This window comes from Georgenia satyanarayanai, assembly GCF_009193135.1.
GTDB classification, from domain to species: Bacteria; Actinomycetota; Actinomycetes; order Actinomycetales; family Actinomycetaceae; genus Oceanitalea; species Oceanitalea satyanarayanai.
The window spans coordinates 1-57,671 of record NZ_VUKC01000018.1 but is presented as its reverse complement, the minus strand read 5'-3'; the positions used below and the strand labels follow the sequence as shown (position 1 = coordinate 57,671).

Here is a 57,671-nt window from a genome sequence, read left to right as displayed (position 1 = left end):
GAAGCCGTGCCCGCCGAAGAGGTTGCCGAAGCGCTCGACGGTGCGGCTCACCGGGTTGCCGATGTCGTTGAGGTTCTCCTGCGTGTCGAAGACGTTCTTGCTCTCCTCGTAGGTGCGCCCGGTGACGTAGCCCCACGTCGCCATCGGCCCCACCGGGTTGAAGGACAGGGCCGCCGTCGCCGTGGCACCTGCGCCGCCCGTCCCACGCGAGATGCCGGCGACCGCCGGGACGAGCCCGGACATCCCGCCGGAGTTGGCCGCCATCGTCCCCAGACCCTGGACGATCTTCCCGAGGCCCGCCCCGGCGAGGAGCCCGAGCGCACCGGTGAGCATCTCGGTGGCGTCCTCGCGGCCGCCGGCGAACTGGAGGAAGTCGACGGCCACGGCGGCACCACCGAGGATGAGGCCGGCCATGCCGAGCCAGCCGACAGGACCGGAGACGATGAGCGCGATGATCGCCGCGACGGCGACGACGACCGCGAGGATGTCGATGATGTCCTCGAGCACCGGCAGGACGTAGTCCTGGAACCAGTCCTCGACGTCGCCGAGCCAGTCGGTGAAGCTGTCCCACATGCTCGAGTCCGGCGCGTCGTCGGCCGCGCAGGACAGGCAGCTCGCGACGTACTCCGCCTCACCCGCGTAGGTCTCCGCCAGGCCGTAGGCCTCGGAACGGATCTGCTCGAGCTCCGCGGTGGCCGCGCTGAGCTGGTTCGCCGGCCCGTCGGTGTCGACGTCCGGGTCCTCGCTCTGCTGCGCGGCGGTGAGGTCGTCCGCCGCGTTGGAGACGTTGGTGATCGCCGTCGCCGCGCGGGTCTCCAGGTCCTCGGCCTGCTGCTGGAAGGTGACCAGCGAGGAGGCCCAGGTCTCCAGGGCGGCGGCCGCCGCCTCGAAGCTGTCGGCCGCCGTGACGACCCGGGGCGTCAGCTCGCCCGACATGGTCTCGTGGAAGGCGGTGGCGGTCTCACCCTGCCAGTTCTGCTGACCGGTGCCCCCGAGGACGTCCGCGGCCTCGCGGATGCGGGCGGAAGTCGTGCGCACCTGCTCGGCGACCGACTCGGCGGAGACGAGGCTGCCCGGCGCGGGGTCGAAGCCGAGGGCGGGGAAGGACCTGGTGACCATCAGCCCTCACTCTCCTCGAGGGAGGCCTTGAGGGCGGCGTCGAGCTCCGCGAAGCCCTGCGCGATGGCCGCGAGGCCCTCCGCGCCGTTGCCGGAGACCTCGGCGAGCTCCCCGATGCCGTGGTTCCACTCCTCGCCGAAGCTGCTGAGCTGCTGCCGCAGGGCGTCGTGCCCCGTCACGTCCCCGGGGACGGCGGCCATCGCCCCGGCCGCGCCGGACAAGGTCTCGCGGATGTTCTCCAGCGTCGTCCTCGTGGCTGCCAGGGCGTCGCCGTCGATGAACAGGTCGACCACGTGTGCGCCTCTCTCTCGCCCATGACGTGCCCGGTGCACGTCGGGGACCATGATGGCGAGCGCCGCGTGCGATGGACAGCGGTGGGCATAGGGAGAACTCCCCATGTGCCCCCGGTCGCCGTGCCGCTGGCGCGAGCGGCTACACTTCCGAGCACAGGCATCGACCCGGCCATCACCGGTGAGCCGCCGGAAGAACGGAGCCCCGGCTCCTAGTAGAACCGGCCGGTCGCGGACCGTCATCCCGCACGAGAGCGGCCCCGGGCCGCGGCCCCGGCCGTGGACCCGACGGCAAGCGAGGTGGTACCGCGGCAGCGGACCCGCCCAGGGTGGGTACGTCGTCGTCCTCGCATCGACGCGTACGACGACGAGGAGCACCACCACCCATGGCTTCCACCCCCCGCTACCCGCGCCACCAGACCGGCGGCGAGGTCCCGGCCTCCCCGCGGTTCCCCGAGCTCGAGCAGCAGGTGCTCGCCCACTGGGCGGCCGACGGCACCTTCCAGGCCTCCGTCGACAACCGGCCCGCCGGCGAGGACGGCAGCAACGAGTTCGTCTTCTACGACGGCCCGCCCTTCGCCAACGGCCTGCCGCACTACGGCCACCTCCTCACCGGGTACGTCAAGGACGTCGTCGGGCGCTTCCAGACCCAGCTCGGTCGCCGGGTGGAGCGCCGTTTCGGCTGGGACACCCACGGCCTGCCGGCCGAGCTCGAGGCCGAGCGCACCCTGGGGATCACGGACAAGTCCGAGATCGAGGAGATGGGCATCGAGGCCTTCAACAAGGCCTGCGAGGACTCCGTGCTGCGCTACACGGGGGAGTGGCAGGACTACGTCACCCGCCAGGCGCGCTGGGTGGACTTCGAGAACGACTACAAGACCTTGGACCCCTCCTACATGGAGTCGGTCATCTGGGCCTTCAAGCAGCTCTACGACAAGGGCCTGGCCTACGAGGGCTACCGGGTGCTGCCGTACTGCTGGAACGACCAGACCCCGCTGTCCAACCACGAGCTGCGCATGGACGACGACGTCTACCAGATGCGTCAGGACCCGGCGGTCACGGTGGGGCTGCGCCTGGAGAGCGGCGAGCTCGCCCTCATCTGGACGACGACGCCGTGGACGCTGCCCTCCAACCTCTCCCTCGCCGTCGGGCCCGACGTCGAGTACGTCACCGTCGTCCCCACCGAGGGGGCGCTCGCGGGGGAGAAGGTGCTGCTCGCCGCGGCCCGCGTGGGCGCCTTCGCCCGTGAGCTGGGCGAGGAGCCGGAGGTCGTCGCGACGACGACCGGACGGGAGCTCGCCGGGCGCCGCTACGCGCCGGTCTTCGACTACTTCGTCGGCCGCGAGGGCCTGGGCGAGAACGTGTGGACCGTCCTCACCGCCGACTACGTCTCCACCGAGGACGGCACCGGCATCGTCCACCAGGCCCCGGCCTTCGGTGAGGACGACATGGCCGTGTCCGCCGCCGCCGGCATCGGCACCGTCGTCCCCGTCGACGACGGCGGCCGCTTCACCTCCGAGGTCGCCGACTACGCGGGCACGCAGGTCCTCGAGGCCAACCGCGCGATCATCGCCGACCTCAAGAACGCCACCGGCCCGATCGGCCGCCGGCCCGAGGCCGAGCGGCCCGTCCTCGTGCGCCAGGAGACCTACGACCACTCCTACCCGCACTGCTGGCGCTGCCGCCAGCCGCTCATCTACAAGGCGGTGACGAGCTGGTTCGTCCGGGTCACCGAGTTCCGTGACCGGATGGTCGAGCTCAACCAGCAGATCACCTGGGTGCCCGACCACATCAAGGACGGTCAGTTCGGCAACTGGCTGGCCGGCGCCCGTGACTGGTCGATCTCCCGCAACCGCTACTGGGGCACCCCGATCCCGGTGTGGGTCTCCGACGACCCCGCCCACCCGCGCATCGACGTCTACGGCTCCTTCGCCGAGCTCGAGGCGGACTTCGGCCGCCTGCCGGTGGGCCGTGACGGCGAGCCCAACCTCCACCGCCCGTTCATCGACGAGCTCACCCGCCCCAACCCGGACGACCCGACGGGTCGGTCGACGATGCGCCGCATCCCCGACGTCCTCGACGTGTGGTTCGACTCCGGGTCGATGCCCTACGCGCAGGTGCACTACCCCTTCGCGAACGCCGAGTGGTTCGAGCACCACTACCCGGGCGACTTCATCGTCGAGTACATCGGCCAGACCCGCGGCTGGTTCTACACCCTCCACGTCCTCGCGACCGCCCTCTTCGACCGGCCCGCCTTCACCACGTCCGTCTCCCACGGCATCGTCCTGGGCTCCGACGGCCGCAAGATGAGCAAGTCGCTGCGCAACTACCCCGACGTCAACGAGGTCTTCGACCGCGACGGCTCGGACGCGATGCGCTGGTTCCTCATGGCCTCCCCGATCCTGCGCGGCGGCAACCTCGTCGTCACCGAGGAGGGCATCCGGGAGAACGTGCGCCAGGTGCTGTTGCCCGTGTGGAACACGTGGTACTTCCTCTCGCTCTACGCGGGTGCCGCGAACGGCGGGCAGGGCCGCGTGGGCCGCGAGGTCACCCCCGAGGAGGCCGCCGGCCTGCCGGTCATGGACCGCTACCTCCTCGCCCGGACCCGCACCCTGGCGGCCGACGTCCGGACCATGCTCGAGGCCTACGACGTGCCCGGCGCCTGCCAGGCCGTGCGCGAGCACCTCGACGTCCTCACCAACTGGTACGTGCGTACCTCCCGCGACCGGTTCTGGGAGGAGGACGAGAGCGCGTTCAACACCCTCCACACCGCGCTCGAGGTCCTCATGCGGGTCATGGCGCCCCTCGCCCCGCTCATCACCGAGGAGGTGTGGCGCGGGCTCACCGGTGGGCGCAGCGTCCACCTCACCGACTGGCCCGTGCTCGACGACGCCTTCGCCGCCGACGACCTCGTCGCGACGATGGACCGCGTGCGCGACGTCGTGTCCACCACGCTGGGCCTGCGCAAGGCGGGGGCGCTGCGCGTGCGCCAGCCGCTGCGCACCCTGCAGGTCGTCACCGACGAGCCCGCGGCGCTCGAGCCCTTCACCCGGCTCATCGCCGACGAGGTCAACGTCAAGGCCGTCGAGCTGCGTTCGCTCGCCGACGACGCCGCCGAGGAGTACGGCGTGTACACCAAGCTCACCGTCAACGCCCGCGCCGCCGGACCGCGGCTCGGCAAGGACGTCCAGCGCGTCATCCGGGCGGCCCGCTCGGGCGCCTGGGAGCAGGTCGACGGCGGGGTCGTCGTCGACGGCGTCGCGCTGGAGGAGCAGGAGTACACGCTCACCACGGAGGTCGAGGACCGGCCCGGTGACGAGCGCGCCGCGGGCGTGCTCGACGGCGGCGGCTTCGTCGTCCTCGACACCGCCCTGGACGACGAGCTCCTCGCCGAGGGCGTGGCCCGCGACGTCGTGCGCCGGGTCCAGGACGAGCGCAAGGCCGCCGGTCTGCACGTCACCGACCGCATCACCCTCGCCGTCGACGTCCCCGGGCGCTACGCCCGGTGGATCGAGAACCACGCCGACCTCGTCACCGAGGAGACCCTCGCGGTCTCCCTCACCGTCGACGTCAGCCCGACCGACGAGATCGCCGTCCGCCTGGAGGTGGCACAGCCGTGACAGACCGTGACGACCAGCGTCCGGACGACCGGACCGACCACGCCCGCCGGGAGATGCTCTCCCGGCGCGCGGACGGGCACGCCGCCCCTCCGCCGTCGAGCGGACCCACACCGGAGAGCGCGGCGACGCCCGACGACGCCGAGCTCGCCGCCCGCGAGGTCCAGGCCGAGCACGACCGCGCCGCGCAGGAGCTCGTCGCCTCGGGCCTGTTCAGCGGACCGGACCCCACGGTGATCGACGACGTCCTCGCCTCCTCCGACCCCACCCCCGTCGTCGACCCGGTCGCGCGCGCCCAGGCCGAGACGGAGGTGCACCGGATCTACACCGAGATCCTCTCCCGGGCCCCGGAGCACGACGTCCAGCCCAGCCTCGACCGGGTCCGCGCGGTGCTCGACCTCCTCGGTGAGCCGCAGCGCGCCTACCCGGTCATCCACATCGCCGGCACCAACGGCAAGACGTCGACGGCGCGCATCGTCGAGCGGCTGCTGCGCGAGCGCGGCCTGCGCACCGGGCGCTTCACCTCCCCGCACCTGTCGACCGTGCGTGAGCGCATCGCCCTCGACGGCGAGCCGATCAGCCCCGAGGCCTTCGTGCGCACGTGGGAGGACGTCGCGCCCTACGTCGAGATGGTCGACGAGCGCTCCCGGGCCGAGGGCGGCCCGCGACTGAGCTTCTTCGAGGTGTTCGTCGTCATGGGCTACGCGGCCTTCGCCGACGCGCCGGTGGACGTCGCCGTCGTCGAGACGGGCATGGGCGGGCGCTGGGACGCGACGAACGTCGCCGACGGCACCGTCGAGATCCTCACCTCGATCTCCCGGGACCACGAGCAGTGGCTCGGGCACACGCTGCCGGAGATCGCGGGGGAGAAGGTCGGCATCCTCACGCCCGGCTCCACGGTGGTCAGCGCCGAGCAGCACGAGGAGGTCACCCCCGTCGTCGCCGGTGCCGCCGGCGAGCTGGGCGCCCGGCTCGTCGTCGACGGGCAGGACATGGAGGTCGTCGACCGCCAGCTCGCGGTCGGCGGCCAGATGCTCGTCCTGCGCACCCCCGCCGCGACCTACACCGACGTCTTCCTCCCGCTCCACGGCGCCCACCAGGCTCACAACGCGCTGCTCGCGGTCGTGGCCGTCGAGGCGTTCTTCGGCGGCGGCGCGCTGAGCGGGGAGGTCGTTGAGCACGCCCTCGCCTCCGTCGACTCACCCGGCCGTCTCGAGCTCGTCCGCACGAGCCCGACCGTGCTCGTCGACGCCGCCCACAACCCGGCGGGCGTCGAGGTGCTGCGCGCGGCCCTCGAGGAGTCCTTCGACCTGCGGCGCGTGGTCGGCGTCGTCGGCCTCATGGCCGACAAGGACGCCGAGGGGATCCTGTCCGGCCTCGAGCCGATGCTCTCCGAGATCGTCATCACCCGCGCGGCGACCGACCGCGCGCACGACGTCGAGGACCTCGCGGACCTCGCCCGGGACATCTTCGACCCGGAGCGCGTCCACGTCACCGACAGGATCGACGAGGCGATCGACCTCGCGGCGGCCAGGGCCGAGTACGGGGGCGAGCCGGGCGGGGCGGTCCTCGTCACCGGCTCGGTCGTGCTCGTCGGGGAGGCGCGGCTGCTGCTGCGGGGCAGCTGACCCGCTCGCGCTCCGCGTCGCCAGGCGGCGGCGGGGGCGGCCGCCCTGCGCGGGTGCGCGCGTGCGCGTGCGTTCCACCCGCTCGTGTCGCACCGGCCGAGTACGGTTGGGGCAGGCGGGGGCCAACGTCCTCACCGGCCCGCGTCAGCCCGCCGGGAGGTGCGGCCACTGCTGCGGCGCGGCAGTGCGCGCCGCCCCACGACGACGAGGGAGACTGCAGTGAAGAAGCTCATCAACGACCCGGGTGATGTCGTCACCCAGTCCGTGGCGGGCCTCGTGGCCGCTCACGGGGACGTCCTCACCGCCAGCACCGACCCGCTGTTCGTCTCCCGCGCTGGAGGCGCCGTCAGCGCCAAGGTCGGGCTCGTCTCCGGCGGCGGCAGCGGGCACGAGCCGCTGCACGCGGGTTTCGTCGGCGTCGGCATGCTCGACGCCGCCGTGCCCGGCGCCGTGTTCACCTCGCCCAGCCCCGAGCCGATCCTCGCCGCCATGCAGGCCGCCGACGGCGGTGCGGGCGTCGTCCAGATCGTCAAGAACTACACCGGGGACGTCCTCAACTTCGAGGTCGCCGCCGAGCTCGGCGAGGCGGAGGGCATGACGGTGCGCAGCGTCCTCGTCGCCGACGACGTCGCCGTGGAGGACTCGACGTGGACGGCCGGGCGCCGTGGCGTCGCGGGCACGCTCGTCGTCGAGAAGATCGCCGGGGCCGCGGCCGAGCGCGGTGACGACATCGACGCCGTCGTCGCGGTCGCCGAGCGCACCGCCGCCGCGGTGCGGACGATGGGCATCGCCCTGCACGCGCCCACCGTGCCGGCCGCCGGCCGCCCCTCCTTCGACCTCGAGGACGACGAGGTCGAGCTCGGCATCGGCATCCACGGCGAGCCGGGCCGTCGGCGCGTCAAGGCCGTCTCCGCCGACGAGACCGCCGCGCTGCTCCTGGACGCCGTGCTCGCGGACCTCGGCGACGTGTCCGGGCGCGAGGTCCTCCTCCTCGTCAACGGCATGGGCGCCACGCCGGCCCTCGAGCTGTACGTCCTGTACGGCGCCGCCCGGCGCCTGCTCGAGGAGCGGGGCGCGAGCGTGGTGCGCTCGCTCGTCGGCAGCTACGTCACCTCCCTCGACATGGCGGGAGCGAGCATCAGCGTCATGCCGCTCGACGAGGAGCTCACCACGCTGTGGGACGCTCCTGCACACACCGTGGCACTGCGTCAGGGAATGTGAGGACCGTATGGACAAGCTCGACACCTCCTGGGTGCTGCGCTGGGCCGAGCTCGCCCAGCACGTCGTCTCCGAGAACCGGATCGCGCTCATGGAGCTGGACCGCGCCATCGGCGACGGCGACCACGGCGACAACCTCGACCGCGGCTTCACCGCCGTGAGCGCCAAGCTCGCCGACGCCGCCCCGGACACCCCGACGGCGGCCCTCAAGCTCATCGCCACCACCCTCATGTCCACCGTCGGTGGGGCGGCCGGTCCGCTGTACGGCACCGCCTTCCTGCGCAGCGCCACCGCCGTCGGCGACGGTGCCATCGACGCCTCCGCAGTCGCGGCGATGCTCGCCGCCGGCGTCGAGGGCGTCGTCGCGCGGGGCCGGGCGGAGGCCGGGGACAAGACGATGGTCGACGCGCTCCTGCCGGCCGCCGACGCCGCCCGCACGGTGGCCGAGGAAGGCGGGAGCGCGCGGGCCGCGCTCGAGGCGGCCGCCGATGCGGCCGCCGCCGGCGCGGAGGCGACCGAGCCGATGGTGGCCCGCAAGGGCCGCGCCAGCTACCTCGGGGAGCGCTCGGCCGGGCACCGTGACCCCGGCGCCCAGTCCAGCGCCCTCATCCTGCGCGCCGCAGCGGACGCCGCTGCCCGGGAAGCGGGGACAGGGCCGTGACGACGGCGATCGTCGTCGTCTCCCACTCCGCGCAGCTGGCCCAGGGGCTGTGCGAGGTCGCGGCGCAGATGGCACCCGACGTCGTGCTCCGCCCGGCCGGCGGGACGGACGACGGTCGCATCGGCACGAGCTTCGACAAGCTGCTCACCGCGGTCGGCGAGCTGACCGCCGACGGTGGGGACGGCGTCGTCGTCCTCACCGACCTCGGCTCGGCCACGATGACGGCCGAGTCCGTCCTCGAGATGGTCGAGGACGACCAGGTGCTGCTCGCCGACGCGCCGCTCGTCGAGGGGACGGTCGCGGCGGCCGTCGCCGCGCAGGGCGGCGCGGGACCCGAGGAGGTGCGGCGCGCCGCCGAGGAGGCCGCGCTGTCCTTCGCCGCCGCCCAGGGCGGCGGCCCGGCGGGCCCGGCGCGCGACGGGGAGGTGCTCGAACGACAGCTGGAGCTGCGCAACCGGCTCGGGCTGCACGCCCGTCCCGCGGCGCAGCTCGCGCGCCTCGTGTCCGGCTTCGACGCGCACGTCGAGGTCAACGGCGTCGACGGGGCGAGCGTCCTCGCGCTCATCGGCCTGGGCCTGTCCGGCGGCGCGCTCATCACCGTCCGCGCCAGCGGCCCGCAGGCCGAGCACGCGCTCGACGCCGTCGCCCAGGTCGTCGACGAGGGCTTCGGAGAGGAGTAGCGCCGTCCGGCCGAGGCGTGGTTATGGTGGCGGTAGCGCTCGCTCCCGACCGCACCGTCGCCCGAAGGGACCCACCCGATGCATGAGGTCAAGGCCGTCGTCGTCACGGCGAAGGACGCCCCCGCCACCGTGGAGACGATCCTCGTGCCCGACCCCGGGCCGGGGGAGGCGCTCGTTGACGTCATCACCTGCGGGGTGTGCCAGACCGACCTGCACTACAAGGTCGGCGGCGTCAGCGACGACTTCCCCTTCCTCCTCGGCCACGAGGCCTCCGGGGTCGTCTCCGCCGTCGGTGAGGGCGTCACCGAGGTCGCCGTCGGGGACCGCGTCATCCTCAACTGGCGCGCCGTGTGCGGGCAGTGCCGCGCGTGCCGCAAGGGCCAGCCCTGGTACTGCTTCGCCACCCACAACGCGACGCAGAAGATGACCCTCCAGGACGGCACCGAGCTCAGCCCGGCGCTCGGCATCGGAGCCTTCGCCGAGAAGACCCTCGTCGCCGCGGGCCAGTGCACGAAGATCGAGGGCGACATCGCGCCCGAGCAGTACGCCGCCCTCGGTCTGCTCGGCTGCGGGGTCATGGCCGGCATCGGCGCCGTCCTCAACACCGGCGCGGTCCAGCGCGGGGAGTCCGTGGCCGTCATCGGCTGCGGCGGGGTCGGAACGGCGGCGGTCGCCGGTGCCGTGCTCGCCGGCGCGACGACGATCATCGCCGTCGACCTCGACGACGAGAAGCTCGCCACCGCCCGCCGCTTCGGTGCCACCCACACCGTCAACTCCCGCGCGCAGGACCCGGTCGAGGCCGTCCGCGCGCTCACCGGCGGCTTCGGGGCGGACGTCGTCGTCGACGCCGTCGGGATCGCCGCCACCTTCGCCCAGGCCTTCGAGGCACGTGACCTCGCCGGCCGCGTCGTCCTCGTCGGTGTCCCCGACCCGGGCACCACGTGGGAGATCCCGCTGGACCAGGTCTTCGGCCGCGGCGGGGCGATCAAGTCCGCGTGGTACGGCGACACCCTGCCCTCGCGCGACTTCCCCATGCTCGTCGAGCAGTACCGGCTGGGCCGCCTCGACCTCGACGGCTTCGTCACCGAGCGCATCGGCATCGAGGACGTCGAGCCCGCCTTCGACAAGATGACCGCCGGCAAGGTGCTCCGCTCCGTCGTCGAGATCAACGAGCCCCCCGCCGCGTAGCGCCACCCCCTCTCTCGCGCCGACAGCCGAGTTGTCGCCGACAGCCGAGTTGTCGCCGAGAGCCGACTTTCCGACGTCGTCCACCAACCCGATGGGAGCACCCCATGACCACCCGCACCGACAGCAGCGGACGCGTCCGCGTCGAGAACCTCGTCACGAGCGGCACCTTCTCCCTCGACGGCGGGACCTGGGAGGTCGACAACAACGTGTGGATCGTCGGTGACGACGCCGAGTGCGTCGTCATCGACCCGGCGCACGACCCGGCCGCCGTCGTCGAGGCGGTCGACGGGCGCCGCGTCGTCGCCGTCCTGCTCACCCACGGCCACGACGACCACATCCGCGCGGTCCGTGACGTCGCCACGCAGGTGGGCGCGGCGGTCTACCTCAACCCGGCCGACACGATGCTGTGGGAGCAGGTCTACCCGGGCACGACGGCGGACGCGGAGATCGCCGACGGGCAGGAGATCAGCGTCGCCGGTGTCACGCTGACCGCCCTGCACACCCCCGGCCACTCGCCCGGCTCGACGTGCTTCCACGCACCGGGCCTGGGGGAGGGCGGCGTCCTGTTCTCCGGGGACACCCTGTTCAACGGTGGCCCCGGCGCGACCGGGCGCTCCTACTCCGACTTCCCCACGATCGTCGAGTCGATCCGCGATCGGATCCTCACGCTGCCCGAGTCCACCGAGGTGCTCACCGGCCACGGGGACCCCACGTCGGTCGGCGCCGAGAAGCCCCACCTGCAGGAGTGGATCGACCGCGGTCACTGAGCGGTCGCCGGTGGCGGGTAGGGCACGATAGGACCATGAGCGAGAACAAGCCCGTCGAGAGCTGGCTGACCGACATGGACGGCGTGCTCGTCCACGAGCAGCAGGCCATCCCCGGGGCCGCCGAGTTCATCCAGGCCCTCATCGCCTCCGGGCGACGCTTCCTCGTCCTGACGAACAACTCGATCTTCACCCCGCGCGACCTGCGGGCGCGGCTGCGCGCCGGGGGCATCGACATCCCCGAGGACGCGATCTGGACCTCGGCGATGGCCGCGGCGCAGTTCCTCGACGGCCAGCGCCGCGGGGGCAGCGCCTACGTCGTCGGCGAGGCCGGGCTCACCACCGCGCTGCACGACATCGGCTACACGATGACGGACGTCGACCCCGACTACGTCGTCCTCGGGGAGACCCGCACGTACTCCTTCGAGGCGATCACCCGCGCGATCCGGCTCATCGAGGCGGGCGCACGCTTCATCGCGACCAACCCCGACCCGTCCGGCCCGTCCCAGGAGGGCACGCTCCCCGCGACGGGCGCCGTGGCCGCCCTCATCACCCGGGCCACCGGCGTCGAGCCGTACTTCGTCGGCAAGCCCAACCCGCTCATGATGCGCAGCGCCCTCAACCGGATCGACGCACACTCCGAGTCCACCGTGATGATCGGGGACCGGATGGACACCGACGTCATCTCCGGGCTCGAGGCCGGCATGCGGACCATCCTCGTCCTCACGGGGTCCACCCGGCCCGAGCAGGTGGACCGCTTCCCATACGTGCCCACCCGGGTGGTGGACTCCATCGCCGACATCATCCCGCTCGTCTCCGAGTACGCCCCGCTGGCGGAGCGGTGAGCCGTCGCCCCAGGCGCAGCGCCCGGGCGCTGTTCACGGCGACCCTCCTCCTCAGCGAGGCGATGGTCGTCCTCTTCGCCGGTCTCGTCGCCTACGGGCTGCGCCTCGCGCCGGTGCCCGTGATCGTCGGTGGCGGTGCGGTGCTCGCGCTGTGGGCGATCCTGGCCGGCGCGCTCGTGCGGCGCGGCACGGTGGGGTACGTGCTCGGCTCCGTCCTGCAGGTCGCGCTCGTCGCCACGGGCCTCGTCGTGCCGATGATGTTCGCCGTCGGCGGCATCTTCGCCGTGCTCTGGCTCGTGTCGCTGCGCATCGGTGGGCAGATCGACGCCGAGCGCGTCGTGCGCGAGGACGCCGAGCGCGAGTACGAGGAGCGCCACGGCACGGGTGGAGCCGCAGCGGCCGGGTAGGGTCGGGCGCGTGACTTCCACCGAACGCACCCTCGTCCTCATCAAGCCCGACGGCGTCCAGCGCTCCCTGGTCGGGGAGGTCCTGCGCCGCATCGAGGCCAAGGGCTACCGCATCGTCGCCCTGGAGATGCGCAGCGCCGACGCCGAGCTCCTCGGCGAGCACTACGCCGAGCACCGCGGCCGTCCCCACTTCGAGCCGCTCGTCGAGTTCATGGGCTCGGGCCCGCTCGTCGCCGCCGTCGTCGAGGGCAACCGCGTCATCGAGGGCTTCCGCTCCCTCGCCGGGACCACGGAGCCGACGACGGCGGCCCCCGGCACCATCCGCGGTGACCTCGCCCGCGCCTGGGACACCCAAGTCATCCAGAACCTCGTTCACGGCTCGGACTCGGAGGAGTCGGCCCAGCGCGAGATCGCTCTCTGGTTCCCGACGCTCTGACCCGCACCCACCCCCCACCCTCCCCCCCCCAAACGTCGCAATTGGTCGTACGGCTGACGCGAGCAAGCGTTTTCCGCGTCGCTCGACTCACCAATTGCGAAGTTTGGGGGAGGGGGTTTGGGGGTCCCGTAGGCTGCAGGCGTGCATCTCAAGACGCTGACGCTGCGGGGGTTCAAGTCCTTCGCGTCGGCGACGACCCTTCACCTGGAGCCCGGGATCACCTGCGTGGTGGGGCCCAACGGCTCGGGTAAGTCCAACGTCGTCGACGCCCTGTCGTGGGTCATGGGCGAGCAGGGCGCCAAGTCGCTGCGCGGCGGCTCGATGTCCGACGTCATCTTCGCCGGCACCTCCTCCCGCGCGCCGCTGGGCCGCGCCGAGGTCTCCCTCACCATCGACAACTCCGACGGGCTGCTGCCCATCGACTACTCCGAGGTGACGATCTCCCGCACGCTCTTCCGGGGCGGCGGCTCGGAGTACGCGATCAACGGCGAGTCCTGCCGGCTCCTCGACATCCAGGAGCTCCTCTCGGACACCGGCATGGGCCGGGAGATGCACGTCATCGTCGGGCAGGGGCAGCTCGACGCCGTCCTCTCCGCCGGGCCCGAGGAGCGCCGCGGCTTCATCGAGGAGGCCGCCGGGGTCCTCAAACACCGCCGCCGCAAGGAGAAGGCGCTGCGCAAGCTCGAGGCGATGAAGGCGAACGTCGACCGCGTCACCGACCTGTCCACCGAGATCCGCCGCCAACTCGGCCCGCTCGCCCGGCAGGCCGACGTCGCCCGCCGCGCCCAGGTCATCCAGGCCGACCTGCGCGACTCCCGCGCCCGCCTGCTGGCCGACGACCTCGTCCAGCTCACCGCCACCCTCCAGCGGGAGGTCGCCGACGAGACCGCGCTGCGTGAGCGGCGCACCGCCGTCGAGGCCGCGGCCGACTCCGCCCGCAGCCGGCTGGCCGCCCTCGAGGCCCAGGCGGCCGCCGCCGCGCCGCTCCTGCGCGAGGCGACCGACACGTGGCACTCGCTGTCCGGGCTCCGGGAGCGGCTGCGCGGGCTGCACTCCCTGGCCGCCGAGCGCACGCGCCTCCTCGGCGCGCCCGTCCAGGAGCACCGCGGCACCGACCCCGAGGAGCTCGACGCCCGGGCCTCCCGCGCCCGCGAGGAGGAGCAGGCACTCGCCGCGGAGGTCGAGGCCGCCCGCGGCGCCCGTGACGCCGCCGTCGCCGAGCGCGGCCGCCTCGAGGAGGTCGAGCGCGAGGCCGAGCGGGCGCTCGCCGCGGTCCACCGCGGCGTCGCCGACCGCCGCGAGGGGCTGGCCCGGCTCACCGGTCAGGTCGCGGCCCGCCGCAGCGCCGCCGAGGCCGCCCAGGCCGAGCTCGGGCGGCTGCGCGCCAACCTTGCCGAGGCCGAGGAGCGCAGCGCCCGCGCCCAGAGCGAGTTCACCGCCCTCGAGCAGCAGGTCGCCGGCGAGGAGGAGGGCGAGGAGGGTCTGGACGAGGCCCACGAGGAGGCCCTGGAGGAGCTCGACGCCGCCGAGGCCGCCCTCGCCGCCCTCCTCGAGGACGAGCGCACCGCGGAGGGGGAGCGGCGCACCTGGCAGACCCGCCGCGACACCCTCGAGCTCTCCCTCGCCCGCAAGGACGGCACCGGCGCGCTGCTCGAGGCCGCCGACGGCCTCGCCGGGCTGCGCGGCTCCCTGCCGGACGCGCTGAGCGTCGAGCACGGCTACGAGACGGCCGTCGCCGCCGTCCTCGGCGCCCACACCGACGCCGCCGTCGTCGAGTCGACCGACGTCGCCGTCGACGCCATCCGCCGCGCCCGTGACGAGGACCTCGGCCAGGTGCGGCTCGTCGTCGCCGGCGCCCCCGGACCCGACGACGACGGCGCCGCCCCGGCGGGCGGGCGCTGGGCCCGTGACGTCGTCACCGCCGAGGGCGAGCTCGCCGGTGCCGTCGCCACGCTCCTGGCGGGCGCTGTCGTCGTCGACGACCTCGCCGCCGCCCGCGTCGCCGTCGCCGCCGCCGACGTCCTCGCCGTCACCCGCGACGGGGACGTCCTCTCGCGCGCCAGGGCCGCCGGCGGCACGAGCGCCGGCCCCAGCGTCCTCGAGCTGCACGCCGCCCACGAGGAGGCGGTGACCGAGGCCGACGCCGCGACCGCCCGCGCCGAGCAGGCCAGGTTCGGCCTCGTCGCGGCCCGTGACCGTGTCGCCCGCGCCCAGGAGGCCGTCGACGCGACCCTCGCCGCCCTGCACGCCTCCGACGCCCGGCTCGCCGGCGTGGCCGAGCAGCTGGGCCGCCTCGGCTCCGCGGCCCGCTCCGCGGAGGCCGAGGCCGAGCGCATCCGTCCCGCGATCACCGAGCTCGTCGCCAAGGGCGAGGACCACGAGCGCCAGCTCGCCGAGCTCCTCGCCCGCCTCGAGGTCGCCCAGCAGGAGCCCGAGCGCACCGAGGAGGACCTGACGGCCGCGACGGCGGAGCGGGACCGTGCCGCCGGTGAGGCCCGCGCCGCCCGGGCCCGGGAGACCGAGGCGCGCCTCGCGCTGCGCACCGTCGAGGAGCGGGCCGGTGCCCTGTCCGGCCGGGCCGCCTCCCTCGAGCGCGCCGCCGAGGCCGAGCGCGTGGCCCGCCGCAAGGCCGCGGAGCGCGAGCAGCGCCGCGCCCGGCAGGCCCAGACCGCCGCCCTCGTCCGCTCCGGCGCCGAGCAGGCGCTCGCCGTCGTCGAGCGCTCGCTCGCGGCGGCCGCGGACGCCCGCGAGGAGGCCGAGGAGGCCCGCGGCGCCCGGGAGCGTGAGATCGCCCAGGTGCGCGCCGAGCTCGAGGAGGCCACCGGCGAGCTCGCCCGGCTCACCGACGCCGTCCACCGCGACGAGGTCGCGCGCACCGAGCAGCGCCTGCGCATCAGCCAGCTCGAGGAGCGCGCGGTCAGCGAGCTCGGGCTGGACCCCGAGGTGCTCGTCGAGGAGTACGGACCCCACCAGCCGGTGCCCGTCGTCGTGCCCGAGGGCGAGGAGCCGCGCGAGCCCGTCCCCTACGTCCGCGAGGAGCAGGACAAGCGGCGTAAGCGCGCCGAGCGCGACCTGGCCCGCCTCGGCAAGGTCAACCCGCTGGCCCTGGAGGAGCACGCGGCGCTCGCCGAGCGGCACCGCTTCCTCACCGAGCAGCTCGCCGACCTCAAGAAGTCCCGCGCCGACCTCATGGAGATCGTCCGGGAGATCGACGAGCGGGTGGAGCGGGTCTTCGCCGAGGCCTACGTCGACACCTCCGCCGCCTTCGACGACGTCTTCGCCCGCCTGTTCCCGGGCGGCGAGGGCCGGCTCGTCCTCACCGACCCCGAGAACATGCTCACCACGGGCATCGAGATCGAGGCCCGGCCCGCCGGCAAGAAGGTCAAGCGGCTCTCGCTCCTGTCCGGCGGGGAGCGCTCGCTCACCGCCGTCGCCCTCCTCGTCGCGATCTTCAAGGCCCGGCCGAGCCCGTTCTACGTCATGGACGAGGTCGAGGCGGCGCTGGACGACACGAACCTCGGGCGGCTGCTCGAGATCTTCACCGAGCTGCGCGAGGACTCCCAGCTCATCGTCATCACGCACCAGAAGCGGACGATGGAGGTTGCCGACGCCCTGTACGGCGTGACGATGCGCGGGGACGGCGTCACGACCGTCATCAGCCAGCGGCTCGCCGACGAGGAGCGACACGCCGCCCCGGTGTGACATTTCTGTTAGCACAGACCGCCCCGCCGTGGGTGATAATGGGGCCCATGACGGGGGCGATCCTGGTGACCACGCTCGCGGTGCTGTGCGCCGCGGGGATCTTCGCTGCCGTCCTCATGGCCCAGCGCCCCGAGGAGGGCTGGCGCACCTGGCTGCGTGACACGGTCCGAGCCTGGCGGCACGAGGACTTCACCTGGGCGGACGAGCTCGACGAGGAGGACGCCGGCGGCCTCGGCACGCTGTACCTCATGAGCGAGCCGGGCAACGCCTACACGACCGCCGAGGAGCTCGCCGAGCGCCTGCGCGACCTCCGCGAGCACGCCCCCGCCCTGTCCGACCGCGGCGAGGGGCGCCCCACCGAGGCCCCCGCCTGACCCGGCCGGAGCCGGGCGGGCCCGCGCCCGCCCCACCCGCCCGGTGGCCCCGCCACCGCCCCGTGGTCCAGACTTGGCTGCTGTGACCGAACAGCTCTGGGCAGTCCTTGCCGTCGTCCTCGTCGTCCTCGCCGCCGGAACCGCCGCCCTCACCGCGGGCGTGCGCCGGCGTCGTCCACCCGCCCTGCCGACGGAGCAGCCGTCCGTCACCGGCGCCGACGCGCCCGTCGACACGCTGCCCCCGGACGTCGACGACAGCGACGTCGTCCTCGAGGAGCCGCCCGCCGTCGTGGCGGAGCGTCCCGCGCCCGTCGCAGGCCGGATGGTGCGCCTGCGCGAGCGGCTGTCCCGCTCGGGCACCATCGGTCGCTCGCTCCTGTCGATCCTCTCCCGTGAGTCGCTCACCGAGGAGGACTGGGAGGAGATCGAGGAGACGCTCCTGCTCGCCGACGTCGGCATCGGCCCGACGACCGAGCTCATGGACCGGCTCCGCTCGCGCGTGCAGGTGCTCGGCACCAAGGATGCCGCGTCCGTCCGGGACATCCTCCGCGAGGAGCTCCTCCACCTCGTCGACCCCGCGATGGACCGCTCGCTGCGCACGGCCAAGGGCGTGGGCGACGACGGCGCGCCGCACCCCGCGACCGTCCTCGTCGTCGGCGTCAACGGCACCGGCAAGACGACGACGGTGGGCAAGCTTGCCCGCGTCCTCGTCGCCGAGGACCTCGAGGTCGTCCTCGGTGCCGCCGACACCTTCCGCGCCGCCGCCGCCGACCAGCTGCAGACCTGGGGTGAGCGCGTCGGTGTCACCACCGTCCGCTCGGACCGGGAGGGCGCAGACCCGGCCGCCGTCGCCTTCGACGCCGTCCAGACCGGGCGGACCGCCAGGGCCGACGTCGTGCTCGTCGACACCGCCGGGCGCCTGCAGAACAAGGCCGACCTCATGGGCGAGCTCGGCAAGATCAAGCGCGTCATCTCCCGGCAGGCGCCGGTGAGCGAGGTCCTCCTCGTCCTGGACGCGACCACGGGGCAGAACGGCCTGCGCCAGGCGCAGGTGTTCGCGGAGGTCGTCGACGTCACCGGCATCGTCCTCACCAAGCTCGACGGCACCGCCAAGGGCGGGATCGTCGTCGCCGTCCAGCGCCAGCTCGGGGTCCCGGTCAAGCTCGTCGGCCTGGGGGAGGGCGCGGACGACCTCGCCCCCTTCGTCCCCGAGGACTTCGTCGACGCCCTGCTCGCCTGAGGGCACCGTAGGAAGCGGCCCGCCCCACCGTGGCAGGGGGCCGGGCCCCTCCCCGCTCGGCGTCACGGGGGGCGGAAACATGGTTGTTACCCGCACGCGTCGGACGTCACGCGATTGAAACGTGGCGGCGGCTTGACTGAAACGTGAGGCGAGGAGGGTGGTCCCCAGCCGGCCGTAAGGAGCCGGGATCGAGAGGACCACCCATGGAGCTCGACAGCGGCATCACCGCGTGGATGCTGGTCTCAGCATCGCTCGTGCTGCTCATGACCCCCGGGCTGGCGCTGTTCTACGGCGGTATGACCCGGTCCAAGTCCGTACTCAACATGATGATGATGTCCTTCGGGGCGATGGGCGTCATCGGCGTCATCTACGTGCTGTGGGGCTGGTCGATGTCCTACGGCAGCGAGAGCATCGGCGGCATCTTCGCCAACCCCTTCGAGATGTTCGGCCTCGACGGCGCGATCCTCGACGAGTCCGGGGAGTTCGTCCTCGACGGCGGACTGCCCGTCATCGTCGATGTCGGCTTCCAGGTCACCTTCGCCATCATCACCACCGCCCTCATCAGCGGCGCCCTCGCCGAGCGCGTCAAGTTCGGCACGTGGATGGTGTTCACCGGCCTGTGGGTCACCCTCGCCTACTTCCCCATGGCCCACATGGTGTGGGGCGGCGGCCTCCTCAGCGGTGACGGACCCTTCGCCTCCATCGCCGAGCCGATCGACTTCGCCGGCGGCACCGTCGTCCACATCAACGCCGGCGTCGCGGCCCTCGTGCTCGCGCTCGTCGTCGGCAAGCGCCGCGGCTTCGGGCGCACCCCCAGCCGTCCCCACAACCTCCCCTTCGTCATGCTCGGCGCGGCCCTCCTGTGGTTCGGCTGGTTCGGCTTCAACGCCGGCTCCGCCTACGCGGCCGACGGCCTCGCGGGCCTCGCCTGGGTCAACACGACGACGTGCGCGGCCGCCGCGATCATCGGCTGGCTCGTCGTCGAGAAGCTCCGTGACGGGCACGCCACCTCCCTGGGTGCCGCCTCCGGCATCGTCGCGGGCCTCGTCGCCATCACCCCGGCCGCCGGCGCCCTCAGCCCGGTCGGCGCGATCGTCCTGGGCCTCCTCGCCGGTGGGCTGTGCGCCCTCGCGGTGTCCCTCAAGTACCGCTTCGGCTACGACGACTCCCTCGACGTCGTCGGCGTCCACCTCGTCGGCGGCCTCGTCGGCACCGTGATGATCGGCTTCCTCGCCACCGACGGCGGCCTCTTCTACGGCGGCGGCGCCAACCTCCTCGCCGTCCAGGTCATCATCGCGGTCGTCGCGATGGTCCTGTCCGCCGTCGTCACCCTCGTCATCGGGCTCGCCCTCAAGGCGACGCTCGGCTGGCGGGTGGCCGAGGACGTCGAGACGATCGGTATCGACTCCGCCGTCCACGGCGAGTCGGCCTACGAGGGCCTGGGCAGCGGCCTGGCCGCCACCCTCCCGCCCCGCGAGGCCGCTCCCACCACCGTCAGCAGCGAAGAGAAGGTCGGGTCATGAAGCTCATCACCGCCGTCATCCAGCCGCACCGGCTGACCGACGTCAAGCAGGCACTCACGAGCGTGGGAGTCCGTGGCATGACGGTCTCCGAGGCCAGCGGCTACGGGCGCCAGCACGGGCACACCGAGGTCTACCGCGGCGCCGAGTACGCCGTCGACCTCGTGCCGAAGGTCCGCATCGAGATCCTCGTCGACGACCACGACGTCACCGTCGTCACCGGCGCGATCGTCCAGGCTGCCCAGACCGGGCGCATCGGCGACGGGAAGGTGTGGGTCTCTCCCGTCGAGGAGGTCGTGCGGGTCCGCACGGGCGACCGCGGCGCCGTCGCGGTCTGACCGTGGGCCGCGCGCACACCGTCGACGACCTGCGCGCGGCCCGGCTCGCCCTCCCGCTGCCCGCCCCGGTCCAGGCCGGGGCGGGCAGCGGTCGTGCCGCCGGCACGCGCTACCGGGCCGAGCTCTCCGGTCTCGTCGACGCCGCCCTCGCCGGGCTGTGGGAGACCGCCGTGCCGGACGCGCCCACCGGCCTCGCGCTCGCCGTCGTCGGCTCGCAGGGGCGCCGCGACGCCGGGCCGATGAGCGACCTCGACGTCGTCCTCCTCCACGACGGGCGCCACCACGACGCCGCCTCCGTCGCGCCCCTGGCGCAGGCGCTGTGGTACCCGCTGTGGGACGCGGACCTCGACGTCGACCACGCGGTCCGCAGCCTCGCCGGGTGCCGGCAGGTCGCCTCCGACGACCTCGTCTCGGCGGTCGGCCTGCTCGACATCCGGCACGTGGCCGGGGACGCCGACGTCGTCGCCCGCGCCCGCAGCGCCGTCCTCGCCGACTGGCGGGCCGCGGCACGCCGGCGGCTGCCCGAGCTCCTCGGCTCGGTCCGCGAGCGGGGGGAGCGGCACGGCGAGCTCGCCTACCTCGTCGAGCCGGACCTCAAGGAGGCCCGTGGCGGGCTGCGTGACGTCGTCGTCCTGCGGGCGCTGGCCGCCACGTGGCTGGCCGACCGGCCCCACGGCGAGCTCGACGACGCCGCCGCCCTCCTCCTCGACGTGCGCGACGCCCTCGCCGTGGTGACGGGGCGCCGCACCACCCGGCTGCTGCGCGTCGACACCCCCGACGTCGCGGCCCGCATCGGCCTGGAGGGCCCGGACGCGCTGCTCGCCGAGCTCGCCCAGGCAGCACGCACCGTCACCGCGGCGCTCGACCTCACCGTCCGCCGCGCCCGCCAGGCGCTGCGCCGGACCGCGCTGCTGCGCCGCGGCCCGGCGGTCGTCCGCGGACGGCGCGTCGCACCGCGCCTGCGTCCGGTCGCCGCCGGCCTGGCCGAGCACGACGGCGAGCTCGTCCTCGCCACCGACGCCGACGTCGAGCAGGACACCGGCCTCACGCTCCGCGCGGCCGCCGCCGCGGCCAGGACCGGCCTGCCGCTGTCCCCGGTCACCCTCGCCAGCCTCCGGCGGGCCCCCGCGCCGCCGGTGCCCTGGCCCGAGAGCGCTCGGGCGGACCTCCTCGAGCTCCTCGGCTCCGGCGCCGCCCAGATCCCCGTGTGGGAGGCGCTCGACCTCGCCGGCGTCGTGACGCGGTGGATCCCCCAGTGGCAGGACGTGCGCAACCGGCCCCAGCGGTCCCCGGTGCACCGACACACCGTGGACCGCCACCTCGTCCAGACGGCCGCCAACGCCGCGGAGCTGCTGCGCGAGCGGGCTCCTCGGGTGACGGACATGAGCCGTGCGGCGCTCCTGCTCGCGGCGCTCCTCCACGACATCGGCAAGGTGGAGGGTGCGGCGGACCACTCGCGGGAGGGGGAGTGGCGGGCCGCGGCCGTCGTCGAGCGGCTGGGCCTGCCCGCGCCGACGGCGGCAACCGTCACCCTCCTCGTGCGCGAGCACCTCACGCTCGCCACCCTCGCGACGACGCGCGACCCGGCGGACCCGGAGGTCGTGGCGGAGCTGCTCGCCGCCGTCGGGCACCGTCCCGTCACGCTCGAGCTCCTCGCCCTCCTCACCGAGGCCGACGCGAGCGCTGCGGGGCCTCTCGCGTGGACGCCGTGGCGCGCCCGGCTCGTCGACGAGCTCCTGGCCCGGGGCCGCGACCGCCTGCGGCACGCGTCGTCGGTGCCGCCAAGTACCCTGGAGGCCTGACCGGACCCAACGAGCACGAGGGACGTCCTTGTTCGCCAGCCTCTCCGACCGCCTGACAGCCACCTTCCGCAACCTGCGCGGCAAGGGCCGGCTGTCCGAGCAGGACATCACCACCACCGTCTCCGAGATCCGGCGCGCCCTCCTCGAGGCGGACGTCGCCCTGCCGGTGGTGCGCGAGTTCACCGCCGCCGTCCGCGAGCGGGCCCTCGGGGCCGAGGTCTCCGCCGCCCTCAACCCCGGCCAGCAGGTCGTCAAGATCGTCAACTCCGAGCTCGTCGAGATCCTCGGCGGCCAGGCGCGCGACCTGCGCTTCGCCAAGCGTCCGCCGACGGTCATCATGCTCGCCGGCCTCCAGGGCGCCGGTAAGACCACCCTCGCCGGCAAGCTCGCGAAGTGGCTCAAGGACCAGGGCCAGACCCCGCTCCTCGTCGCCTCCGACCTCCAGCGCCCCAACGCCGTCACCCAGCTCCAGGTGGTCGGCGAGCGCGCCGGCGTGCCGGTGTGGGCCCCGGAGCCGGGCAACGGCGTCGGTGACCCCATCGAGGTGGCGCGCTCGGGCCTGGCGCACGCGCAGGACAAGCTCCACTCCGTCGTCATCGTCGACACCGCCGGCCGTCTCGGCGTCGACACCGAGATGATGGCCCAGGCCGCCGCCATCAAGGACGTCGTCCAGCCCGACGAAACCCTCTTCGTCCTCGACGCGATGATCGGCCAGGACGCCGTCGCGACGGCGCAGGCCTTCCAGGAGGGCGTCGACTTCACCGGCGTCGTCCTCACCAAGCTCGACGGCGACGCCCGCGGTGGTGCGGCGCTCTCGGTGGCCAAGGTCACCGGCCGGCCGGTCCTGTTCGCCTCCACCGGTGAGAAGCTCACCGACTTCGAGCGCTTCCACGCCGACCGGATGGCCTCCCGCATCCTCGACATGGGCGACATCCTCACGCTCATCGAGCAGGCCGAGCGTGCCTTCGACCAGGACGAGGCCGAGCGGATGGCCGCCAAGGTCGCCGGCGGCGAGGACTTCACGCTGCAGGACTTCCTGGACCAGATGCAGCAGCTCAAGAAGATGGGCTCGATGAAGAAGGTGCTCGGGATGCTCCCGGGCGCGGGCCAGATGCGTGAGGCCCTGGAGAACTTCGACGAGCGCGAGGTCGACCGCATCGAGGCGATGGTCCGCTCGATGACGCCCCAGGAGCGGGCCAACCCGAGGATCATCAACGGTTCGCGGCGCTCGCGCATCGCCCGCGGCTCGGGCACGACCGTCACCGAGATCAACCAGCTCATGGAGCGGTTCGACCAGGCGAAGACGATGATGCGGCAGATGGCGCGCTCCGGCGGCAAGCTGCCCCCCGGTGGCTTCGGCCCCGGTGGCCTGCCCGGCGGCGGCAAGAAGTCCAAGGGCCGCATGGCGCCGCCGCCGAAGAAGGGCAAGAAGGGCAAGTCCGGCAACCCCGCCAAGCGCGCGAAGCAGGAGGCCGAGGCGCTGCGCAAGGCCGACGAGCAGCCCGCGGCCCCGACCGGCTCCGCCTTCGGGATCGGCGGCGGGACCGCCGCCGCCCCGGAGAGCGTCCCGGACCTCGAGGACCTGCAGAAGTACCTGCGCTGACGGGAGTGGGATGGGCCAGCCGCTGCACCTGACCGGGACGATCGTCGTCGGTGACACCGCCGAGATCGACGAGTGCTGGGTGGTCGACGGCCGCCTCACGCTCGACGAGCCCGCCGATCCGGCGCGCGAGGTCGAGGGGTGGGTGCTGTCCGGGCTCGTCGACGTCCACTGCCACATCGGGCTCGGCCCCGGGGGCGCGGTGAGCGTGGAGGAGGCCGAGGTCCAGGCCAAGGCCGACCGCGAGGCGGGCACGCTGCTCGTCCGCGATGCCGGCTCCCCGCAGGACACCCGGTGGGTGCAGCAGCGCACCGACCTGCCCCGGCTCATCCGGGCCGGCCACCACCTCGCGCGGCCCAAGCGCTACCTGCGCCACTACGGGCGCGAGCTCGACGACGTCACCCGGCTCCCGCAGGCGATGGCCGAGGAGGCCGCGTCCGGGGACGGCTGGGTCAAGATCGTCGCCGACTGGATCGACCGGTCCGAGGGCGCCGACTCCGACCTGCGCCCGCTGTGGCCGGCCGACGTCCTCGCGGAGGGCGTCGCCGCCGCGCACGAGGCCGGCGCCAAGGTCACCGCCCACGCCTTCTCCCGGGAGGTCGTCGACGACCTCCTCGACGCCGGCATCGACGGCATCGAGCACGGCACCGGGATGACGGCCGACCACATCGCCGAGGCGGCCCGCCGCCGCATCCCGGTGACGCCCACGCTCCTCCAGGTGGACCACTTCGCCGGCTTCGCCGCGCAGGCCGGCGCCAAGTACCCCGTGTACGCCCGGAGGATGCTCGCCATGCACGAGCGCCGCCACGCGCAGGTCCGTGCCTTCCACGAGGCCGGGGTGCCGCTGCTCATGGGCTCGGACGCCGGTGGCACCATCGCCCACGGCTCGCTGCCCGCCGAGCTCGCCGAGGTCGTGCGCGCCGGCGTCCCCGTGCTCGACGTCGTCGCGGCCGCGAGCTGGCGCGCGCGTGACCTCCTCGGCGTGCCGGGGATCCGCGAGGGCGCGCCGGCCGACGTCGTCGTCTACGCCGCCGACCCCCGTGAGGACGTCGCCGTCCTCGAGCGCCCGCAGGCCGTCGTCCTGCGCGGCGAGCTCGTCTGACCGCGGGTCTTCACGGCGCCCGGGGGCGCGAGTAGCGTGGTCACAGGTGCGCGGTCGCACCGGGCGACGGCGCGGACCTGCGGAGGTCCCCATGGGCACCAGCAGCGCAGCACCCCTGGTCGCCGAGCTCCGCTCGCGCGTGACCGGGCAGGTCGTCGGCGCCGGTGACGAGGAGTACGACGCCGCACGCCGGGTGTGGAACGGGATCGTGGACAAGCACCCGCTCGCGGTGGTGCGGGTGGCCGACGAGGACGACGTCGTCGCCGTCGTCGACCACGCCCGCACCCGGCGCCTGCCGCTGGCCGTCCGCGGCGGCGGGCACGGGGTGGCGGGCTACGGCACGGTCGACGAGGGGGTCGTCCTCGACCTCGGGCGGCTCGCCGGCGTGGACCTCGACGAGAGCACGGGGACCGTGCGCGTGGGCGGTGGCGCGCGCCTCGGTGACGTCGACCGTGCCACGGCACCGCACGGGCTCGTCGTCCCGCTCGGGGTGGTGTCCCAGACCGGCGTCGGTGGCCTCACCCTCGGTGGTGGGGTCGGCTGGCTCACCCGGGCGTACGGGCTGACGGCCGACAACGTCGTCGCCGCCAGCGTCGTCACCGCGTCGGGGGAGCGCGTGACGGCGAGCGAGGCCGAGGACGGCGACCTCCTGTGGGCGTTGCGCGGGGGAGGGGGGAACTTCGGCGTCGTCACCCGCTTCACCTACCGCGCCCGCGCCCTGCCCGACCCGCTCGTGGCGGTCGAGATGGTCTACACCGAGCAGCGGTGGCCGCACGCGCTGCGCGCCTGGGAGGCGTGGACGCGTGAGCTGCCGGACGCGATGCAGTCGATCGCGACGTTCATCGTGCCGCCCCCCGAGCTCGGGGCGGGCGACGAGCCGCTGCTCGTCCTCGCCTCCATGTGGGCCGACCCGGACGACGGCGCCGCAGGCGAGCGGTTCCTGTCCGAGCTGCGCGCCGCGGCGCCGCCGGACGAGGAGACGCCCGAGTCCGACTGGGTGGCCTGGCAGTCGGCCTTCGACGTCCTCGGCGGCCCCGGCCGTCGCGGGTACTGGCGCAACACCTCCTTCGACCGTCTCGACGACGAGGTCGTCGAGGTGCTCCTGCGCCGGGCCGGTGAGCAGCGCTGGGCCGGGACCGGCATCGACATCCACCACATGGGCGGGGCCTTCGCCCGCGTCCCGGCCGAGGCGACACCGTTCCCCGCGCGCGGGGCGCGGTTCTGGCTCAACGTGTACGGCGCCTGGACCGACCCGGCCGTGGACGCCCCCCGGACCGCCTGGGTCCGCGCGGTGGTGCAGGACATGGCGCCCTTCTCCACCGGGGGCCTCTACGTCAACTTCCTCGGTGCCGAGGCGGGCGACCGCGCCCAGGCGACGCGCGCCGTCTACGGCGCAGGGCCGCTCGAGCGGCTCGCCGGGCTCAAGCGCCGGTACGACCCGGAGAACCTGTTCCGGCTCAACCACAACGTCCCGCCCGCCTGACCACCTCCTCCCGCGCCCGAGGGCGCCCTGCCACCGGCGGCCCTTGACGCACGCCCGCCTCCGTGGTTCATTAGTGGAGTAATGAACCAGTGAGGCGAGGGAGGTGGGCCATGTTCGACGGGCCGGAGCCGATCTACGTGCAGATCGCCGAGCACCTGCGTCGCCAGATCCTCGACGGGGCGCTGGCCGAGGGAGACCAGGTCATGAGCACCACCCAGTACGCCACGACCTACCGGATCAACCCGGCCACGGCTGCCAAGGCGTTCGCGCAGCTCGTCGACGAGGGGGTCCTGTTCAAGCAGCGAGGAGTAGGCATGTTCGTCGCCGACGGCGCGCGGGAGCGGCTGCGGGAGCACCGCCGCGGCGCCTTCTTCACCGACCACCTCGACGCGGTCCTCGACGAGGCCCGCATGCTCGGCATCAGTCCCGCCGAGCTCGTCCGCTACATCCAGCAGAAGGGAGCCGAGGCATGAGCGGCCTCGACGTCGAGCTGCGCGACCTCACGGTCGACTACGGGGACACGCGCGCGGTCGACTCCGCGACCGTCACCTTCCCGGCCAGCACCATCACCGGCCTCCTCGGCCGCAACGGCTCGGGCAAGACGAGCATGCTCTCGACCATCGCCTCGCTGCGGCGCCCCACGAGCGGCACCGTCCGCGTCGACGGCCGGGACCCCTTCGAGGACGAGCGCCTCATGGAGAGCGTCTGCCTCATCCGCGAGAGCGGGGACGTGCTGAGCGAGGAGAAGCTCAAGGTCACCCTCGAGCTCGTCGCCTCCGCCCGGCCCACCTGGGACCAGGCCTACGCCGAGGAGCTGCTCGACGCCTTCGAGCTCGACCCGCGCAAGAAGCCGGGCAAGCTCTCCCGCGGTCAGCGCTCCGCCTTCGGCGCCGTCATCGGGCTCGCCTCCCGGGCGCCGGTGACGATGTTCGACGAGGTCTACCTCGGCATGGACGCACCCTCGCGCCGCCGCTTCTACGACCTCCTCATCGCCGACTACGTCGAGCACCCGCGCACGATCATCCTCTCGAGCCACCTCATCGGGGAGGTCGAGCGTCTCTTCGAGAACGTCGTCGTCCTCGACGCCGGCACGGTGCTCCTCACCGAGGAGGCCGACACGCTGCGCAGCCACGGCGTCACGGTCACCGGACCGGCCGCCGCCGTCGACGTCGCGACGGTGGGCCTGCGCGTCCTCGGGGAGCAGGTGCTCGGGCCCACCAAGCGGGTGACCGTGCTCGAGCGCCTCGACGCCGCCGCCCTCGGCCGCTTCCGCGCCGCGGACCTCGAGATCGGCGCCGTGCCGATCGAGGACCTGTTCATCGCCCTGACGGAGAAGGAGGCGCACCGATGATCGTCGGTACCTCAGCCCCGCGCCTGCGCGGCAGTGTCAGCGTCACCCGCCCGCAGTGGGTGCGCTCAGCGGTCCACCACCTCCAGGTCTACCTCCTCATGTGGCTGTGGCTGTGGGTGATCGTCGTCGTCGGCGCCGGCATCGCCATCGCCGTCGTCGACCGGGTGGGCACGGTCAACGTGTCCATCGTTCAGTTCGTCCGCACCGGCCCGCTCGTGTGGTTCCTCTTCTCGATCGCCGTCATCGTCGCGACGACGTACCTCACCGCGCACGTCGCCAACGGCATGACCCGACGCTCCTTCCTCACCGGCGGGCTCGTCGCCGCGGTGACCAGCTCGGTGCTCCACGCCGTGACGGCCGCGGGGCTCCTCCTCCTCGAGGGGGTGCTCTACGACCGCATGGGCTGGCAGCACGACGCCGAGCCGGGGGAGGAGTACACGGCGGGCGTGTGGGAGTCGGGCACCGGCGTGCTCCTCGTCGACCACGCGCTCCTCGCGCTCGCGGGCACCCTCACCGGACTGCTCGTGGGCATCACCTACTACCGGCTCGGCGGCTGGTGGGGAACCCTCGCGCTGCCCCTCACCATCTCGCCGATCCTCGCCGTCATGTTCATGACGAGCTGGACGGAGGCCCCCTTCGTCCCCTTCGACGCGCCCGGCTGGAGCGCCTACCTCATCGGCGCCGTGCTGGTCCTCGCGGCCGGCCTCGCCTTCGCCCTGCTCGTCCGCCGTGTCCCCATCGCCCGAACGGAGTCATGAGATGGAACCCGTCATCGAGGTCCGCCACCTCCGCAAGACCTACGGCGACAAGGTCGCCGTCGCCGACGTCAGCCTCACCATCCAGCGGGGCGAGATCTTCGGCATCCTCGGCCCGAACGGGGCCGGCAAGACGACCACCGTGGAGTGCCTCGCCGGTCTGCGCCACGCCGACGGCGGCACCGTCCGGCTCCTCGGCGCCGACCCCCAGCGCACCCCCGCGGCCGTCCGCCAGCGCCTCGGCATCCAGCTCCAGGAGTCCCAGCTGCCGCCCAAGCTGCGGGTCATCGAGGCCCTGCGGCTGTACGCCTCGTTCTACACCGGGCCGGCCGACCCCGACGAGCTCCTCGTGCTGCTGGGCCTGCAGGACAAGCGGGACACCGCGTTCGCTGACCTCTCCGGCGGTCAGCAGCAGCGGCTGTCCATCGCCCTCGCCCTCGTGGGGAACCCCGAGGTCGCGATCCTCGACGAGCTCACCACGGGCCTGGACCCCCAGGCCCGCCGGGACACGTGGGCGCTCATCGAGCGGGTGCGTGACACGGGCGTGACGATCGTCCTCGTCACCCACTTCATGGACGAGGCAGAGCGCCTGTGCGACCGGCTCGTCATCATCGACGACGGTCGCGTCGTCGCCGAGGGCAGCCCCGCGGAGCTCATCCGCGCCCAGGAGGACGAGCGCGTCTTCCGTCTGCGCCTGCCCGAGGGTGCCCCGGCGTCGGTCCCGGCCGTCCTCGCGGCGCTGCCGGACGTCACGTCCGTCACGCCCGACGGCGGCGAGTACGTCGTCACGGGCGGGCACCGGGTCCTGCCCGCCGCCGTCCTCGCGCTCGCGGAGCGGGACGTCGTGCCCGAGGAGATCCGCACCCTGTCCCGCTCGCTCGAGGACGTCTTCGTCCGCGTGACCGCGGAGCACACCGACACGATCGAGGAGGCAGTCTCATGACGACGCTCACCGCACACGCCGGCACCCGGGGGCTGGGCACGCTCACCCTCGCCGAGGCGCGGCTGTTCATGCGGGACGTCAGCAGCTGGTTCTTCGCGCTGCTGTTCCCCTCGGTGCTCGTTCTCGGGATCGGCTTCATCATCCCCGGGATGCGGGAACCGATCGGGGACCTGCCGGAGCCGTGGCTCGGTCTGCGGGCCGTCGACCTCATGGCGCCCGTCGCGATCGCGACGGCGATGGCGAGCGTCGCCCTCGTCACCCTGCCGGTCTACGTGGCGGACTACCGGCACAACGGCGTCCTGCGTCGTCTGTCCACGACGCCCATGCGCCCCCAGGGGGTGCTCGTCGCCCACGTCCTCATCAACGCCGTCGCCGTCGTCGCGGCCTCCCTGCTCGCGGTCCTCGCCGCGTCCCTCGCCTTCGGCTCCCCGGCGCCGGAGCGGCCGCTGCTCGCGCTCGGCGCCTTCGTCCTCGGGGTGACGGCGATGTTCGGGATCGGGCTGCTCATCGCGGCCCGTGCCCCCAAGGGCAGCGCCGCCTCCGGGATCGGGATGCTCATCTACTTCCCGATGCTGCTCTTCGCGGGCATGTGGACGCCGGGACCGATGATGCCGGACTCCTTGGCGACCATCGCCACCTGGACGCCGCTCGGGGCGGCGAGCCAGGCGCTGATGACGGCATGGTTCGAGCAGGGCGTCCCCGCCCAGCAGCTGCTCGTCATGGCGGGTTACGTGCTCGTCTGCTACCCGCTGGCGGCCAGGACCTTCCGCTGGTCCTGACCGGCGCGCGGCGTCGTGCCCGCCCCGGGGTGACCAACGCCCCACCCGCCCGCGGAGGGCGCACGCTTGGGAATGGGCCCGCCGGTCTGGCAGAATGACCCGCTGTACTCGGACCGGTGGGCCCCTCTCACCCGTCGGAGCCGCGTCCAGGGCCAAGCACGTCCCCGAAACCCACCGGGCACACGCGTCGGCCCACCCCACATGAACCAGGAGTGACCACCACAGTGGCAGTCAAGATCCGTCTCAAGCGCATGGGCAAGATCCGCGCGCCGTACTACCGCGTCGTCGTCATGGACGGTCGCAAGAAGCGTGATGGCCGGGCGATCGAGGAGATCGGCAAGTACCACCCGACCGAGGAGCCCTCGCTCATCGACATCGACTCCGAGCGCGCGCAGTACTGGCTCTCCGTGGGCGCCCAGCCCACCGAGCAGGTCGCCGCGCTGCTCAAGGTCACCGGCGACTGGCAGAAGTTCAAGGGCCTGCCGGGCGCCGAGGGCACCCTGCGCGTCAAGGGCGTCAGCGCCGAGGAGGCCGCCGAGGCGCGCGCCGCCGCGGTCAAGGCTGCCGAGGACGACGCCGAGAAGCGCAAGGCCAAGGCCTCGGAGGCTGCTGCCGCGGCCACCGAGGAGAAGGCGCCCTCGGACGCGCCCGCCGAGGAGTCCGCCGACGAGACCAATGCTGGCTGACGCCCTCGAGCACCTGGTGCGCGGCGTCGTCGACAACCCCGACGACGTCACCGTCACCTCCCGGTCGCTGCGTCGCGGTGAGCTGCTCGAGGTCCGGGTGCACCCCGACGACCTCGGCCGCGTCATCGGTCGGCAGGGGCGCACGGCGCGCGCCCTGCGCACCGTCGTCTCCGCGCTGTCCACGCGCGGCCCGGTCCGCGTCGACGTCGTCGACACCGACCGCTGACCACCGGCGCGAGCCCTGGTTCACCACCGGTGAGCCAGGGCTCGCGCTCGTTCTACCCCGAGGAGAGCTACAGATGGAGCTGGTGGTCGCCCGCATCGGCGCACCGAACGGCCTGCACGGCCTGGTGCGCCTGGAGGTCCGGACCGACGACCCCGCCGGCCGCCTGACGCCCGGGGCGGTGCTGAGCACCGACCCGCCCGAGCGCGGCCCCCTCACCGTGGCCGCCAGCAGCGAGCGGCAGGGCTCGTGGTACGTGCGCTTCGAACAGGCCAACGACCGCACCGCGGCCGAGGCGCTGCGCGGCACGCTCCTGCTCGCCGCGGCCGAGGAGGACGCCGAGGAGGACGCCTGGTACCCCCACCAGCTCGTCGGCCTGCCGGTGGAGGACACCACCGGCCGGCACCTGGGGACCGTCGCCGGGATCGAGCACATGCCCGCCCAGGACCTGCTCGTCCTCACCGAGGAGGGCGGCCAGCGCACGCTCGTCCCCTTCGTCAGCGAGATCGTCCCGGTCGTGGACGTCCCCGGCCGGCGCGTGGTCCTCGACCCGCCCCGCGGCCTGCTCGCCGGCGACGACGACGGGGCCTGACGTGCGCATCGACGTCCTGACGATCTTCCCCGACTACCTGGCGCCGCTCGAGCTCTCCCTGGTGGGCAAGGCCCGGCAGTCGGGCCTGCTCGACCTCGCCGTCCACGACCTGCGGGCATGGACCACCGACCGGCACCGCACGGTCGACGACACCCCGTTCGGCGGGGGTGCGGGCATGGTCATGCGCCCCGACGTGTGGGGCACCGCCCTGGACGCCGTCCTCGGCGCGGACCCGGCCGACGACGGCGGGACGGTGCTCCTCGTGCCGAGCCCGGCCGGGGAGGTCTTCACCCAGCGGACCGCCGAGGAGCTGGCCGGGGCCCGCCGCCTCGTCCTGGCCTGCGGCCGCTACGAGGGCATCGACGCCCGCGTCGCCGAGCACTACGCCACCCGGCCCGGCGTCACCGTCCGCGAGGTGTCCATCGGCGACTACGTCCTCAACGGCGGCGAGGTCGCCGCGCTCGTCGTCGTCGAGGCCGTGGCGCGGCTGCTCCCGGGCGTCGTCGGCAACCCCGAGTCGCTCGTCGAGGAGTCCCACGGCGCCGCGGGCCTGCTCGAGTACCCCGTCTACACCAAGCCGCCCGCCTGGCGGGACCTGCCCGTCCCCGAGGTCCTCACGTCCGGGCACCACGCCAAGGTCACCCGCTGGCGCCGGGACCGCGCCCTCGAGCGCACCGCCGCCCGCCGGCCCGACCTCCTCGAGCGGCTCACGCCCGAGGCGCTGGACCGTGAGGACCGGCGCGTCCTGGCCGGGCTGGGCTGGTACGTCGGTCCGGGCGGCCCTCGTCGCGCGCAGGTCCGCCGCGCCGTCCCCGACGACGCCGTCGCCCTCGCCGCGCTCGCGGCCGTCACCTTCCCGCTCGCCTGCCCGCCGTCGCTCGGGTCGGAGGCGATCGCCGCGCACGTCGCGACGCAGCTCGACGTCGGCAGCTTCACCCGTTTCCTCACCGACCCCGGGCGCGTCGTGCACGTGGCGGCCGACGAGGACACCGGCGCGCTGCTCGGTTACACGATGGTCGTCCTCGGCTCCCCGGCACCGGGCCACGAGGACGGCGAGGACGTCGCCGAGCTGAGCAAGTGCTACGTCCATCCCGACGTCCACGGCGGGGGACTGGCCGGCCGCCTCGTCGCCGCCGCCACGACCGCGGCCGCGCAGCACGGGGCGAGGCAGCTGTGGCTCGGCACGAACGCCGGCAACCGCCGGGCCCGCCGCTTCTACGAGCGCTGCGGCTTCGCCGTCGTCGGGCGCCGGACCTACGACGTCGGCGGGGTCGCCAACGACGACGTGGTGATGAGCACACCGGTTTTGGCGCCCTGACCCGCTGTGGCAAGATGGACCGGTCATGCGCTCACGGCGCGCGGTCTGCCTCAGGGGACCGGCGCATCCGGGCAGCGTGACCACCATCAGATGGCGGCAGCGCATGCTGCCACGAACAGCGCCGGTGACCTGTGGCACCAGCGGGAAGGCACAACCATGCAGACCCTCGATCACGTCGACGCAGCATCGCTGCGCGACGACATCCCCGACTTCCGGGCGGGCGACACCCTCAAGGTCCACGTCAAGGTCGTCGAGGGAAGCCGCAGCCGTATCCAGATCTTCCAGGGGTACGTCATGGCCCGCTCCGGCGCTGGGGTCCGCGAGACCTTCATCATCCGCAAGGTGAGCTTCGGCGTCGGCGTCGAGCGCACCTTCCCGATCCACTCCCCGTCGATCGACAAGATCGAGGTCGTCTCCCGCGGCGCCGTCCGCCGGGCCAAGCTGTACTACATGCGCGGCCTGCAGGGGAAGAAGGCCAAGATCCGCGAGAAGCGCTGACTCGCGAGCACGTACCATCGCTTCTGCCCGGCTCGTCTCGAGCCGGGCAGAAGTCATTTTCCGACACAGGAGTGCGCAGGCCGTGACGAACGACGACGACGCACGGCCCAGCGCGACGCGCCGCGACCGTGACCAGCTGCGGGCCGAGGAGGCAGGCGAGGCTGCCGAGCCCGCGCCGGGGCGCAAGGGCGGGTGGCTGCGGGAGACCGCGATCGTCGTCGTCAGCGCGCTCGTCCTGTCGGTCCTCATCAAGACCTTCCTCGTCCAGGCCTTCTTCATCCCCTCCGGCTCGATGGAGGACACCTTCGCCGTCGGGGACCGGGTGCTCGTGAGCAAGCTCGCCCCCGGGCCGCTGGACGTCAGCCGCGGGGACGTCGTCGTCTTCGTCGACCCCGGTGGCTGGCTCGAGCCCCGGGCCGACACGCGCAACCAGCTCCAGCGCGGGGTCGAGGAGGTCCTCACCTTCGTCGGCCTCCTCCCTCAGAACGCCGGTGAGCACCTCATCAAGCGGATCATCGGGCTCGGTGGGGACACCGTCGAGTGCTGCGACGCCGACGGACGGCTCACCGTCAACGGCGTCGGGATCGACGAGCCGTACCTCAAGCCGGGCGTCACGCCGAGCGAGATCGAGTTCTCCGTCACCGTGCCCGAGAACCACCTGTGGCTCATGGGGGACAACCGCTCCAACTCCCAAGACTCCCGCGCCCACCAGGGGGACCCGGGGGGCGGAGCCGTGCCGATGCGCAACGTCGTCGGGACCGCGGTCCTCATCCTGTGGCCGTTCGACAGCTGGTCCGTGCTGCGCAACCCGGGCGACACCTTCGCCGAGGTCCCCGCGCCCTGACCGGGCCCGTGCCTACGATGGCTGCGTGCCTGTGAACCGTCCGCCCACCCGGCAGCTCGAGCGGGAGCTGCTCGACTCCGGCCACGGGCTTGTCGCCGGCATGGACGAGGTGGGCCGCGGCGCCCTCGCCGGACCCGTCAGCGTGGGCGTGTGCCTGGTCGACGCGAGCACCGGGCGCCTGCCCCGCGGGCTGCGCGACTCCAAGCTCCTCACCGCCCCCGCCCGCGAGGCCCTGTGCGAGCCGGTGCGCCGCTGGTCGGTGGGCAGCGCGGTCGGGCACGCCGGGCCGGACGAGATCGACGCCGTCGGCATCATCACCGCGCTCCGCCTCGCCGGGACCCGTGCCCTGGCGACCCTCGCGGCGCAGGGACTGGTGCCCGACATCGTCGTCCTGGACGGCATCCACGACTGGCTCACCCCGCCCGACGACCTCTTCGGCGCCCTCGACCCCGGGCTGCCCGTCCTCGTCCCGCCCGTGCGGACCCAGGTCAAGGGCGACCTGCGCTGCGCCGTCATCGCCGGGGCCAGCGTCCTGGCCAAATGCGAGCGTGACGGGATCATGGTCGATCTCGCCGAGCAGCACCGCGCCTACGGCTGGGAGGCGAACAAGGGCTACTCCGCCCCCGGGCACCTCGCCGCGCTGCGTGAGCTCGGACCCACCGAGCTGCACCGCCGGACCTGGCGGCTGCCGACCGGTGGGGAGGCGGCTCCCGAGGACGCTGTGCCGGAGACCACGCCGGTCCCGGTCCCCGCCGGTGCCGTGCTCGCCCGTCCCGGGGCATGATGGGGACGTGAGTGCTGAGGACCTGGAGAACTACGAGGCCGATCTCGAGCTCGGCCTGTACCGCGAGTACCGGGACGTCGTCGGGCTCTTCTCCTACGTCGTGGAGACCGAGCGGCGCTTCTACCTCGCCAACGAGGTGGACCTGCAGGTGCGTTCGGCCGGCGGTGAGGTGTTCTTCGAGCTGACCCTCGGGGACGCGTGGGTGTGGGACGTCTACCGCTCCGCGCGCTTCGTCCGCTCGGTGCGCGTGGTGACGTTCAAGGACGTCAACGTCGAGGAGCTGCCGCGGGCGGAGCTCAACCTCCCCTCCTGAGGCGGTGCTCCCCAGGGCGGCCTCGCGCGGTAGCCCTGCACCGCTCCGGTGCTGGCGCTGCCGGGGCGCGGGCGGCGTCGGTGACGCTGGTCGCGGAGGTGGTGCCCCGTGGCCGCGAAGGACGAGGTCGGCGCCCGTGGTGAGCGCATCGCCGCAGCGATGCTCCATGAGGACGGCTACGAGATCCTCGAGCGCAACTGGCGCTGCCGCGAGGGCGAGATCGACATCGTCGCCCGGGACCCGCGGTCGGACGCCATCGCGTTCGTCGAGGTCAAGACCCGCAGCGGCACCGGCTTCGGTCACCCCGCCGAGGCCGTGGGGCCGGCGAAGCTCGAGCGGCTGCGGCGGCTCGCCGGGCGCTGGCTGAGCGAGCACGGGACGCGCGCGGCGGAGGTCCGCATCGACGTCGTCGCGGTGCTGAGCCGCCGCGGTCGTCCCGCGCTCGTCGAGCACCTGCGGGGGGTGGGCTGACATGGGGCTCGCCCGGACGTGGTCGGTCGCGCTGGTGGGTGTGGAGGGGCACCTCGTCCAGGTGGAGGCGCACGCCGCGAGCGGGCTGCCGGCCTTCATCCTCGTCGGCCTGCCGGACGCGTCACTGTCCGAGGCCCGGGAGCGGGTCCGGGCCGCGGTGACCTCCTGCGCCCTGCCCTGGGACGCGCGGCGGCGCACCGTCAACCTCTCGCCCGCCTCGCTGCCCAAGGCGGGGTCCGCCTTCGACCTCGCCGTGGCGGTCGCCTGCCTCGGGGCGGACGGTCTGCCCGGAGCCGAGCGGGCCGGGCGGGCGGTCCACCTCGGTGAGCTCGGGCTCGACGGCCGTGTCCACCCCGTGCGCGGGGTGCTGCCCGCGGTGGCCGCCGCCGTCGCCGCGGGACGGCGCGACGTCGTCGTGCCCGGCGCCAACCTCGCCGAGGCGCGCCTGGTCCCCGGCGCGCGGGTGCGCGGTGTCCAGCACCTGGCCGAGCTCGCCCGCGACTACGGCGCGGAGGTGGGGGTGCCGGTGCCCGAGGCGCTACCGGCGCCCACCCTGCCCGCGGTCGGGACACCGCCGGACCTCGCGGAGGTCATCGGGCAGGACGAGGCCCGCTTCGCGCTCGAGGTGGCGGCCGCCGGAGGCCACCACCTCCTCATGGTCGGGCCGCCCGGCGCGGGCAAGACGATGCTCGCCGCGCGCCTGCCCGGCCTGCTGCCCGACCTCGAGGATGCCGACGCCCTGGAGGTGACGGCGATCCACTCGGTGGCCGGCACCTTCGACGCCGGCGGGGGCCTGCTGCGTCGCCCGCCCTTCGAGGACCCTCACCACACGGCCACCGCGCAGGCGATCGTCGGGGGCGGGTCGGGGGTGCCGCGGCCCGGTGCCGCCTCCCGCGCCCACCGCGGGGTGCTCCTCCTCGACGAGGCACCGGAGTTCGCCCGCCGGGTGCTCGACTCGCTGCGCCAGCCGCTCGAGCACGGGGAGATCGTCGTCCACCGCGCCCGGGGCGCCGCGCGCTACCCCGCCCGGTTCCAGCTCGTCCTCGCGGCCAACCCCTGCCCCTGCGGCAAGGCCACCGGCAAGGGCCTGGCCTGCACGTGCACCCCGCTGGAGCGGCGCCGCTACTTCGCGCGGCTCTCCGGGCCCCTGCTCGACCGCGTCGACCTCCAGATCGACGTCCCCGCGGTCACCCGCGCCTCTGCGGCCCTCGGTGGGCTGGGCGAGAGCAGCCGCGAGGTCGCCGCCCGGGTCGCCGCGGCGCGTGAGGCGCAGCGGCGACGGCTGGCGGGCACCCCGTGGCAGAGCAACGCCGAGGTGCCCGGCGCCTGGCTGCGCGCCCCGGAGCAGGGCCTCGGCGCCCGCCCCCGTGCGGTGCTGGAGCGGGCCCTGGACTCCGGGGCGCTGAGCCTGCGCGGGATGGACCGCGTGCTCAAGATCGCCTGGACGCTCGCCGACCTCGCCGGGCGTCCGCACCCCGACCTCGACGACGTCGGGGCCGCCATGAGCCTGCGGATCAGAGGAGGCACCGGTGCCTGAGCCGCCCTTCGACCTCACCGACACGCGCCTCGCCGCCGCGGCGTGGACCCGGGTCGCCGAGCCCGGTGACCGCGTCGCCGGTGTGCTGCGCGTCCGCCTGGGACCCGGCCCCGCCCTCGAGTGGCTCTGGCACGTCCGGCGCCGGTCGAGCACACCGGTCCCGCCCGGCGGGGTCCGCGCGGAGGACGCCGTCACCGCCGCCGACTGGCAGAAGGCCGTGGACCGGTGGGGGCCGCGCCTCAAGAACCTCGACATCCGCCGGGAGCTCGGCATGCTCGACGCCGTGGGCGGCCGTCTCCTCCTGCCGGGCGACGACGAGTGGCCCGCCACGCTCGCCGACCTCGGCGAACGGGCACCGGCGGCCCTGTGGGTACGGGGCAACGGGCGCCTGGACGGCGCGCGCCCGGCGGCGGCGATCGTCGGGATGCGCGCGAGCACCAGGTACGGGGAGACCATCGCGGCGCAGCTGGCCATCGAGCTGGCCGGGCGGGGCGTCGTCGTCGTGTCGGGCGGCGCCTACGGCATCGACGCGGCGGCGCACCGCGGAGCGCTCAGCGCCAACGGCCTCACGTGGGCGGTGCTCGCCGGGGGAGTGGACCGTCTCTACCCGGCGGGCAACACCCGCCTGCTCGAGGCGGTCATGGACGAGGGCGTCGTCCTTGCCGAGCCGGCGCCGGGCTCGTCGCCGGGCCGCCACCGCTTCCTCGAGCGCAACCGGCTCATCGCGGCACTCGGGCGGGTGTGCGTCGTCGTCGAGGCGGGGTGGCGCTCCGGAGCACTCAGCACCGCCCGGCACGCCGAGGAGCTCCTGCGCCCGGTGGCCGCCGTACCGGGGCCGGTGACCTCGATGGCCTCCGCCGGCTGCCACCGCCTCCTGCGGGACCGTGGCGCTGTGTGCGTCACCGACGCCGCCGACGTCCTCGAGCTCCTCGCGCCCAGCGGGGAGGACCTCGCCCCCGACCGGGTGGTGCAGCCCGGGCTGCTCGACGGGCTCGACCCGCTCGGGGCCCGCGTGCTCGACGCCTTGCCGGTGAGGTCCGGGGCCACCCTCGCGAGCCTGGCGCGCGCGGCCGGGCTGAGCGAGCGGGAGGTGCGGGCCGGCGTCGGGCGCCTCGAGCTCAGCGGCCACGCCGAGCGCAGCGGCAGCGGCTGGCGCCGGACCGTCAGGCCTATGTGAGCCACGTCACAGTGAGGTAACGTGGTGGGACGACGAGGCCGTCGTACCGGCCGCTGCACACCCGACGCGCGAGGACGCGCCCGCGGCCGGCGGATCGCACGGAGGGGCAGGAACATGGCAGGAAACCGAGCAGTCGCCTACAAGGGCCCGGGCAAGGTCGAGGTCATCGACACGGCCTACCCGACCTTCGAACTGCAGGACGGACCGGGCGTCAACCCGGCGAACGTGGGACGGCAGGTGCACCACGGCGTCATCCTCAAGACCGTCGCCACCAACATCTGCGGCTCCGACCAGCACATGGTCCGGGGTCGCACGACCGCGCCCAGCGACCTCGTCCTCGGCCACGAGATCACCGGTGAGGTCGTCGAGGTCGGACGCGACGTCGAGTTCGTCAAGAAGGGGGACCTCGTCTCCGTTCCGTTCAACATCTCCTGCGGCCGCTGCGTCAACTGCAAGAAGCGGCGCACCGAGATCTGTCTCAACGTGAACCCCGACCGGCCCGGCAGCGCGTACGGCTACGTGGACATGGGCGGGTGGGTCGGCGGGCAGGCCGAGTACGTCCTCGTGCCCTACGCGGACTGGAACGCCCTCGTCTTCCCGGACAGGGACCAGGCGATGGAGAAGATCCTCGACCTCGCGATGCTCTCCGACATCCTGCCCACCGGGTACCACGGCGCGGTGAGCGCGAAGGTCGGGACCGGCTCGACGGTCTACATCGCGGGAGCGGGGCCGGTCGGGCTCGCCGCGGCGGCCTCGGCGCAGCTCCTCGGCGCGGCCGTCGTCGTCGTCGGCGACTTCAACACCGAGCGTCTCGCCCAGGCCAGGAGCTTCGGGTGCGAGACGATCGACCTCAGCAAGGGCGAGCCGCACGAGCAGATCGAGGACCTGCTCAAGGTCCCCGAGGTCGACGCCGCCGTGGACGCCGTCGGCTTCGAGGCGATGGGCCACAGCGGCAAGGAAGCCCCGGCGACCGTGCTCAACAGCGTGATGCGGGTGGCCTCTGCCGGCGCATCGGTCGGCATCCCCGGCCTCTACGTCACGGGCGACCCCGGCGGCGTCGACGAGGCGGCCCAGCGCGGCGCCCTGTCGATGGACTTCGGGACCGGCTGGGCGAAGGCACTCACCTTCGTCACCGGACAGACGCCGGTGATGAAGTACCACCGCGGCCTCATGCAGGCGATCCTCAACGACAGGATCCACATCGCCAAGGCCGTCAACGCCGAGGTCATCGGCCTCGACGACGCACCGCGCGGGTACGAGGAGTTCGACAAGGGCGCGGCGAAGAAGTACGTCATCGACGCCCACGGCTCCATCCGCTGAGCGCGACGCGCCCGGCGGTGAGGCTTGTCCTCACCGCCGGGACGCGCGACGGTGAGCGCGTGCCCGACTCCGCCGCGCTCCTCGACGCCTTCGGGCGCCACCTCGCCCTGCAGCGGGGACTGTCGGAGCACACGGTGCGCGCTTACCTCTCCGACATCCGCTCCCTTCTCGACACGCTGCGCAACCACGACGACGACGTCGACCTCGCCCGCCTCGACCTCACCGCCCTGCGCGCGTGGCTCGCCGGGCAGGCCCGCGAGGGGCGCTCGCGGTCGACGCTCGCGCGCCGCTCGGCGGCCGCGCGCACCTTCTGCACGTGGGCGGTGCGTCAGGGACACCTGGCCGAGGACGTCGGCGTCCGCCTGCAGAGCCCGCGGGCCGACAAGCGGGTGCCGCAGGTGCTCGCCGTGGACGAGGCGACGGTGCTGCTCGACCTCGCCGCCCAGGTGGCCGACGACGGCGACCCGGCCCACCTGCGTGACTGGGCCGTCCTCGAGATGCTCTACGCGACCGGGGTCCGGGTCGCCGAGCTCGTCGGCATCGACGTCACCGCCGTCGACCGCCGCGAGCGGACCGTGCGGGTCCTCGGCAAGGGCGGTGCCGAACGGGTCGTGCCCTTCGGTGTCCCGGCCGACCGTGCCCTGGGGGAGTGGCTCGAGCGGGGCCGTCCGCAGCTCGCGGTGTCGACGTCGCCGCCGGCCCTCTTCCTCGGTTCCCGCGGTGGGCGGCTGGGTGTGCGGGCGGTGCGCGAGCGGGTGCACCGCCTGACGGCGCTCGCGGGCGTGCGGGACATGGCACCCCACGGCCTGCGGCACAGCGCCGCCACGCACCTCCTGGCCGGAGGCTCGGACCTGCGGACCGTCCAGGAGGTGCTCGGCCACGCCTCCCTCGCCACCACCCAGCGCTACACCCACGTGACCCCCGAGCGCCTCCGGGCCGCCTACTCCCAGGCCCACCCCCGCGCCTGACCCGCCCGGTCCTCCCCCCGGTCGCCGACAGCCGACTTCCCGCCGACAGCCGACTTCCCGCCGAGAGCCGACTTGTCGCCGAGAGCCGACTTGTTGCCGAGAGTCGACTTGTCGCCGAGAGCCGACTTGTTGCCGAGAGCCGGCTTCCCGTCGACAGCCGAGTGATGACCGAGACTTGGTTGTGACGGGCAGCCGATCCGGAACTCATTCACCTCTACCGGTGTGGCTCCTGTGAACCGCCTCGCCGCTTCGGCCGTGTTCGGGAAGCAGCCGGATCACGACGTTCTCCGAGAGCAGGGTCAGCGGATCGATATAGACGTCCCGGCCGCGACGCGCTCCCCAGTGGAGGCATGGGGACTCCGAGCAGTGGTGGCCGAGCGGCTCGAGGGCACCGAGCAGCTGTCCCGCCGTCACCTGCTCGCCCCTGCGGGCGGCGGCCGTGACCGGCTCGTAAGTGGTGCGGACGCCGTCGGCGTGATCGACGGACACCACGCCCCGGCCGGCGACCCGACCGGCGAAGGCGACGACGCCGTCGGCGGCTGCTCGTACATGTGCACCGGCCGGGAGGGCGAGATCGACGCCGCGGTGACCTGCCGCCCAGCGTTCAGGCGGCGCGGCGAATGGACGGACGACCTCGCCGCGATCGCCGGTCGGCCACTCGTACTGGACCACCTCGGCTGACGCGGTGGCGCCAGGTGCGACAAATGGTGGAGCAGGCGCCGATGGCTGGGCGAGGAGAAGCGCGCCACCGAGGAGGGCGAGCACGCCTGCTGTGCCCACAGCGCCGCCGCTCAGTCCCATGGCACTAGCGTCTGTGAAGCGCACCCGCCGCGTCGGAGCGCTGACGGGCTCTGGGGACGGCCGCGCCGCGACCGTAGTCGGTGGACCCACCACGTCAGCGTTCAGCGGCAACTCGGCTGTGGGCGGTAGGTCGGCTGTGGGCGGTAGGTCGACTGTCGGCGGTAAGTCGGCTGTCGTTGGTAAGTCGGCTGTGGGCGGTAAGTCGGCTGTCGGCGACAGGGGGGCTGGCGGGGGTGCGGTAGAGTTGGCCCCGCAGCCGGAGCGATCTGGTTGACATCGCGTGCCCACATGTCGCGCTCGCAGTCCTTCGGACCCAGCGACGCGAGGCAGCCGGCGCGGTCCCGCCCAGGCGGGTGCCGGCAGTCGTGAGCACCAGGAGTGGCGACCGCCCGGTCGACCACTGAGACAACCGAGTAGCGGACCAGGCAGCGGCACGCCCGCGCCTGTTCGCCCGACGTGCGGAGCACCCGCACCGGAAAGGACGAGCCATGGCCGTCGTCACCATGCGCCAGCTCCTCGAGAGCGGCGTCCACTTCGGGCACCAGACCCGTCGCTGGAACCCCAAGATGAAGCGCTTCATCTTCACCGAGCGCAACGGCATCTACATCATCGACCTGCAGAAGTCGCTGACGGACATCGACCGTGCGTACGAGTTCGTCAAGGAGACCGTCGCCCACGGCGGCAGCATCCTCTTCGTCGGCACGAAGAAGCAGGCCCAGGAGGCCGTGGCCGAGCAGGCCGCGCGCGTCGGCATGCCCTACGTCAACCAGCGCTGGCTGGGCGGCATGCTCACGAACTTCTCCACCGTGCACAAGCGCCTCCAGCGCATGAAGGAGCTCGAGCAGATCGACTTCGACGACGTGGCGGGCTCGTCCCACACGAAGAAGGAGCTGCTCATGATGCGCCGCGAGAAGGAGAAGCTCGAGCGCACCCTCGGCGGCATCCGCGACATGGCCAAGCTGCCCTCCGCCGTGTGGATCGTCGACACGAAGAAGGAGCACCTCGCGGTCGCCGAGGCGCGCAAGCTCAACATCCCCGTCGTCGCCATCCTCGACACCAACTGCGACCCGGACGAGGTCGACTACGGCATCCCGGGCAACGACGACGCCATCCGCGCCGTCGGGCTCCTCACCCGCGTCGTCGCCGACGCCGCTGCTGACGGTCTCGTCACGCGCCACGGTGGTGGCTCGGGCAGCGCCCCGACCGAGGCCGAGCCGCTGGCCGAGTGGGAGCGCGAGCTCCTCGCCGCCAACGAGGCCGACCAGAGCGCCCAGGCCTCGCCCGTCGTCGCCGAGCAGGGCGACGCGGCCGTCGACGCCGCGCAGCACGCCGCCGGCGTGACGAACGACGCCGAGCAGGTGGCCGCCGCCGCCGAGGACGGCGAGGAGTCCGCTCCCGTCGTCAGCGGCGAGGGCCCGGACGCCACGCAGGTGGCCGACAACGCTCCCGCGACGGACGCCCCCGCGGCCGACGAGCCCCCCGCCAGCCAGGCCTGATCCCCGCTACCTCCGAGGAGACACACACATGGCGAACTACACCGCCGCTGACATCAAGGCGCTGCGTGAGAAGACCGGCGCCGGCATGATGGACGTCAAGAAGGCGCTGGACGAGGCCGACGGCGACGCCGACAAGGCCATCGAGATCATCCGCGTCAAGGGCCTGAAGGGCGTGGCCAAGCGTGAGGGCCGCGCGGCCTCCGACGGCCTCGTCGCCGTCGAGGTCGTCGCCGACGGCGAGGGCGAGACCGGTGTCATGGTCGAGCTCAACTCCGAGACGGACTTCGTCGCGAAGAACCAGGTCTTCATCACCCTCGCCGAGCAGGTCCTCGCGGCCGCCGTCGCCTCCGGCGCGGCCGACGTCGAGGCCCTCCTCGCGGCCCCCGTCGGTGACAGCACCGTCGGCGCCCTCGTCGACGAGCACGCCGCCACCCTCGGCGAGAAGCTCGTCGTGCGTCGCGTGGCCCGCCTCTCCGGCGCGAAGGTGGCGCACTACCTCCACCGCACCGCCAAGGACCTGCCCCCGCAGGTCGGCGTCCTTGTCGCCACGGACGCCGCCGGCGCCGAGGTCGCGCGCGACGTCGCGATGCACATCGCGGCCTACAGCCCGCAGTTCCTCACCCGTGACGAGGTGCCCGCGGACGTCGTCGCCAACGAGCGTCGTATCGCCGAGGAGACCTCCCGCAACGAGGGCAAGCCCGAGGCCGCGCTCCCGAAGATCGTCGAGGGCCGCATGAACGGCTTCTTCAAGGAGACCGTGCTCCTCGACCAGGCCTACGCCCGCGACCCGAAGACCACGGTCGGCAAGGTCGTCGAGGGTGCTGGTGGCACGCTGACCGGTTTCGTCCGGTTCCGCGTCGGCGCCTGACACACACGTCGTCCGGTGGCCCCGGCCCGTACGGGCCGGGGCCACCCGCACACCATCTCCCGGAGGTCTGCATGAACGTCTCGTCCGACACGCCCGCGGGTGGGTCCTCGCCCCGCCGCGTCCTCCTCAAGCTGTCCGGTGAGGTCTTCGGCGGCGGCGCCATCGGCCTCGACGCGGACGTCGTGGCCGGCGTCGCCAAGCAGATCGCCGAGGCCAACGCGGCCGGCGTGCAGATCGCCATCGTCGTGGGCGGCGGCAACTTCTTCCGCGGCGCGGAGCTCTCCCAGCGGGGCCTGGACCGCTCCCGCGCCGACTACATGGGCATGCTGGGCACCGTGATGAACGCCCTGGCGCTCCAGGACTTCCTCGAGCAGGCCGGCGTGCGCACCCGCGTGCAGACCGCCATCACGATGGGTCAGGTCGCCGAGCCCTACATCCCGCTGCGCGCCGTCCGGCACCTCGAGAAGGGCCGCGTCGTCATCTTCGGCGCCGGCGCGGGCATGCCCTACTTCTCCACCGACACGGTCTCCGCCCAGCGCGCCCTCGAGACCCACTGCGACGAGGTGCTCGTGGGCAAGAACGGTGTCGACGGCGTGTACACCGCCGACCCGAACCTCGACCCGACGGCCACCCGCCTGGACCACGTGACCTACGGCGACGCGCTGCGCCAGGGCCTGCGGGTGGTCGACGCCGCCGCCTTCTCCCTGTGCATGGACAACGGCCTGACCATGCGTGTGTTCGGCATGACCACCCCCGGCAACGTCACGCGGGCGCTGCTGGGTGAGAAGATCGGCACACTGGTGACGGTCGACGGCGGTGGCGACACCCCCGCGGCAGCAGACGACATGAAGGAGACACGGTGATCGACGAGATCCTCCTCGAGGCCGAGGAGAAGATGGACAAGGCTGTCGAGGTGGCCGGCGAGGACTTCGCCGCGATCCGCACCGGCAGGGCCAACGCGGGGATGTTCTCCAAGATCCTCGTCGACTACTACGGGGCGCCCACGCCGCTGCAGCAGCTCGGCTCCCTCACCATCCCCGAGGCGCGCACCGTCCTCATCCAGCCCTACGACCGCGGCGCGTCCAACGCGGTCATCAAGGCGCTGCGGGAGTCCGACCTGGGCGTCAACCCGACCGACGACGGCAACGTCATCCGTGTGGCGCTGCCCGCCCTCACCGAGGAGCGCCGCCGCGACTACGTCAAGCTGGCCAAGACCAAGGCCGAGGACGCGCGCATCTCCATCCGCAACGTCCGCCGCAAGACCAAGGACGAGCTCGACCGGATGAAGAAGGACGGCGACGCCGGCGAGGACGAGGTCGACCGCGCCGAGAAGGAGCTCGAGGGGTTGACGAAGAAGCGCGTCGACGCCGTCGACGAGCTCCTCGCCGGCAAGGAACGAGAGCTCCTCGAGGTCTGAGTGAGCACCACCGGCGGTGACCCGCCGCTCACCCGCCGCCAGATCCGCGAGATCCAGGAGGGTGCGCGGCGCGCCATCGTGACCCAGGCGCCGCCCAAGCCGGCCAGCCGTGCGGGACGCAATCTCCCCGCGGCGATCGCGGTCGGCCTGGGCCTGCTCGGCCTGCTCCTCCTGTGCCTGTTCGTGCGCGAGGAGGCGTTCGTCGTGCTCGCGCTGCTCGCCACGAGCGGGGCGCTGTGGGAGTTCGCGCGCGCCGTCGGCACCCGCGGGGTCGTCGTGCCGCTCCTGCCGCTGTGGGTCGGCAACGCCGGGATCCTCGTCTCGGCCTACACCGCCGGGCCGAGCGCCATGCTCGTCGCGTTCTTCCTCACCGCCGGCGGCGTGCTCGTGTGGCGGGTGCTCGACGGCGGTGGGCCCGCCGCCGTGCGCGACGCCTGCGCCGGCGTCCTCGCCTCGGCCTACGTCTCCTTCCTCGCCGGCTTCGCGGTCCTCCTCCTCACCGAGGACCGCGGGCCCTGGCTGGTCCTCACGCTCGTGCTGTGCGCCGTCGCCAACGACACCGGCGGTTACGTCGCCGGTGTCCTCGTCGGTCGCCACCCGATGGCGCCCTCGATCAGCCCGAAGAAGTCGTGGGAGGGGGCCGGTGGCTCCCTCGTGCTCGCGGCCGCGGTCGGTGTCGGGCTGGCGCTGCTCGCGCTCGACGCGCCGTGGTGGGTGGGGCTCGCCCTGGGAGCCGGCGCCGTCGTCACCGCCACCGTCGGGGACCTGTCGGAGTCGCTCCTCAAGCGTGATCTCGGACTCAAGGACATGGGCACGCTGCTGCCCGGCCACGGCGGAATCCTCGACAGGTTGGACTCCCTGCTCATGACGGCACCGGCGAGCTACCTCCTGCTCACGACGTTCGTCGGCTGACTCCCAGGAACATCTGGAACAATCGGCAGCGACATGTCGACGACTGCACCCCTCCCTCCGACGCCAGGCGCTGCCGGTGAGCGGCCCCAGCTGACCTTCACCGCGCGCCGCCGCGGCAAGCCCCCGCGCCACCTGGCCGACCTCACCCGCGAGGACCGCGCGGCGGTGCTGCGCGAGAAGGACCTGCCCGCCTTCCGGGCCGACCAGCTCTCGCGCCACTACTTCAGCCACCTCACCCGCGACGACGCCGCGATGAGCGACCTGCCGGCCAGCGGCCGCGACGAGCTCGTCAACGAGCTCCTGCCCGAGCTGCTCACCGAGGTCCACACGCTCCAGGCCGACGCCGGGGCCACCCGCAAGGCGCTGTGGAGCCTCTTCGACGGCGCCAAGGTCGAGTCCGTCCTCATGCGCTACTCCGAGCGCGCCACCCTGTGCGTGTCCTCCCAGGCGGGCTGCGGCATGGCCTGCCCGTTCTGCGCCACCGGCCAGCAGGGCCTGACCCGCAACCTCTCGACGGCGGAGATCGTCGAGCAGGTGCGCGTCGCGGCCGCGGCCTGCCGGGACGGCCTGCTCACCGGCGGCCCCACCCGCCTCACCAACGTCGTCTTCATGGGGATGGGCGAGCCGCTGGCGAACTACCGCGCCGTCATCAACGCGGTGCGCCGGATGGTCGAGCCCAGCCCCGCGGGCTTCGGGCTGTCCGCCCGCAACGTGACCGTCTCGACGGTCGGGCTCGTCCCGGCCATCGACAAGCTCGCCAAGGAGGGGCTGCCGGTGACGCTGGCCGTGTCCCTCCACGCCCCAGACGACGGTCTGCGCGACGAGCTCATCCCGATCAACTCCCGCTGGAAGGTCGGTGAGCTGCTCGACTCCGCCCGCCGCTACTTCGACGCCACCGGGCGCCGCGTGAGCATCGAGTACGCGCTCATCCGCGACATCAACGACCACCAGTGGCGCGCCCAGCTCCTCGCCGACGAGCTCCTCGCCCGCGGCAAGGGCTGGATCCACGTCAACCCGATCCCGCTCAACCCGACGCCGGGCTCCAAGTGGACCGCCTCGGACCCGGACGTCGAGGACACCTTCGTCCGGACCCTGCGCAGGGCCGGGATCCCGACGACGGTCCGCGACACCCGCGGCAGCGACATCGACGGCGCCTGCGGCCAGCTCGCCGCCGAGCAGCTCGCCACCGCGGCGCCCAAGGTCGGTGTCCCCGAGGTGAAGGAGCCCACGCGATGAGCACGCTGTTCCCGGTCGTGGGGCGGATGAGCACGGGGTACGACCGCGAGCAGGTCGAGGAGTTCTTCACCCGTGCCCGCCAGGCCTACGAGGCGGGACGCGCCGGGAACGACGGCGCCCTCACCGAGACCGACGTGCGCCAGGTGGCCTTCGACCTCGTGCGGTCCGGGTACGCGACCGGCTCGGTCGACTCGGCGCTCGACCGCCTCGAGGCGGCTCTCGTCCAGCGGCGCCGTGACGCCTTCGTCGCCGCCCACGGGCAGCAGGCGTGGATGGACCGCATCGCCGAGCGCGCCACGACGCTCTACCCGCGTCTCGTCCGCCCGGCGGGGGAGCGCTTCGCGCCACCCGAGAGCGGCCGTGGCTACGACCGCGACGTCGTCGACGACCTCATGGACCGGCTCGTCGCCTACTTCGACGCCGACGGCGACCTCACCGCCGCCGAGATCCGCACCGTCACCTTCCCCTCCGCCCGTCGCGACAAGGCCTACGCCGAGGGTGTCGTCGACGCCTACCTCGACCGCGCCGTCGAGGTCCTCCTGGCCGTCGAATGACCACGCTCACGCTGCTCGGCTCGACGGGCTCGATCGGGACGCAGGCCCTCGAGGTCGTCTCCCGCGGCGGCTACGAGGTCGCCGCACTCGCGGCCGGCGGGGCGAACCTGCGGCTGCTCGCCGAGCAGGTCCTCGACCACGACGTGCCGCTCGTCGCCGTGTCCCACGCCAGCGCCGCGGACGTGCGAGACGCCGTCGCCGCCGTCGCGGCGGAGCGCGGCGTGCGGACGCCGCCGCTCGAGGTGCTCGTCGGGGAGGGGGCCGCGACCGAGCTCGCCGGCGCGGGCAGCGACGTCGTCCTCAACGGCGTCACCGGCTCCGTCGGCCTGGAGCCCACCCTCGCGGCTCTCGCCGCCGGGTCGAGCCTGGCGCTGGCGAACAAGGAGTCGCTCGTCGTCGGCGGCGCACTCGTCCGCGCCGCGCGGCAGCGGCCCGACCAGATCGTCCCCGTCGACTCCGAGCACTCCGCGATGGCCCAGGCGCTGCGCTCCGGCGCGCACGCCGAGGTCGCCCGCCTCGTCCTCACCGCCTCCGGTGGTCCCTTCCGCGGCCGCCGCCGGGAGGAGCTCGCCGAGGTGACCGCCGCCCAGGCGCTGGACCACCCCACGTGGGCCATGGGTCCGGTTGTCACCGTCAACTCCGCCACCCTCGTCAACAAGGGCCTGGAGCTCATCGAGGCCCACCTCCTCTTCGACGTCGCCGTGGAGGACATCACCGTCGTCGTCCACCCGCAGTCGGTCGTCCACTCGATGGTCGAGTTCGTCGACGGCTCGACGATCGCGCAGGCCTCCCCGCCCGACATGCGCCTGCCCATCGCGCTCGCGCTGTCCTGGCCCGCCCGCCCCCAGCGCGCCGTCGCCCCGTGCCGCTGGGACGAGGCGACGAGCTGGACCTTCGAGCCGCTGGACGAGGACACCTTCCGCGGCGTGCGCCTGGCGCGCCACGCGGCCGCCGCCTCGGCCACCCACCCGGCCGTCCTCAACGCCGCCAACGAGGAGTGCGTCGCCGCGTTCCTCGACGGGCGCCTCGGCTTCCTCGCCATCACCGACATCCTCGAGCAGGTCCTCGCCGAGCACGACGGCGTCCCCGCCGAGCGCCTCGACCTCGCGACCGTCCACGCCGCCGAGGCCTGGGCCCGGCACCGCGCCCGGGCGCTGGCAGGCGCGCGATGAGTTTCCTCGTCGGCGTCCTCGTGCTCGTCGTCGGGCTCGTCGTCTCCATCGCCCTTCACGAGGTCGGGCACCTCCTGCCCGCCAAGCGCTTCGGCGTCAAGGTCACCGAGTACTTCGTCGGGTTCGGCCCCACCCTGTGGTCGCGCCGGCGCGGGGAGACCGAGTACGGCGTCAAGGCCGTGCCGCTCGGCGGCTACGTGCGGATGGTGGGCATGTACCCGCCCGCACGCACGGACCGGCCCGTGCGGCGCCGTCGTGACGGGCGCGCCACCCTCGTCGAGGAGGCGCGCGAGTTCGCCCTGGCGGAGGTCGGTCCCGGCGAGGAGCACCGCACCTTCTCCTCCCTCAGCGTGCCGAAGAAGCTCGTCGTCATGCTCGGCGGGCCGGTGATGAACCTCCTCATCGCCGTCGTCCTCCTCTCCGTCGTGCTCGTCGGCGTGGGGGTGCCCGCCTACACCGCCACGCTCGGCAACGTCCAGGAGTGCCTGCCGGCCGACCCCGCGGCCACCGAGTGCGCCGGGACCGACCCCGCCGCTCCCGGCGCCGTCGCCGGCCTCCAGCCGGGCGACACCGTCCTGTCGTGGGGCGGACGGCCGGTCGTGTCGTGGGACGACGTGCGCGCGGCCATCGCCGCGTCCGGACCCAGCCCGGCCACCGTCGTCGTCGAGCGGGACGGGCAGGAGCGCACGGTCACGGTCACGCCCGTGATGAGCGAGCGGCCCGTCGTCGTCGACGGCGAGGTCCGCACCGACGACGCCGGTGAGCCGGTGACCGAGCCGCAGCCCTTCGTCGGGATCGGTCCGGTCGCCGAGCTCGTCCCACAGCCGGTCACCGCCGTGCCCGGGAGGGTCGTCGAGGCGGTGGGCGCGACCGTCACCGTCGTCCTCACGCTCCCGCAGCGGCTCGTCGACGTCGCCCAGGCGGCCTTCGGTGAGGAGGAGCGCGACCCCGGCGTCGTCGGGCTCGTCGGCGTGGGCCGCTTCGCCGGGGAGATCGCCTCCATCGACAGCGAGCGCTACGGCGTCGTCGAACGGACGGCGGACCTGCTCGGCCTGCTCGCCTCCCTCAACCTCGCGCTGTTCGTCTTCAACCTCATCCCGCTGCTCCCGCTCGACGGCGGCCACATCGCCGGCGCGCTGTGGGAGGGCCTGCGCCGCCGGGTCGCGACCTGGCGGGGACGCCCGGACCCCGGCCCCGTGGACGTCGCGCGGATGCTGCCCCTCACCTACGTCGTCGTCATCGCGATGGTGGGCATGAGCCTGCTCCTCGCCTACGCCGACATCGTGCGGCCGGTCACCCTCACCGGCTGAGCCGTGCACACAGGCGGCGCCGTGGGGGATACTGACGAGGTGAGTACTCCGATCTCCCTCGGCATCCCGACCGTCAAGGAGCAGCCGCCCGTGCTGGCTCCCCGCCGGAAGACCCGCAAGATCCGGGTCGGCGACGTCGAGGTGGGCGGCGACGCCCCCGTGAGCGTCCAGTCGATGACGACGACGAAGACGCACGACATCAACGCCACCCTCCAGCAGATCGCCGAGCTCACGGCCTCGGGCTGCGACATCGTCCGCGTGGCCTGCCCCACGGACAAGGACGCCGAGGCGCTGCCGATCATCGCCAAGAAGTCCCAGATCCCGGTGATCGCCGACATCCACTTCCAGCCGAAGTACGTCTTCGCGGCCATCGAGGCGGGCTGCGGCGCGGTGCGCGTCAACCCGGGCAACATCCGCAAGTTCGACGACAAGGTCAAGGAGATCGCCAAGGCGGCCTCCGACGCCGGCGTCTCCCTGCGCATCGGCGTCAACGCCGGCTCGCTGGACCCGCGTCTGCTCAAGAAGTACGGCAAGGCGACGCCCGAGGCGCTCGTCGAGTCCGCCGTGTGGGAGGCCTCCCTCTTCGAGGAGCACGGCTTCCACGACTTCAAGATCTCCGTCAAGCACAACGACCCCGTCGTCATGGTGCGTGCCTACGAGCTGCTCTCCGAGCAGGGCGACTGGCCGCTGCACCTCGGTGTCACCGAGGCCGGGCCCGCCTTCCAGGGCACGATCAAGTCCGCCACCGCCTTCGGTGCCCTGCTCTCCAAGGGCATCGGTGACACGATCCGGGTCTCCCTCTCCGCCCCGCCGGTGGAGGAGATCAAGGTCGGCAACCAGATCCTCGAGTCGCTCAACCTGCGCCCGCGCAAGCTCGAGATCGTCTCCTGCCCCTCCTGCGGCCGCGCCCAGGTGGACGTCTACCAGCTGGCCGACGACGTCACCGCGGGCCTCGAGGGCATGACCGTCCCGCTGCGCGTCGCCGTCATGGGCTGCGTCGTCAACGGCCCCGGCGAGGCCCGGGAGGCGGACCTCGGCGTGGCCTCCGGCAACGGCAAGGGCCAGATCTTCGTCAAGGGCGAGGTCATCAAGACCGTCCCCGAGGACCAGATCGTCGAGACCCTCATCGCCGAGGCCAACCGGATCGCCGAGGAGATGGGCCTGGAGTCCGAGCCCGGCGGCCCGGTCGTCTCGGTCGGCTGAGCGGAGCCCGGGTGCTGGGCAGGTGGCTCCACCCCGTGGGCCCGCGGGTCCGTCCCCTGCGGGACGAGGACCGGGAGGCCGCCCTCGGGCTGTGCGCCGCCGACCCCGTCGGCAACGTCCTCGCCGCCGTCCAGGTCGAGATGCTGGGCCGGCGCCGGCTGCCCGGCGCCGAGCTCCTCGGCGTGTGGCGCGAGGGTGAGCTGCGCGCCCTGTGCTGGTCCGGGGCCAACCTCGTCCCGGTCGCGGTCGACGAGCCGGAGCTCCTCGACGCCGTCGCCGACCACGTCCGGGGGCGGGGACGCCGGGCCTCCTCGATCGTCGGCCCCGCCGAGCAGGTGCTCGGGCTGTGGGACCGGCTCGGTCCGCGGTGGCTGCCTCCCCGCGAGGTGCGTGCCGACCAGCCCTCGATGGCGATCTCCGACACCCCCGCCGTCGAGCCCGACGCGCGGGTGCGGCTGAGCGGCCTGGAGGACCTCGACGTCGTCGTCCCGGCCTGCGTGGCGATGTTCACCGAGGAGGTGGGCTACTCGCCCCTCGCCTCCGGTGGTGCCTACGCGGCGCGGGTCCACGAGCTCGTCTCGACGCAGCGGTCCTACGTCCGCATCGAGGAGGCCCCCGAGGGCCGGCGCGTCGTCTTCAAGGCGGAGGTCGGCGCGTGCGCGCTCGGCGTCGCGCAGATCCAGGGCGTGTGGGTGCACCCCGAGCACCGCGGCGAGGGCATCGCGGCACCGGCGATGGCCGCCGTCGTCGAGGACGTGCGCCGCCGCACCGCGCCGGTGGTCTCGCTGTACGTCAACGGCTACAACGCCCCCGCCATCGCGACGTACCGCCGCACCGGCTTCGAGCAGGTCGGCACCTACGCCACCGTCCTGTTCTGAGCGAGGTCCGGCGCCCGCCTCCTCGCGCCGAGAGCTGGATCGTGCCCGCGGGGCGATACGCTGACCGGCGTGCTGATGCGGATGTCGACCCTGTTCCTGCGAACCCTGCGTGAAGACCCGGTGGACGCCGAGCTGCCGAGCCACCGGCTGCTCGTGCGAGCCGGCTACATCCGCCGCGCCGCCCCCGGCATCTACACCTGGCTGCCGCTCGGCCTGCGGGTCCTCGGCAAGATCGAGCAGGTCGTGCGCGAGGAGATGACCGCCGCCGGCGCCCAGGAGGTCCACTTCCCGGCGCTGCTGCCGCGCGAGCCCTACGAGGCCACCGGCCGGTGGACCGAGTACGGACCGAACCTGTTCCGCCTCCAGGACCGCCGCGAGAACGACTACCTCCTCGCCCCCACCCACGAGGAGATGTTCACCCTCCTCGTCAAGGACCTGTACTCCTCGTACAAGGACCTGCCGCTCACGCTCTTCCAGATCCAGACGAAGTACCGCGATGAGGCGCGTCCGCGCGCCGGCCTGCTGCGCGGGCGCGAGTTCATCATGAAGGACGCCTACTCCTTCGACATCGACGACGCCGGCCTCGAGCGCTCCTACCGCGCCCAGCGTGAGGCCTACGAGCGGATCTTCACCCGCCTGGGCCTGGAGTACGTCATCGTCGCGGCGACGAGCGGCGCCATGGGCGGGTCCCGCTCCGAGGAGTTCCTCTTCCCGACGCCGTCCGGCGAGGACACGTTCGTCCGCTCGCCCGGCGGGTACGCCGCCAACGTCGAGGCCGCGCTCACCGCCGTCCCCGAGCCCCTCGACGCCACCGACCTGCCGCCGGCACAGGTGCGCGACACCCCCGGGTCCACGACCATCGACACCCTCGTGGAGCAGGCCAACGCGCTCTACCCGCGCCCCGACCGGCCGTGGACGGCCGCGGACACGCTGAAGAACGTCGTCCTCGCCCTCACCCACCCCGACGGCACCGACGAGCTCGTCGTCGTTGGCCTGCCCGGGGACCGCGAGGTCGACCTCAAGCGGCTCGAGGGAGCCCTCGAGCCGACCCTCGTCGCGCCCGCCACCGACGAGCAGCTCGCCACACGGCCCGAGCTCGTCAAGGGCTACATCGGTCCCGCCGTCATCGGCCCCAACGCCGGCGACGACGGCGAGGACCGCACCTCCCTGCGCTACCTCCTCGACCCTCGCGTCGTGCCCGGCACGAGCTGGATCACCGGCGCGAACGAGGACGGCACGCACGTCTTCGGGCTCGTCGCCGGCCGCGACTTCACCGCCGACGGCACGATCGAGGCCGCCGAGGTCCGCGCCGGAGACCCCGCGCCGGACGGCTCGGGCCCGCTCGAGCTCGCCCGCGGCATCGAGATCGGCCACGTCTTCGCCCTGGGGCGCAAGTACGCGGAGGCGCTCGGCCTCAAGGTCCTCGACGAGAACGGCAAGGCCGTCACGGTGACGATGGGCTCCTACGGCATCGGTGTCAGCCGCGCGCTCGCCGCCGTCGCCGAGGCGACGTGCGACGACTCCGGACTGGCCTGGCCGATGTCCCTCGCCCCCTTCCACGTCCACCTGCTCGCCACCGGCAAGGACCCCGAGGTCTTCGCCGAGGCCGAGCGCATCGCCGCCGCGCTCACCGCGCAGGGCATCGAGGTGCTCCTCGACGACCGTCCGAAGATGTCCGCGGGCGTGAAGTTCGCCGACTCCGAGCTGCTCGGTGTGCCGCTCGTCCTCGTCGTCGGCCGCGGCCTCGCCGAGGGCAAGGTCGAGCTGCGCGAGCGGGCCACGGGGGAGCGGCGCGAGCTGCCCGTCGGGGAGGCCGTGGACGCGGTCGCGTCGGCCGTGCGGTCCGCCCTCGGGGCCTGACCGTCACCGTGTCCGGGCGCCGCGCGCTGGCGGCCGCGCTCCTCGCCGCGCTCACCCTCACGGGCTGCGGGCTCCGCCTCGAGACCCCGCCGCCCGAGGTGCCCACCGCCGACGCCGTGGAGCAGGCCCGCCAGGACGCCGCCGTGGTGGCCGCGCAGCTGCGCGCGGCCGCCGGTGCGGCGACCACCGGCGGGGAGGCGGGGGAGGTGCTCGCCGCCGTCCGGGCGGCGGCGGCCGAGCACCACGCGGCCCTCGGTGGGGTCTGGGAGCCGTGGCCGGGCGCCGGCCCGGAGGCGACGGCGTACCCGGACGGCCCGGCCACGCCCGCGCCCACACCGGCCGCGACTCCCGAGCAGGTCCTCGACCTCCTCGAGGAGGGCGCCGCCGCCGCGCGTGCGGACGCGCTCGACCACGACGGCGAGCTCGGCCGGCTGCTCGCCGCCGTCGCGATCTCGCGCACCTGGCTCGCCGTCGACCTGGCGCGCGCCCTGTCCGTCGAGGCCGAGCGGCTCCCGGCCGCACCGCAGCCGGCCCCGGCCCCCGGCACGATCGACCCGCAGACCTCGCGCGCGGTGGACGCCGCCCGGTACGCCTTCGAGGTCGTCGCCGCCCGCAGCAGCGGCGCCCAGCGGGAGGCCGCGGTCACGCGTGCCGAGCAGCTCGGGCTCGTCGCCGGAGCCGTCGCCCCCGAGGAGGACGAGCGCGAGGTCGCCTACGACGTGGGCGACATCGCGGGGACGGCGACGCCGGAACGTGCCCTGGCGGGCGCGGCCGAGCTCGACGTCGTCGCCGCGTACGTCGCGCTGCTCGGGACCGCGGCCGAGGACCGCGAGACGGTGCTCGACGCCGCGACCTACGCCGCCGGGCAGGCGCGGTCGTGGGATACCGCACTCCCGGCCCTGCCGGGCCTCTCCTGAGAGGGGCCCGGGCCCCGGGTAAGGTGTGGGAGTTCCGCAGCCGAGCCCCCAGGAGAGCACCATGGCACGCCCGTCGGACGTCGCAGCCGAGCTGCGCCGCGTCCTCGAGCCCGTCGTCACCGACGCCGGCCTGTACCTCGAGGACGTGAGCGTGAGCGCGGCCGGCCGGCGCAGCGTCGTGCGGGTCGTCGTCGACCTCGCGGACGGGCCCGGTGGCGTCGGCTCCGACCTCCTCACCGACGTCTCCCGCCAGGTCTCCACGACCCTCGACGACGTCGACGTCGTCGCCGGGGCGTACACCCTGGAGGTCTCCACCCCCGGAGTCACGCGCCCGCTCACGACGGCACGGCACTACCGCCGTGCCGAGGGGCGACTCGTGCGACTGCGCACCACGTCCGGCGCCGTGCGCGGACGTGTGCTCGCGGTCGACGGCGCGGACGTGGTCATCGACACTGAGGGCACGCGTCAGGTCGTCGCGCTGTCCGACATCACCTCGGGCACCGTCGAGCCCGAGCTGGGGCGTGCGGCAGACGCTGCCGCAGAGGGCTGAGGAGGACACATGGACATCGACATGACCGCGCTGCGCCTGATCGAGAGCGAGCGTGAGATCCGCCTCGACGTGCTGGTCGGCGCGATCGAGGAGGCACTCCTCCTCGCCTACCAGCGCACCCCGGGCGCCGCGGAGCGGGCCCGCGTCGAGGTGGACCGCCGCACCGGCCGCGTCACCGTCATGGCGACGGAGGTCGACGAGGAGGGCAACGCCGTCGGCGAGTACGACGACACCCCCAGCGGCTTCGGCCGGATCGCCACCGCCACCGCCCGCAGCGTCATCGTCCAGCGGCTGCGCGACGCCGAGGACGACCAGGTCATGGGCTCGCTGCGCGACCGCGCCGGGACCCTCATCGCCGGTGTCGTCCAGCAGGGCCGCGACCCCCGCGTCGTCCTCGTCGACATCGGCGAGCTCGAGGCCGTCCTGCCCGCCCACGAGCAGGTGCCCACCGAGACCTACCGCCACGGCGACCGCCTGCGCGCCTACGTCCTGGAGGTGGCGCGCGGCGCCAAGGGCCCCTCGGTCACCCTCTCGCGCACCCACCCCAACCTCGTGCGCGAGCTCTTCGCCCTCGAGGTCCCCGAGGTCGCCGACGGCAGCGTCGAGATCAAGGCGCTGGCCCGCGAGGCCGGGCACCGGACGAAGATCGCCGTCGCCTCCACCGTCCCCGGCCTCAACGCCAAGGGTGCCTGCATCGGCCCCATGGGCCAGCGTGTCCGGGCGGTCATGAGCGAGCTCGACGGCGAGAAGATCGACATCGTCGACTACAGCGAGGACGCCGCGACCTTCGTCGGCAACGCGCTGTCGCCCGCCCGTGTCACGAGCGTCGAGGTGGTCGACGCCGAGGAGCGGTCCGCACGCGTCGTCGTGCCCGACTTCCAGCTGTCCCTGGCCATCGGCAAGGAGGGCCAGAACGCCCGGCTCGCCGCGCGCCTGACCGGCTGGCGGATCGACATCCACTCCGACACCGAGGGTGAGCAGGCCGAGGGCTGAGCACCCTCGGCGGGGGCGTGTGAGCAAACACACCACCCCCCGCCGCGGTGCCCATCACTGTCCCGCAGGGGCGGGTGGGGGTAGACTTCCCGACGGGCCACAGCCCGAACTCCCATGACAGCGCCTCCTTCCCCCTCACCTCCCGGCGAGGGACAGGTACGCACCTGTGTGGGATGCCGGGCCAGGGCCCCGCGGTCCGCCCTCGTGCGGGTCGTCCTCGTTCCCCACACGCCTCGCGCGGTGGTGGACGAACGGACGGACGCCCCCGGGCGGGGGGCCTGGTTGCACGCTGACCGGGCCTGCCTGGACCTCGCCGATCGCCGGCGGGCGATCCCCCGGGCCCTGCGCTCCGCAGGACCGGTGGACACCACCGCCGTCACGGAGTGGTTCAGCACGAAGAACGCCGGGTCAGACCTGAGCCGGCACGAGTCATCGACGAAGAAAGCGGGTTGGAAGCCGATGGGCACCCGATGAGTACCCAGCGATGAGTTTCAAGCACTAACACGGCCCCACCCTGTCCCGGGCGGGCCGAGACAGGAGAAATGTGGCAAAGCTTCGCGTCCACGAGCTCGCCAAGGAGCTCGGCGTCGACAGCAAGACGGTTCTGGCCAAGCTCGGCGAGCTCGGCGAGTTCGTCAAGTCGGCCTCGTCCACCGTCGAGGCGCCCGTCGTGCGCCGCCTCCGGGAGGCCATTCCCGCACCGTCGGCCTCCGAGGAGAAGCCGGCACCCAAGAAGGCGGTCAAGCCCAAGGCTCCCGCCGCCAAGACCGCTGAGCCGCAGGCCCCTGCCGAGCAGAAGGCCCCGGCCGCACCCGCCGCCCCGGCACCCACCCCCGCGCGTCCGGCACCCGCCGCCGCGGAGCGCCCCGCGGCACCCAAGCCGGGCGCACCCGCCCCGGCCCCCGCGCCGGAGCCCGAGGCGGCTCCGGCC

The 57,671-nt window shown here is 73.7% G+C and carries 57 protein-coding genes (1 of these 57 running past the window's edge); 54 read left to right on the top strand and 3 right to left on the bottom strand.

The window, feature by feature from the left end; genetic code table 11:
• Both GD632_RS14545 and GD632_RS16075 read right to left on the bottom strand, forming a co-directional pair.
• On the bottom strand, window positions 1–1,119 hold the 5' portion of the coding sequence (locus GD632_RS14545; protein WP_152192933.1) for a hypothetical protein. 45 nt of this gene lie to the left of the window's left edge; the window shows 1,119 of its 1,164 coding nt (coding positions 1–1,119); its start codon is at window positions 1,117–1,119; the stop codon falls past the left edge of the window.
• Entirely contained in the window at window positions 1,119–1,412 is a 294-nt protein-coding gene (locus GD632_RS16075) for a hypothetical protein (protein ID WP_193311500.1), read from the bottom strand. The genes GD632_RS14545 and GD632_RS16075 overlap by 1 nt, the downstream gene beginning before the upstream one ends.
• Before the next feature lie 383 nt (window positions 1,413–1,795).
• Here GD632_RS16075 and ileS point away from each other — a divergent pair, with 383 nt between their 5' ends.
• From ileS to GD632_RS14355, 37 genes are all read left to right on the top strand, one after another.
• A complete protein-coding gene (gene ileS, locus GD632_RS14535) occupies window positions 1,796–5,029 on the top strand; it encodes an isoleucine--tRNA ligase (protein ID WP_152192931.1) in 3,234 nt (1,077 codons plus the stop codon).
• A 53-nt stretch (window positions 5,030–5,082) separates the two neighbouring features.
• On the top strand, window positions 5,083–6,654 hold the full coding sequence (locus GD632_RS14530) for a bifunctional folylpolyglutamate synthase/dihydrofolate synthase (protein WP_152192949.1): 1,572 nt from the start codon (window positions 5,083–5,085) through the stop codon (window positions 6,652–6,654).
• Window positions 6,655–6,873: 219 nt separating this feature from the next.
• Window positions 6,874–7,875: a dihydroxyacetone kinase subunit DhaK gene (gene dhaK / locus GD632_RS14525; protein ID WP_152192930.1), complete on the top strand. Its 1,002-nt coding sequence runs from the start codon at window positions 6,874–6,876 to the stop codon at window positions 7,873–7,875.
• Window positions 7,876–7,882: 7 nt separating this feature from the next.
• Window positions 7,883–8,533, top strand: coding sequence for a dihydroxyacetone kinase subunit DhaL (gene dhaL / locus GD632_RS14520; protein WP_152192929.1), 651 nt, complete (start codon window positions 7,883–7,885; stop codon window positions 8,531–8,533).
• Window positions 8,530–9,213, top strand: coding sequence for a dihydroxyacetone kinase phosphoryl donor subunit DhaM (dhaM, locus tag GD632_RS14515; RefSeq protein ID WP_152192928.1), 684 nt, complete (start codon window positions 8,530–8,532; stop codon window positions 9,211–9,213). Before dhaL ends, dhaM begins: the two co-directional genes overlap by 4 nt.
• A gap of 78 nt (window positions 9,214–9,291) precedes the next feature.
• The gene (locus GD632_RS14510) at window positions 9,292–10,401 is read left to right on the top strand and encodes an S-(hydroxymethyl)mycothiol dehydrogenase (RefSeq protein WP_152192927.1); all 1,110 of its coding nucleotides are present in this window, start codon (window positions 9,292–9,294) and stop codon (window positions 10,399–10,401) included.
• 104 nt (window positions 10,402–10,505) lie between these two features.
• Window positions 10,506–11,168: an MBL fold metallo-hydrolase gene (locus GD632_RS14505; RefSeq protein WP_152192926.1), complete on the top strand. Its 663-nt coding sequence runs from the start codon at window positions 10,506–10,508 to the stop codon at window positions 11,166–11,168.
• Between the two features lie 35 nt (window positions 11,169–11,203).
• On the top strand, window positions 11,204–12,010 hold the full coding sequence (locus GD632_RS14500) for an HAD-IIA family hydrolase (RefSeq protein ID WP_152192925.1): 807 nt from the start codon (window positions 11,204–11,206) through the stop codon (window positions 12,008–12,010).
• Window positions 12,007–12,417 (top strand): DUF4233 domain-containing protein, encoded by a 411-nt coding sequence (locus GD632_RS14495; RefSeq protein ID WP_226924893.1) that lies wholly within the window; start codon window positions 12,007–12,009, stop codon window positions 12,415–12,417. Before GD632_RS14500 ends, GD632_RS14495 begins: the two co-directional genes overlap by 4 nt.
• A 10-nt stretch (window positions 12,418–12,427) precedes the next feature.
• A complete protein-coding gene (gene ndk, locus GD632_RS14490) occupies window positions 12,428–12,853 on the top strand; it encodes a nucleoside-diphosphate kinase (protein WP_152192924.1) in 426 nt (141 codons plus the stop codon).
• Between the two features lie 141 nt (window positions 12,854–12,994).
• A complete protein-coding gene (gene smc, locus GD632_RS14485) occupies window positions 12,995–16,555 on the top strand; it encodes a chromosome segregation protein SMC (RefSeq protein WP_193311499.1) in 3,561 nt (1,186 codons plus the stop codon).
• Between the two features lie 47 nt (window positions 16,556–16,602).
• Window positions 16,603–16,929 carry a hypothetical protein gene (locus GD632_RS14480; protein ID WP_152192923.1) on the top strand — a complete coding sequence of 109 codons (327 nt, stop codon included), beginning with the start codon at window positions 16,603–16,605 and terminating at the stop codon, window positions 16,927–16,929.
• Between the two features lie 82 nt (window positions 16,930–17,011).
• Window positions 17,012–18,169 carry a signal recognition particle-docking protein FtsY gene (ftsY, locus tag GD632_RS14475; RefSeq protein ID WP_152192922.1) on the top strand — a complete coding sequence of 386 codons (1,158 nt, stop codon included), beginning with the start codon at window positions 17,012–17,014 and terminating at the stop codon, window positions 18,167–18,169.
• Window positions 18,170–18,372: 203 nt separating this feature from the next.
• Window positions 18,373–19,692 carry an ammonium transporter gene (locus tag GD632_RS14470; RefSeq protein ID WP_152192921.1) on the top strand — a complete coding sequence of 440 codons (1,320 nt, stop codon included), beginning with the start codon at window positions 18,373–18,375 and terminating at the stop codon, window positions 19,690–19,692.
• On the top strand, window positions 19,689–20,027 hold the full coding sequence (locus GD632_RS14465) for a P-II family nitrogen regulator (protein ID WP_152192920.1): 339 nt from the start codon (window positions 19,689–19,691) through the stop codon (window positions 20,025–20,027). The genes GD632_RS14470 and GD632_RS14465 overlap by 4 nt, the downstream gene beginning before the upstream one ends.
• Before the next feature lie 2 nt (window positions 20,028–20,029).
• Window positions 20,030–21,829 carry a [protein-PII] uridylyltransferase family protein gene (locus GD632_RS14460; protein WP_226924892.1) on the top strand — a complete coding sequence of 600 codons (1,800 nt, stop codon included), beginning with the start codon at window positions 20,030–20,032 and terminating at the stop codon, window positions 21,827–21,829.
• A gap of 28 nt (window positions 21,830–21,857) precedes the next feature.
• Window positions 21,858–23,432 carry a signal recognition particle protein gene (gene ffh, locus GD632_RS14455; protein ID WP_152192919.1) on the top strand — a complete coding sequence of 525 codons (1,575 nt, stop codon included), beginning with the start codon at window positions 21,858–21,860 and terminating at the stop codon, window positions 23,430–23,432.
• A 10-nt stretch (window positions 23,433–23,442) separates the two neighbouring features.
• Window positions 23,443–24,531 (top strand): amidohydrolase family protein, encoded by a 1,089-nt coding sequence (locus tag GD632_RS14450; protein ID WP_152192918.1) that lies wholly within the window; start codon window positions 23,443–23,445, stop codon window positions 24,529–24,531.
• Between the two features lie 91 nt (window positions 24,532–24,622).
• Window positions 24,623–26,014, top strand: a complete 1,392-nt coding sequence (locus tag GD632_RS14445) for an FAD-binding oxidoreductase (RefSeq protein ID WP_152192917.1) — start codon at window positions 24,623–24,625, stop codon at window positions 26,012–26,014.
• Window positions 26,015–26,124: 110 nt separating this feature from the next.
• Complete coding sequence (locus GD632_RS14440) at window positions 26,125–26,487, top strand: GntR family transcriptional regulator (protein ID WP_152192916.1); 363 nt, start codon at window positions 26,125–26,127, stop codon at window positions 26,485–26,487.
• Window positions 26,484–27,365, top strand: a complete 882-nt coding sequence (locus GD632_RS14435; protein ID WP_152192915.1) for an ATP-binding cassette domain-containing protein — start codon at window positions 26,484–26,486, stop codon at window positions 27,363–27,365. Before GD632_RS14440 ends, GD632_RS14435 begins: the two co-directional genes overlap by 4 nt.
• On the top strand, window positions 27,362–28,123 hold the full coding sequence (locus GD632_RS14430) for a hypothetical protein (RefSeq protein WP_152192914.1): 762 nt from the start codon (window positions 27,362–27,364) through the stop codon (window positions 28,121–28,123). Before GD632_RS14435 ends, GD632_RS14430 begins: the two co-directional genes overlap by 4 nt.
• 1 nt (window position 28,124) lies before the next feature.
• Window positions 28,125–29,063 (top strand): ABC transporter ATP-binding protein, encoded by a 939-nt coding sequence (locus tag GD632_RS14425; RefSeq protein WP_152192913.1) that lies wholly within the window; start codon window positions 28,125–28,127, stop codon window positions 29,061–29,063.
• Window positions 29,060–29,842: an ABC transporter permease gene (locus tag GD632_RS14420; RefSeq protein WP_152192912.1), complete on the top strand. Its 783-nt coding sequence runs from the start codon at window positions 29,060–29,062 to the stop codon at window positions 29,840–29,842. Before GD632_RS14425 ends, GD632_RS14420 begins: the two co-directional genes overlap by 4 nt.
• Window positions 29,843–30,066: 224 nt before the next feature.
• Entirely contained in the window at window positions 30,067–30,528 is a 462-nt protein-coding gene (gene rpsP, locus GD632_RS14415; protein ID WP_152192911.1) for a 30S ribosomal protein S16, read from the top strand.
• A complete protein-coding gene (locus GD632_RS14410; RefSeq protein ID WP_110852349.1) occupies window positions 30,518–30,754 on the top strand; it encodes an RNA-binding protein in 237 nt (78 codons plus the stop codon). Before rpsP ends, GD632_RS14410 begins: the two co-directional genes overlap by 11 nt.
• A gap of 73 nt (window positions 30,755–30,827) precedes the next feature.
• Window positions 30,828–31,343: a ribosome maturation factor RimM gene (gene rimM / locus GD632_RS14405; RefSeq protein ID WP_152192910.1), complete on the top strand. Its 516-nt coding sequence runs from the start codon at window positions 30,828–30,830 to the stop codon at window positions 31,341–31,343.
• 1 nt (window position 31,344) lies between these two features.
• Window positions 31,345–32,661, top strand: coding sequence for a tRNA (guanosine(37)-N1)-methyltransferase TrmD (gene trmD / locus GD632_RS16500; protein ID WP_152192909.1), 1,317 nt, complete (start codon window positions 31,345–31,347; stop codon window positions 32,659–32,661).
• 156 nt (window positions 32,662–32,817) lie between these two features.
• Entirely contained in the window at window positions 32,818–33,159 is a 342-nt protein-coding gene (gene rplS / locus GD632_RS14395) for a 50S ribosomal protein L19 (RefSeq protein ID WP_152192908.1), read from the top strand.
• 82 nt (window positions 33,160–33,241) lie between these two features.
• The gene (gene lepB / locus GD632_RS14390; protein WP_152192907.1) at window positions 33,242–34,003 is read left to right on the top strand and encodes a signal peptidase I; all 762 of its coding nucleotides are present in this window, start codon (window positions 33,242–33,244) and stop codon (window positions 34,001–34,003) included.
• Between the two features lie 25 nt (window positions 34,004–34,028).
• A complete protein-coding gene (locus tag GD632_RS14385) occupies window positions 34,029–34,787 on the top strand; it encodes a ribonuclease HII (RefSeq protein WP_226924891.1) in 759 nt (252 codons plus the stop codon).
• Between the two features lie 7 nt (window positions 34,788–34,794).
• Entirely contained in the window at window positions 34,795–35,100 is a 306-nt protein-coding gene (locus GD632_RS14380; RefSeq protein WP_110852344.1) for a DUF2469 domain-containing protein, read from the top strand.
• A 108-nt stretch (window positions 35,101–35,208) separates the two neighbouring features.
• Window positions 35,209–35,571, top strand: a complete 363-nt coding sequence (locus tag GD632_RS14375) for a YraN family protein (RefSeq protein WP_152192906.1) — start codon at window positions 35,209–35,211, stop codon at window positions 35,569–35,571.
• 1 nt (window position 35,572) lies between these two features.
• On the top strand, window positions 35,573–37,108 hold the full coding sequence (locus tag GD632_RS14370; protein ID WP_152192905.1) for a YifB family Mg chelatase-like AAA ATPase: 1,536 nt from the start codon (window positions 35,573–35,575) through the stop codon (window positions 37,106–37,108).
• Entirely contained in the window at window positions 37,101–38,285 is a 1,185-nt protein-coding gene (gene dprA / locus GD632_RS14365) for a DNA-processing protein DprA (protein ID WP_152192904.1), read from the top strand. Before GD632_RS14370 ends, dprA begins: the two co-directional genes overlap by 8 nt.
• 114 nt (window positions 38,286–38,399) lie before the next feature.
• Window positions 38,400–39,605 (top strand): formaldehyde dehydrogenase, glutathione-independent, encoded by a 1,206-nt coding sequence (fdhA, locus tag GD632_RS14360; RefSeq protein ID WP_152192903.1) that lies wholly within the window; start codon window positions 38,400–38,402, stop codon window positions 39,603–39,605.
• Window positions 39,606–39,622: 17 nt separating this feature from the next.
• Window positions 39,623–40,573 carry a tyrosine recombinase XerC gene (locus GD632_RS14355; RefSeq protein ID WP_226924890.1) on the top strand — a complete coding sequence of 317 codons (951 nt, stop codon included), beginning with the start codon at window positions 39,623–39,625 and terminating at the stop codon, window positions 40,571–40,573.
• 204 nt (window positions 40,574–40,777) lie between these two features.
• Here GD632_RS14355 and GD632_RS14350 read toward each other — a convergent pair whose 3' ends face one another.
• Window positions 40,778–41,374, bottom strand: a complete 597-nt coding sequence (locus GD632_RS14350; RefSeq protein ID WP_152192902.1) for a M23 family metallopeptidase — start codon at window positions 41,372–41,374, stop codon at window positions 40,778–40,780.
• Window positions 41,375–41,862: 488 nt separating this feature from the next.
• On the opposite strand from GD632_RS14350, the gene rpsB reads away from it, so the two are divergent.
• The 17 genes from rpsB to GD632_RS14265 form a co-directional block, all read left to right on the top strand.
• A complete protein-coding gene (gene rpsB, locus GD632_RS14345) occupies window positions 41,863–42,870 on the top strand; it encodes a 30S ribosomal protein S2 (protein WP_152192901.1) in 1,008 nt (335 codons plus the stop codon).
• A gap of 28 nt (window positions 42,871–42,898) precedes the next feature.
• Window positions 42,899–43,738, top strand: coding sequence for a translation elongation factor Ts (gene tsf / locus GD632_RS14340; RefSeq protein WP_152192900.1), 840 nt, complete (start codon window positions 42,899–42,901; stop codon window positions 43,736–43,738).
• A gap of 71 nt (window positions 43,739–43,809) precedes the next feature.
• The gene (pyrH, locus tag GD632_RS14335; protein ID WP_152192899.1) at window positions 43,810–44,601 is read left to right on the top strand and encodes a UMP kinase; all 792 of its coding nucleotides are present in this window, start codon (window positions 43,810–43,812) and stop codon (window positions 44,599–44,601) included.
• Window positions 44,598–45,155, top strand: coding sequence for a ribosome recycling factor (gene frr / locus GD632_RS14330; RefSeq protein ID WP_152192898.1), 558 nt, complete (start codon window positions 44,598–44,600; stop codon window positions 45,153–45,155). Before pyrH ends, frr begins: the two co-directional genes overlap by 4 nt.
• Window positions 45,156–46,067 carry a phosphatidate cytidylyltransferase gene (locus GD632_RS14325; RefSeq protein ID WP_319633120.1) on the top strand — a complete coding sequence of 304 codons (912 nt, stop codon included), beginning with the start codon at window positions 45,156–45,158 and terminating at the stop codon, window positions 46,065–46,067. It abuts the gene before it with no gap.
• 33 nt (window positions 46,068–46,100) lie between these two features.
• A complete protein-coding gene (rlmN, locus tag GD632_RS14320; protein WP_152192897.1) occupies window positions 46,101–47,303 on the top strand; it encodes a 23S rRNA (adenine(2503)-C(2))-methyltransferase RlmN in 1,203 nt (400 codons plus the stop codon).
• Window positions 47,300–47,857, top strand: a complete 558-nt coding sequence (locus GD632_RS14315) for a DivIVA domain-containing protein (RefSeq protein WP_152192896.1) — start codon at window positions 47,300–47,302, stop codon at window positions 47,855–47,857. Before rlmN ends, GD632_RS14315 begins: the two co-directional genes overlap by 4 nt.
• Window positions 47,854–49,029, top strand: coding sequence for a 1-deoxy-D-xylulose-5-phosphate reductoisomerase (dxr, locus tag GD632_RS14310; protein ID WP_152192895.1), 1,176 nt, complete (start codon window positions 47,854–47,856; stop codon window positions 49,027–49,029). Before GD632_RS14315 ends, dxr begins: the two co-directional genes overlap by 4 nt.
• Window positions 49,026–50,339, top strand: coding sequence for a M50 family metallopeptidase (locus GD632_RS14305; protein ID WP_152192894.1), 1,314 nt, complete (start codon window positions 49,026–49,028; stop codon window positions 50,337–50,339). The genes dxr and GD632_RS14305 overlap by 4 nt, the downstream gene beginning before the upstream one ends.
• A 39-nt stretch (window positions 50,340–50,378) precedes the next feature.
• Window positions 50,379–51,542 carry a flavodoxin-dependent (E)-4-hydroxy-3-methylbut-2-enyl-diphosphate synthase gene (gene ispG, locus GD632_RS14300; protein WP_152192893.1) on the top strand — a complete coding sequence of 388 codons (1,164 nt, stop codon included), beginning with the start codon at window positions 50,379–50,381 and terminating at the stop codon, window positions 51,540–51,542.
• 11 nt (window positions 51,543–51,553) lie between these two features.
• Window positions 51,554–52,420, top strand: a complete 867-nt coding sequence (locus GD632_RS14295) for a GNAT family N-acetyltransferase (protein WP_226924889.1) — start codon at window positions 51,554–51,556, stop codon at window positions 52,418–52,420.
• A gap of 69 nt (window positions 52,421–52,489) precedes the next feature.
• Window positions 52,490–54,280, top strand: a complete 1,791-nt coding sequence (locus GD632_RS14290) for a proline--tRNA ligase (protein WP_152192892.1) — start codon at window positions 52,490–52,492, stop codon at window positions 54,278–54,280.
• A gap of 8 nt (window positions 54,281–54,288) precedes the next feature.
• Window positions 54,289–55,197: a ferritin family protein gene (locus tag GD632_RS14285; RefSeq protein ID WP_152192891.1), complete on the top strand. Its 909-nt coding sequence runs from the start codon at window positions 54,289–54,291 to the stop codon at window positions 55,195–55,197.
• A 61-nt stretch (window positions 55,198–55,258) separates the two neighbouring features.
• On the top strand, window positions 55,259–55,747 hold the full coding sequence (locus tag GD632_RS14280) for a ribosome maturation factor RimP (RefSeq protein ID WP_152192890.1): 489 nt from the start codon (window positions 55,259–55,261) through the stop codon (window positions 55,745–55,747).
• Between the two features lie 9 nt (window positions 55,748–55,756).
• On the top strand, window positions 55,757–56,740 hold the full coding sequence (gene nusA / locus GD632_RS14275; protein WP_152192889.1) for a transcription termination factor NusA: 984 nt from the start codon (window positions 55,757–55,759) through the stop codon (window positions 56,738–56,740).
• 114 nt (window positions 56,741–56,854) lie between these two features.
• Window positions 56,855–57,214, top strand: a complete 360-nt coding sequence (locus tag GD632_RS14270; protein ID WP_152192888.1) for a YlxR family protein — start codon at window positions 56,855–56,857, stop codon at window positions 57,212–57,214.
• 70 nt (window positions 57,215–57,284) lie between these two features.
• On the top strand, window positions 57,285–57,671 hold a 387-nt coding region (locus GD632_RS14265; protein ID WP_193311498.1), incomplete at its 3' end, for a translation initiation factor IF-2 N-terminal domain-containing protein.

Coding starts and splice junctions, on each gene's coding strand:
- ileS (WP_152192931.1), top strand. CDS start 1,796: ATGGCTTCCACCCCCCGCTACCCGCGCCACCAGACCGGCGGCGAGGTC.
- GD632_RS14530 (WP_152192949.1), top strand. CDS start 5,083: ATGCTCTCCCGGCGCGCGGACGGGCACGCCGCCCCTCCGCCGTCGAGC.
- dhaL (WP_152192929.1), top strand. CDS start 7,883: ATGGACAAGCTCGACACCTCCTGGGTGCTGCGCTGGGCCGAGCTCGCC.
- GD632_RS14510 (WP_152192927.1), top strand. CDS start 9,292: ATGCATGAGGTCAAGGCCGTCGTCGTCACGGCGAAGGACGCCCCCGCC.
- GD632_RS14505 (WP_152192926.1), top strand. CDS start 10,506: ATGACCACCCGCACCGACAGCAGCGGACGCGTCCGCGTCGAGAACCTC.
- GD632_RS14500 (WP_152192925.1), top strand. CDS start 11,204: ATGAGCGAGAACAAGCCCGTCGAGAGCTGGCTGACCGACATGGACGGC.
- GD632_RS14480 (WP_152192923.1), top strand. CDS start 16,603: ATGACGGGGGCGATCCTGGTGACCACGCTCGCGGTGCTGTGCGCCGCG.
- GD632_RS14470 (WP_152192921.1), top strand. CDS start 18,373: ATGGAGCTCGACAGCGGCATCACCGCGTGGATGCTGGTCTCAGCATCG.
- GD632_RS14465 (WP_152192920.1), top strand. CDS start 19,689: ATGAAGCTCATCACCGCCGTCATCCAGCCGCACCGGCTGACCGACGTC.
- GD632_RS14450 (WP_152192918.1), top strand. CDS start 23,443: ATGGGCCAGCCGCTGCACCTGACCGGGACGATCGTCGTCGGTGACACC.
- GD632_RS14445 (WP_152192917.1), top strand. CDS start 24,623: ATGGGCACCAGCAGCGCAGCACCCCTGGTCGCCGAGCTCCGCTCGCGC.
- GD632_RS14440 (WP_152192916.1), top strand. CDS start 26,125: ATGTTCGACGGGCCGGAGCCGATCTACGTGCAGATCGCCGAGCACCTG.
- GD632_RS14435 (WP_152192915.1), top strand. CDS start 26,484: ATGAGCGGCCTCGACGTCGAGCTGCGCGACCTCACGGTCGACTACGGG.
- GD632_RS14430 (WP_152192914.1), top strand. CDS start 27,362: ATGATCGTCGGTACCTCAGCCCCGCGCCTGCGCGGCAGTGTCAGCGTC.
- GD632_RS14425 (WP_152192913.1), top strand. CDS start 28,125: ATGGAACCCGTCATCGAGGTCCGCCACCTCCGCAAGACCTACGGCGAC.
- GD632_RS14420 (WP_152192912.1), top strand. CDS start 29,060: ATGACGACGCTCACCGCACACGCCGGCACCCGGGGGCTGGGCACGCTC.
- GD632_RS14410 (WP_110852349.1), top strand. CDS start 30,518: ATGCTGGCTGACGCCCTCGAGCACCTGGTGCGCGGCGTCGTCGACAAC.
- rimM (WP_152192910.1), top strand. CDS start 30,828: ATGGAGCTGGTGGTCGCCCGCATCGGCGCACCGAACGGCCTGCACGGC.
- rplS (WP_152192908.1), top strand. CDS start 32,818: ATGCAGACCCTCGATCACGTCGACGCAGCATCGCTGCGCGACGACATC.
- GD632_RS14370 (WP_152192905.1), top strand. CDS start 35,573: ATGGGGCTCGCCCGGACGTGGTCGGTCGCGCTGGTGGGTGTGGAGGGG.
- fdhA (WP_152192903.1), top strand. CDS start 38,400: ATGGCAGGAAACCGAGCAGTCGCCTACAAGGGCCCGGGCAAGGTCGAG.
- GD632_RS14350 (WP_152192902.1), bottom strand. CDS start 41,374: ATGGGACTGAGCGGCGGCGCTGTGGGCACAGCAGGCGTGCTCGCCCTC.
- rpsB (WP_152192901.1), top strand. CDS start 41,863: ATGGCCGTCGTCACCATGCGCCAGCTCCTCGAGAGCGGCGTCCACTTC.
- tsf (WP_152192900.1), top strand. CDS start 42,899: ATGGCGAACTACACCGCCGCTGACATCAAGGCGCTGCGTGAGAAGACC.
- pyrH (WP_152192899.1), top strand. CDS start 43,810: ATGAACGTCTCGTCCGACACGCCCGCGGGTGGGTCCTCGCCCCGCCGC.
- rlmN (WP_152192897.1), top strand. CDS start 46,101: ATGTCGACGACTGCACCCCTCCCTCCGACGCCAGGCGCTGCCGGTGAG.
- GD632_RS14315 (WP_152192896.1), top strand. CDS start 47,300: ATGAGCACGCTGTTCCCGGTCGTGGGGCGGATGAGCACGGGGTACGAC.
- dxr (WP_152192895.1), top strand. CDS start 47,854: ATGACCACGCTCACGCTGCTCGGCTCGACGGGCTCGATCGGGACGCAG.
- GD632_RS14305 (WP_152192894.1), top strand. CDS start 49,026: ATGAGTTTCCTCGTCGGCGTCCTCGTGCTCGTCGTCGGGCTCGTCGTC.
- GD632_RS14280 (WP_152192890.1), top strand. CDS start 55,259: ATGGCACGCCCGTCGGACGTCGCAGCCGAGCTGCGCCGCGTCCTCGAG.
- nusA (WP_152192889.1), top strand. CDS start 55,757: ATGGACATCGACATGACCGCGCTGCGCCTGATCGAGAGCGAGCGTGAG.
- GD632_RS14270 (WP_152192888.1), top strand. CDS start 56,855: ATGACAGCGCCTCCTTCCCCCTCACCTCCCGGCGAGGGACAGGTACGC.